The sequence below is a fragment of the Alkaliflexus imshenetskii DSM 15055 genome (assembly GCF_000517065.1).
In the GTDB taxonomy this organism is placed as follows: domain Bacteria; phylum Bacteroidota; class Bacteroidia; order Bacteroidales; family Marinilabiliaceae; genus Alkaliflexus; species Alkaliflexus imshenetskii.
The window spans coordinates 3,427,067-3,484,737 of the sequence record NZ_KI912105.1; the positions used below are offsets into that span (position 1 = coordinate 3,427,067).

General features: G+C 43.5%; 46 protein-coding genes (2 of these 46 running past the window's edge). 25 read left to right on the plus strand and 21 right to left on the minus strand.

Annotation, left to right across the window (positions count from 1 at the left end; genetic code table 11):
* From xyl3A to ALKIM_RS0114340, 9 genes are all read left to right on the plus strand, one after another.
* Positions 1-2,518, plus strand: the 3' portion of a protein-coding gene (gene xyl3A / locus ALKIM_RS0114300; protein WP_026475240.1) for a xylan 1,4-beta-xylosidase. The gene continues 77 nt to the left of window position 1, outside the view; the window shows 2,518 of its 2,595 coding nt (coding positions 78-2,595); its start codon lies off the left edge, out of view; it ends in the stop codon at positions 2,516-2,518.
* A 2-nt stretch (positions 2,519-2,520) separates the two neighbouring features.
* Positions 2,521-3,897, plus strand: a complete 1,377-nt coding sequence (locus tag ALKIM_RS0114305) for a glycoside hydrolase family 43 protein (RefSeq protein WP_026475241.1) — start codon at positions 2,521-2,523, stop codon at positions 3,895-3,897.
* Positions 3,898-4,140: 243 nt separating this feature from the next.
* Positions 4,141-5,718: a glycoside hydrolase family 43 protein gene (locus tag ALKIM_RS0114310; RefSeq protein ID WP_026475242.1), complete on the plus strand. Its 1,578-nt coding sequence runs from the start codon at positions 4,141-4,143 to the stop codon at positions 5,716-5,718.
* A 91-nt stretch (positions 5,719-5,809) separates the two neighbouring features.
* A complete protein-coding gene (locus ALKIM_RS0114315) occupies positions 5,810-7,414 on the plus strand; it encodes an alpha-N-arabinofuranosidase (protein ID WP_026475243.1) in 1,605 nt (534 codons plus the stop codon).
* 100 nt (positions 7,415-7,514) lie between these two features.
* Positions 7,515-9,461, plus strand: coding sequence for a glycoside hydrolase family 97 protein (locus tag ALKIM_RS0114320; RefSeq protein WP_026475244.1), 1,947 nt, complete (start codon positions 7,515-7,517; stop codon positions 9,459-9,461).
* A gap of 38 nt (positions 9,462-9,499) precedes the next feature.
* Positions 9,500-11,611, plus strand: a complete 2,112-nt coding sequence (locus ALKIM_RS0114325; protein ID WP_026475245.1) for a glycoside hydrolase family protein — start codon at positions 9,500-9,502, stop codon at positions 11,609-11,611.
* A 577-nt stretch (positions 11,612-12,188) separates the two neighbouring features.
* Positions 12,189-13,514 (plus strand): 3-keto-disaccharide hydrolase, encoded by a 1,326-nt coding sequence (locus tag ALKIM_RS0114330; protein ID WP_026475246.1) that lies wholly within the window; start codon positions 12,189-12,191, stop codon positions 13,512-13,514.
* 81 nt (positions 13,515-13,595) lie between these two features.
* The gene (locus tag ALKIM_RS0114335) at positions 13,596-15,014 is read left to right on the plus strand and encodes a Gfo/Idh/MocA family oxidoreductase (RefSeq protein ID WP_026475247.1); all 1,419 of its coding nucleotides are present in this window, start codon (positions 13,596-13,598) and stop codon (positions 15,012-15,014) included.
* A 126-nt stretch (positions 15,015-15,140) separates the two neighbouring features.
* On the plus strand, positions 15,141-17,522 hold the full coding sequence (locus ALKIM_RS0114340) for a glycoside hydrolase family 127 protein (protein WP_026475248.1): 2,382 nt from the start codon (positions 15,141-15,143) through the stop codon (positions 17,520-17,522).
* 85 nt (positions 17,523-17,607) lie between these two features.
* Here ALKIM_RS0114340 and ALKIM_RS0114345 read toward each other — a convergent pair whose 3' ends face one another.
* Entirely contained in the window at positions 17,608-19,401 is a 1,794-nt protein-coding gene (locus ALKIM_RS0114345; protein ID WP_026475249.1) for a T9SS type A sorting domain-containing protein, read from the minus strand.
* Between the two features lie 583 nt (positions 19,402-19,984).
* Here ALKIM_RS0114345 and ALKIM_RS0114350 point away from each other — a divergent pair.
* The 3 genes from ALKIM_RS0114350 to ALKIM_RS0114360 all read left to right on the plus strand — a co-directional run bounded on the left by ALKIM_RS0114350 (position 19,985) and on the right by ALKIM_RS0114360 (position 22,019).
* Entirely contained in the window at positions 19,985-20,362 is a 378-nt protein-coding gene (locus tag ALKIM_RS0114350) for a hypothetical protein (RefSeq protein WP_026475250.1), read from the plus strand.
* Positions 20,363-20,463: 101 nt separating this feature from the next.
* Positions 20,464-20,976 carry a hypothetical protein gene (locus ALKIM_RS0114355; protein WP_026475251.1) on the plus strand — a complete coding sequence of 171 codons (513 nt, stop codon included), beginning with the start codon at positions 20,464-20,466 and terminating at the stop codon, positions 20,974-20,976.
* An 86-nt stretch (positions 20,977-21,062) separates the two neighbouring features.
* The gene (locus ALKIM_RS0114360) at positions 21,063-22,019 is read left to right on the plus strand and encodes a calcium/sodium antiporter (RefSeq protein ID WP_026475252.1); all 957 of its coding nucleotides are present in this window, start codon (positions 21,063-21,065) and stop codon (positions 22,017-22,019) included.
* On the opposite strand, the gene ALKIM_RS0114365 is transcribed toward ALKIM_RS0114360, so the two are convergent.
* The 3 genes from ALKIM_RS0114365 to ALKIM_RS0114375 all read right to left on the minus strand — a co-directional run bounded on the left by ALKIM_RS0114365 (position 22,016) and on the right by ALKIM_RS0114375 (position 24,251).
* The gene (locus tag ALKIM_RS0114365; protein WP_026475253.1) at positions 22,016-22,486 is read right to left on the minus strand and encodes a MarR family winged helix-turn-helix transcriptional regulator; all 471 of its coding nucleotides are present in this window, start codon (positions 22,484-22,486) and stop codon (positions 22,016-22,018) included. The genes ALKIM_RS0114360 and ALKIM_RS0114365 overlap by 4 nt on opposite strands.
* Before the next feature lie 473 nt (positions 22,487-22,959).
* On the minus strand, positions 22,960-23,451 hold the full coding sequence (locus ALKIM_RS0114370; protein ID WP_044117988.1) for a glutathione peroxidase: 492 nt from the start codon (positions 23,449-23,451) through the stop codon (positions 22,960-22,962).
* Positions 23,452-23,765: 314 nt separating this feature from the next.
* Positions 23,766-24,251: an aminoacyl-tRNA deacylase gene (locus ALKIM_RS0114375; RefSeq protein WP_026475255.1), complete on the minus strand. Its 486-nt coding sequence runs from the start codon at positions 24,249-24,251 to the stop codon at positions 23,766-23,768.
* A gap of 641 nt (positions 24,252-24,892) precedes the next feature.
* Here ALKIM_RS0114375 and ALKIM_RS0114380 point away from each other — a divergent pair.
* On the plus strand, positions 24,893-26,053 hold the full coding sequence (locus ALKIM_RS0114380; RefSeq protein WP_157363924.1) for a hypothetical protein: 1,161 nt from the start codon (positions 24,893-24,895) through the stop codon (positions 26,051-26,053).
* Here ALKIM_RS0114380 and ALKIM_RS18710 read toward each other — a convergent pair.
* From ALKIM_RS18710 to serB, 4 genes are all read right to left on the minus strand, one after another.
* Positions 26,050-26,895: a patatin-like phospholipase family protein gene (locus ALKIM_RS18710; RefSeq protein WP_084555897.1), complete on the minus strand. Its 846-nt coding sequence runs from the start codon at positions 26,893-26,895 to the stop codon at positions 26,050-26,052. The two genes, ALKIM_RS0114380 and ALKIM_RS18710, sit on opposite strands and share 4 nt — an antisense overlap.
* A gap of 185 nt (positions 26,896-27,080) precedes the next feature.
* Positions 27,081-27,275: a hypothetical protein gene (locus ALKIM_RS0114390; RefSeq protein ID WP_026475257.1), complete on the minus strand. Its 195-nt coding sequence runs from the start codon at positions 27,273-27,275 to the stop codon at positions 27,081-27,083.
* Positions 27,276-27,477: 202 nt separating this feature from the next.
* On the minus strand, positions 27,478-28,929 hold the full coding sequence (locus tag ALKIM_RS0114395) for an aminoacyl-histidine dipeptidase (protein ID WP_026475258.1): 1,452 nt from the start codon (positions 28,927-28,929) through the stop codon (positions 27,478-27,480).
* A gap of 140 nt (positions 28,930-29,069) precedes the next feature.
* Entirely contained in the window at positions 29,070-30,293 is a 1,224-nt protein-coding gene (serB, locus tag ALKIM_RS0114400) for a phosphoserine phosphatase SerB (RefSeq protein WP_026475259.1), read from the minus strand.
* Between the two features lie 662 nt (positions 30,294-30,955).
* Here serB and ALKIM_RS19410 point away from each other — a divergent pair.
* The 5 genes from ALKIM_RS19410 (at position 30,956) to ALKIM_RS0114430 (ending at position 35,280) form a co-directional block, all read left to right on the plus strand.
* The gene (locus ALKIM_RS19410; protein WP_084555899.1) at positions 30,956-31,927 is read left to right on the plus strand and encodes a methionyl-tRNA formyltransferase; all 972 of its coding nucleotides are present in this window, start codon (positions 30,956-30,958) and stop codon (positions 31,925-31,927) included.
* A gap of 12 nt (positions 31,928-31,939) precedes the next feature.
* On the plus strand, positions 31,940-33,058 hold the full coding sequence (locus ALKIM_RS19415) for an RHS repeat domain-containing protein (RefSeq protein ID WP_052345579.1): 1,119 nt from the start codon (positions 31,940-31,942) through the stop codon (positions 33,056-33,058).
* Positions 33,055-33,612 (plus strand): toxin-antitoxin system YwqK family antitoxin, encoded by a 558-nt coding sequence (locus ALKIM_RS19420; protein WP_026475261.1) that lies wholly within the window; start codon positions 33,055-33,057, stop codon positions 33,610-33,612. Before ALKIM_RS19415 ends, ALKIM_RS19420 begins: the two co-directional genes overlap by 4 nt.
* A gap of 350 nt (positions 33,613-33,962) precedes the next feature.
* Entirely contained in the window at positions 33,963-34,532 is a 570-nt protein-coding gene (locus ALKIM_RS0114425) for an REP-associated tyrosine transposase (protein WP_026475262.1), read from the plus strand.
* Positions 34,533-34,704: 172 nt separating this feature from the next.
* The gene (locus ALKIM_RS0114430) at positions 34,705-35,280 is read left to right on the plus strand and encodes a hypothetical protein (protein ID WP_026475263.1); all 576 of its coding nucleotides are present in this window, start codon (positions 34,705-34,707) and stop codon (positions 35,278-35,280) included.
* A 122-nt stretch (positions 35,281-35,402) separates the two neighbouring features.
* Here ALKIM_RS0114430 and ALKIM_RS0114435 read toward each other — a convergent pair whose 3' ends face one another.
* From ALKIM_RS0114435 to ALKIM_RS0114455, 5 genes are all read right to left on the minus strand, one after another.
* Positions 35,403-36,593, minus strand: a complete 1,191-nt coding sequence (locus tag ALKIM_RS0114435; RefSeq protein WP_084555900.1) for an exo-beta-N-acetylmuramidase NamZ family protein — start codon at positions 36,591-36,593, stop codon at positions 35,403-35,405.
* Positions 36,594-36,600: 7 nt separating this feature from the next.
* Positions 36,601-37,869: an MFS transporter gene (locus ALKIM_RS0114440; RefSeq protein ID WP_026475265.1), complete on the minus strand. Its 1,269-nt coding sequence runs from the start codon at positions 37,867-37,869 to the stop codon at positions 36,601-36,603.
* 95 nt (positions 37,870-37,964) lie between these two features.
* Positions 37,965-39,308: a SpoIID/LytB domain-containing protein gene (locus tag ALKIM_RS0114445; RefSeq protein WP_044117990.1), complete on the minus strand. Its 1,344-nt coding sequence runs from the start codon at positions 39,306-39,308 to the stop codon at positions 37,965-37,967.
* Positions 39,305-40,249, minus strand: a complete 945-nt coding sequence (locus ALKIM_RS0114450) for a DUF4922 domain-containing protein (RefSeq protein ID WP_026475267.1) — start codon at positions 40,247-40,249, stop codon at positions 39,305-39,307. Before ALKIM_RS0114450 ends, ALKIM_RS0114445 begins: the two co-directional genes overlap by 4 nt.
* Positions 40,246-41,721 carry a glycosyltransferase family 2 protein gene (locus ALKIM_RS0114455; RefSeq protein ID WP_026475268.1) on the minus strand — a complete coding sequence of 492 codons (1,476 nt, stop codon included), beginning with the start codon at positions 41,719-41,721 and terminating at the stop codon, positions 40,246-40,248. Before ALKIM_RS0114455 ends, ALKIM_RS0114450 begins: the two co-directional genes overlap by 4 nt.
* A gap of 173 nt (positions 41,722-41,894) precedes the next feature.
* Between ALKIM_RS0114455 and ALKIM_RS0114460 the strand changes: the two genes are divergently transcribed.
* Positions 41,895-42,746 (plus strand): hypothetical protein, encoded by an 852-nt coding sequence (locus tag ALKIM_RS0114460; protein ID WP_026475269.1) that lies wholly within the window; start codon positions 41,895-41,897, stop codon positions 42,744-42,746.
* Positions 42,747-42,799: 53 nt separating this feature from the next.
* Here the strand turns inward: ALKIM_RS0114460 and trxB are convergent, their stop codons facing one another.
* The 3 genes from trxB to ALKIM_RS18730 all read right to left on the minus strand — a co-directional run bounded on the left by trxB (position 42,800) and on the right by ALKIM_RS18730 (position 45,679).
* Positions 42,800-43,804, minus strand: a complete 1,005-nt coding sequence (trxB, locus tag ALKIM_RS0114465) for a thioredoxin-disulfide reductase (protein ID WP_084555901.1) — start codon at positions 43,802-43,804, stop codon at positions 42,800-42,802.
* A 176-nt stretch (positions 43,805-43,980) separates the two neighbouring features.
* Entirely contained in the window at positions 43,981-44,910 is a 930-nt protein-coding gene (locus ALKIM_RS0114470) for a DUF4249 family protein (RefSeq protein WP_162148825.1), read from the minus strand.
* A gap of 76 nt (positions 44,911-44,986) precedes the next feature.
* The gene (locus ALKIM_RS18730; RefSeq protein ID WP_044117991.1) at positions 44,987-45,679 is read right to left on the minus strand and encodes a Crp/Fnr family transcriptional regulator; all 693 of its coding nucleotides are present in this window, start codon (positions 45,677-45,679) and stop codon (positions 44,987-44,989) included.
* Positions 45,680-45,886: 207 nt separating this feature from the next.
* Here ALKIM_RS18730 and ALKIM_RS0114480 point away from each other — a divergent pair, with 207 nt between their 5' ends.
* The 4 genes from ALKIM_RS0114480 to ALKIM_RS0114495 all read left to right on the plus strand — a co-directional run bounded on the left by ALKIM_RS0114480 (position 45,887) and on the right by ALKIM_RS0114495 (position 48,364).
* The gene (locus tag ALKIM_RS0114480; RefSeq protein WP_173400724.1) at positions 45,887-46,243 is read left to right on the plus strand and encodes a YbbN family protein; all 357 of its coding nucleotides are present in this window, start codon (positions 45,887-45,889) and stop codon (positions 46,241-46,243) included.
* 2 nt (positions 46,244-46,245) lie between these two features.
* Entirely contained in the window at positions 46,246-47,214 is a 969-nt protein-coding gene (locus tag ALKIM_RS0114485; RefSeq protein WP_044117992.1) for an NAD(P)/FAD-dependent oxidoreductase, read from the plus strand.
* A gap of 168 nt (positions 47,215-47,382) precedes the next feature.
* Positions 47,383-47,799 (plus strand): thioredoxin, encoded by a 417-nt coding sequence (gene trxA, locus ALKIM_RS0114490; RefSeq protein WP_084555902.1) that lies wholly within the window; start codon positions 47,383-47,385, stop codon positions 47,797-47,799.
* A gap of 193 nt (positions 47,800-47,992) precedes the next feature.
* Entirely contained in the window at positions 47,993-48,364 is a 372-nt protein-coding gene (locus ALKIM_RS0114495) for a hypothetical protein (RefSeq protein WP_026475275.1), read from the plus strand.
* A 51-nt stretch (positions 48,365-48,415) separates the two neighbouring features.
* Here the strand turns inward: ALKIM_RS0114495 and ALKIM_RS0114500 are convergent, their stop codons facing one another.
* A complete protein-coding gene (locus tag ALKIM_RS0114500; RefSeq protein ID WP_026475276.1) occupies positions 48,416-49,519 on the minus strand; it encodes a glycoside hydrolase family 10 protein in 1,104 nt (367 codons plus the stop codon).
* Positions 49,520-49,665: 146 nt separating this feature from the next.
* On the opposite strand from ALKIM_RS0114500, the gene ALKIM_RS0114505 reads away from it, so the two are divergent.
* Both ALKIM_RS0114505 and ALKIM_RS0114510 read left to right on the plus strand, forming a co-directional pair.
* Entirely contained in the window at positions 49,666-51,207 is a 1,542-nt protein-coding gene (locus ALKIM_RS0114505) for a hypothetical protein (protein WP_026475277.1), read from the plus strand.
* 197 nt (positions 51,208-51,404) lie between these two features.
* A complete protein-coding gene (locus tag ALKIM_RS0114510; protein WP_026475278.1) occupies positions 51,405-52,046 on the plus strand; it encodes a YiiX/YebB-like N1pC/P60 family cysteine hydrolase in 642 nt (213 codons plus the stop codon).
* Between the two features lie 165 nt (positions 52,047-52,211).
* Here the strand turns inward: ALKIM_RS0114510 and ALKIM_RS0114515 are convergent, their stop codons facing one another.
* From ALKIM_RS0114515 to ALKIM_RS0114530, 4 genes are all read right to left on the minus strand, one after another.
* Complete coding sequence (locus ALKIM_RS0114515) at positions 52,212-52,988, minus strand: 3-keto-disaccharide hydrolase (protein WP_026475279.1); 777 nt, start codon at positions 52,986-52,988, stop codon at positions 52,212-52,214.
* Between the two features lie 27 nt (positions 52,989-53,015).
* Complete coding sequence (locus ALKIM_RS0114520) at positions 53,016-54,497, minus strand: Gfo/Idh/MocA family oxidoreductase (protein ID WP_026475280.1); 1,482 nt, start codon at positions 54,495-54,497, stop codon at positions 53,016-53,018.
* A 357-nt stretch (positions 54,498-54,854) separates the two neighbouring features.
* Positions 54,855-56,714, minus strand: coding sequence for a membrane protein insertase YidC (yidC, locus tag ALKIM_RS0114525; protein WP_026475281.1), 1,860 nt, complete (start codon positions 56,712-56,714; stop codon positions 54,855-54,857).
* 38 nt (positions 56,715-56,752) lie between these two features.
* Positions 56,753-57,671 carry the 3' portion of a CTP synthase gene (locus ALKIM_RS0114530; protein ID WP_026475282.1) on the minus strand. 701 nt of this gene lie beyond the right edge of the window, so 919 of the gene's 1,620 nt are visible here — the last part of the coding sequence; its start codon lies beyond the right edge, outside the window; its stop codon occupies positions 56,753-56,755.

Below are 57,671 nucleotides of genomic sequence, written 5' to 3' on the forward strand. Positions count from 1 at the left end.
TCCGAACCTTAGTTCCGAGGAGCGTGCAAAGGATTTAATATCCCGATTGACCATTGAAGAGAAGTCGGCACTGCTTTGCGACCAGTCAGATGCAATACCAAGATTGGGTATAAAGAGATTTAACTGGTGGAGCGAGGCGTTACACGGTTACGCTAGTAACGACAGTGTTACAGTTTTTCCACAACCAATAGGTATGGCCGCATCATTTAACGATGAATTGGTGTTTAAGATTTTTGATGCTACCTCGGATGAGGCGCGTGCAAAATATCACCAGGCCATGCGCAGGGGGCAGGAGAACCGCAGGTTCTTGAGTCTATCGGTATGGACGCCCAATGTGAATATCTTTCGTGATCCGCGCTGGGGACGAGGTCAGGAAACCTATGGCGAAGACCCTTACCTGATGACACGTATGGGCGTGCAGGTGGTTAAAGGTCTGCAAGGACCCGAGGATGCCCGTTACCGCAAACTGTTGGCCTGTGCAAAGCATTATGCAGTGCATTCGGGTCCGGAGTGGAGTCGTCACGAGTTAAACGTGACAAATGTGAGTCCGCGCGAGTTTTATGAGACATACATGCCTGCTTTTAAAGCTCTGGTGCAAGATGCCGACGTACGTCAGGTGATGTGTGCCTACCAGCGTCTCGAGGATGAGCCTTGTTGTAGTAACACCCGACTTCTTCAACGTATTTTACGCGACGAGTGGGGATTTAAACATCTTGTGGTGGCCGACTGTGGCGCCATAACCGACTTCTATACTACGCATAACGTCTCTTCGAGCCGCGAACATGCCGCAGCCCGTGGACTATTAGCCGGTACCGATCTGGAATGTATCTGGGATAACTACCATTATAAGGATCTGCCCAAAGCTTTGGAAATGGATCTGATAAAAGAAGAAGACATTGACATTAGTTTGATGCGTGTATTGATTGGCCGTTTCGATTTGGGTGATTTTGACGACGATGCCATTGTGCCCTGGGCGCAAATTCCTGAATCGGTGCTCAACAACGATAAACACAAGGCTCTAACCTACAAAATGGCGCAGCAGTCCATGACGCTGTTGCACAACCGCAACAATACCTTACCATTGAAAAAATCGATGAAAAAGGTTGCTGTTATTGGGCCAAATGCCGACGATGCCGAAATGCTTTGGGGTAACTACAACGGTACGCCAATTGAAACGATTACCATCCTCGATGGAATTATCTCGAAAATAGGAAAAGACCGGGTTTACTACGAAAAAGGAGTTGATTTGGTTGACGACAAGGTGACCATAAGCTACTTTTCGCAGACATCATTTAATGGCAGAGCAGGATTCAGAGCTACATACTGGAATCATCCAAATTTCGAAGGAACCCCTGTAGCTGTTCAGCAGATTGCAAATCCAATCAGACTTACAGCTGCCGGTCAGCATGAGTTTGCGCCGGGTGTTTGGCTCGAAAATTTTTCTGCAATATACGAGGCCGAATTTACGCCAACTGTTTCGGAAGAGATTGTGTTTAAAAGTGGTGCTACCGGACTGTTTGAGTTGCTGGTTAACGACGAGCCTTTAACGAGCTATACCAACTGGCGTACAATCTCATCAAAATTACCTTTAAAGGTTGAGGCGGGTAAAACCTATAACATTAAAATACGTTATGCCCACCGCGAAAACTGGCAGGCCAATATAGAGTTTGACTTTGGTCGTGAGGAGGATGTGGACTATGCGGCGCTTATCAATCGCCTAAAAGGTATCGATACTGTGATTTTTGTGGGTGGTTTATCCGGAAATCTGGAAGGTGAGGAGATGCCTGTTTCTTTTCCGGGTTTTAAAGGTGGCGACAGAACAAACATTGAACTTCCTGCCGTGCAGCGCAATGCACTAAAAGCACTTAAAGAAGCCGGAAAGAAAGTAATATTCGTTAACTGCTCCGGTTCGGCAATAGCGCTTGAGCCTGAACTGGCAACCAGCGATGCCATTTTACAGGCTTGGTATGCCGGTGAGATGGGTGGATTGGCAGTGGCCGATGTGCTTTTTGGTGATTATAATCCTGCCGGAAAATTACCTGTTTCATTCTATCGTAACTCCGATAAACTGGGCGATTTTGAAGATTACTCCATGAAAGGTCGTACCTATCGTTATACAACAGATGTATTGTTTCCATTTGGATTCGGGTTAAGTTATACCAGATTTGAGATGGGTAATGCCTCTGCCAGTAAAACGGTTCTTAGTGCCAATGAATCAACTAAACTTACCATTCCTGTAAGAAACCGTGGTAAGCGTGACGGAACTGAAATCGTTCAGGTTTACATCCGTAAGGTTGGAGATGTGGATGGCCCTTTAAAAACTTTGAGAGGCTTTCAGCGCGTTGAAGTGGCTGCCGGTAAAACCCAGAATGCGGTAATAGAGCTAGACTCTTCATCATTCGAGTTTTACGATTGGAACAAACGCCAAATGGCTGTTACGCCCGGAGAATATGAGGTGCTTTATGGCAATAGTTCAAATGATAAGGATTTGAAAGTTCTAAACATTAAGATTCAATAGTTATGTTATTTAAAAAAATCATAATCCTCTCTTTGTTAATGTGTGTGTTGAGTTTGAATGCGCAAAACCCCATCGTTCAAACCTATTTTACGGCCGACCCTGCTCCAATGGTGCACAATGGTACGGTTTATATGTACACCACACACGATGAGGATGAAACGATAGATAACTTTTTTACAATGCACAACTGGCGGTGCTACTCGTCAACCGACATGGTAAACTGGACCGATCATGGTGTGGTGGCTTCACTCAAAGATTTTAAGTGGAGCGATAAAACCAATGGTGCCTGGGCGCCTCAGGCTATCGAAAGAAACGGAAAGTTCTACCTCTATTGCCCCATTCATGGCGATGGCGTGGCTGTGCTGGTTGCCGATTCTCCCACAGGACCGTTTGTTGACCCGCTCGGAAAAAGGTTGATTGATGGCACTGCCAATATTTGGCACGACATCGATCCTACCGTTTTTATTGATGACGACGGACAAGCGTATCTGTTTTGGGGAAATCCGGGATTGTATTACGTGAAGCTGAACGAGGACATGATATCTTATGACCGAACCGTTGGCAGCAATGGCATATTCGCTGTTGAGATGACCACCGAGGGTTTTGGCGAGCACATTGGACGCGATGGTAACATGCGAACCAAATATACCGAAGGGCCATGGGTGTATAAACGAAATGATCTTTATTATCTGGTTTATGCCGCTTCCGGTATTCCGGAATATATTGCCTACTCAACTGCACCATCCATCAAAGGCCCATGGACTTATAGAGGTTACATCATGGAAAGAGCGCCTCACCTGGCTTTTACAAACCACCCGGGAATCATCGACTTTAAAGGAAACTCCTATTTCTTTTATCACACCCATGAGCTTTCGGGCGGCGAAGGATTTAAACGTTCAGTAAGTGTGGAGCAGTTTGAATACAACGCAGATGGTTCCATTCCGCTTATTATTCCTTCCAAAGAGGGCGTGAAAAAGAGTGTGTCCAACCTTAACCCGTTTGCAAGGGTTGAAGCGGAAACCATTGCCTGGTCGGAGGGGTTAAAAACGGCTTCTGACAATGAAGGAGGAATTTTTGTGACTAAAATCCATAATGGCGATTTTATAAAAGTGCGCTCAGTTGATTTTTCCAACGGTGCCAAATCATTCAAGGCTACTATTGCCTCAGCCGCCAAAGGTGGAAAGATTGAATTAAGACTTGGTGCTCCTGATGGTCAACTCATAGGGACATGCAAAGTTAAAGACACCAAAGGGTGGACTGACTGGCGAACCATTGAAAGCAAAACAAAAGCAGTAGGTGGAGTTCATGACCTGTACCTGGTATTTAAAGGTGGCGAAGGTGAACTATTTAATTTTGATTGGTGGATGTTTTCAAGGTAGGGAGAGTATTTTATTAAGGATAAATATGGGAGTTTAAAGGATACGAGCCATGAGAAACCTTTTCTCACACAGGGGAATGAATAACTGGCGAGTTTCATCCCGATAAATCGGGACAAGTTGTGCCCATTAATAAAAAAACAAATTATAAACAGATGAAACGAGCCATGAGTAACTATAACTCGCAAAGGGGCATGATTATTAAGGTGAGTTCCATCTGACCATTGAAAAACAAATTATAAACAGATGAAAAGAACTATTTATTGGGTTTTGGCTGTGATGTTATTCACGGCATGCAAATCAATGCCTGTTACGGAATCGAACAGCCATAAAGCTGTTAATCCAATTATATGGGCAGATGTGCCTGATATGTCGATTGTTCGTGTGGACGACACATATTACATGGCAAGTACAACCATGCACATGAGTCCCGGTTTGCCTATCATGAAATCAAAGGATTTGGTAAACTGGGAGCTTGTAAGTTATGCATACAATGTATTGGTGGATAATGATAAAATGGGCCTGAATAATGGCGAACGAGCCTATGGAAATGGATCATGGGCTCCTAGCTTACGCCACCATAATGGGGTGTTTTATGCGTCAACTTTTTCTGCCACATCAGGGAAAACGCACATCTTTAAAACCACCGATATCGAAAATGGCACATGGGAGGAGATCTCATTCAGACCTTCCATTCACGACCACTCACTCTTTTTCGACGACGACGGAAAGGTGTACCTGATAGCAGGTGTTGGCCGAATTACAATGGTTGAGTTAGAAGAGGATCTCTCCGGTGTAAAAGCGGGAACAGAAAAGCTGTTGATTGAAAATGCCAGCGCACCAGCCGGCGACAACATTATGCTTCCTGCTGAAGGCTCACAAATGTTTAAAGTACACGGTAAATACTATCTCTTTAATATCACCTGGGTTAGAGGTGGAATGCGAAAGGTCATCATTCACAGAGCGGATCAAATCACCGGCCCTTATGAGGGTAAACTGGCCTTGCGCGACAGAGGCATTGCCCAGGGTGGGATTATTGACACGCCTGAAGGCAATTGGTTTGCATATATGTTTCGCGATTTTGGTTCCGTGGGGCGAATCCCTTACCTGATGCCCATGAAATGGCAAGACGGTTGGCCGGTTCTCGGCGTGGACGGAGTTGTGCCCGATACGCTTGATATTGCCGTTAAAAATATAAATGCTGCTGGCATTGTGGCTTCCGATGATTTTGAAAGAGAACAGGGTGACAATTCATTGCCATTGGCATGGCAGTGGAATCACAATCCGGTGAATGAATACTGGTCGTTACAAGAGCGCAGTGGCTATTTGCGCCTAAAAACCTCACGCGTCGATGCAGATGTGCTTCAGGCAAGAAACACACTCACACAGCGAACATTTGGTCCTGAAAGTGCCGCATCCACCGTTGTGGAGGTAAGCAATATGAAGGATGGCGATTTTGCTGGCATGATTGCCTTACAACGTCGCTATGGACTGGTTGGCGTATCGCGTGATGGCAATTCATCGTCCATCATTATGGTTACCAACGAATCTGAAGAGCCTCGCGAAGTGGTAAGAATTGAGCTGAATCAGGATAAGGTATATCTGAAAATCGCCTGTGATTTCAACAACAGAGCCGATAAAGCCTATTTCTATTACAGCCTGGATGGTGAGGTTTGGACCGAAATTGGCGAATCGTTACAGATGGCTTACACATTACCACATTTTATGGGTTATCGCTTTGGGTTGTTTAATTATGCTACCAAATCAGCCGGCGGATATGTTGATTTCGGGTACTTCGATATTTCAGACAACACAGTAGAATAGCCGGGTTTGTTGTTGACAATCAAAGCTTAGTTCAGCGCAGATTTTTTTGTATTGAACAACAAATAATTATATAACTAAAAATACAAATTCAATGAAGTATTCATTTTCAGGGAAAAAGAGGCTTACTTTAGCAAGTCTCTTTGTATTGGTTTTTACGATGAGTATGGGTTCTGCCTTTGCTCAAAGCCGTAATGCGGTGAAAATTGCCGTTAACCCCGCTGAAACCGGGCCTGTGATTAACCGTCATATTTTTGGGCATTTTGCCGAGCACCTTGGTTTCGGCATTTACGGTGGAATCTGGGTTGGTCCGGAATCCGATATTCCAAACACCAGGGGCATACGCAATGATGTGGTTCAGGCGCTTAAAGAGATTAAAGTGCCCAATGTGCGATGGCCGGGTGGTTGCTTTGCCGACCAGTATCACTGGCGCGATGGTATTGGCAAACCGGAGGAACGTCGGTCAAGAATCAATGTGAGCTGGGGTGGGGCTCCTGAACCAAATACATTTGGAACACATGAGTTTTTTGATTTCATTCAGCAAATTGGTTCTGAGGCATTTATATCTGCCAATATTGGGTCAGGTACGGTGCAGGAATCGGCCGACTGGCTGGAGTATCTTACAGCTACCGGCTCATCACTTGCCCAAGAAAGAGCGCGTAATGGTCATCCTGAGCCTTATGACGTGCTTTTCTGGGGTATTGGTAACGAAGTATGGGGTTGTGGTGGTCCTTTTACACCTGCTGAGTACGTGACTGAACTTAAAAAATTCGCAACTTTCACAAACAACTACAATCCGCATACACCAACACAGTTTGTTGCTGTAGGTCCCGACTCGTTTGATGAGTATAGCTTTGGTTACACCGAAGCCATTATGGAGGCATGGGCCAACAGAACCTGGACATGGAACATTCAGGGACTCTCGTTGCACATGTACACCCGTGGCGGATGGCCGGCGGTGATTCCTGCAACAGGGTTTGGCGAAAGACAATATGCAGAAGTGATACAGGAAACCCTCCAGATGGATCAATTCATAATTGATAACAAAGCCATTATGGATAAGTACGATCCCAATGTGGAAGTTTCTATTTTGGTGGATGAATGGGGCACCTGGTATGCACCTACCGAAGGTACAAACCCGGGCTTCCTGATACAGCAAAACTCACAGCGCGATGCTGTTTTGGCTGCATTGAATTTTAACATCTTTGCCCGCCATGCCGATCGCGTGCATGGTGCCAACATTGCACAGATGATCAATGTGTTGCAAGCCATGATTTTTACCGAAGGTGAGAAAATGGTGCTTACGCCAACTTACCACGCTTTCCGTATGTATGTGCCATTTCAGGATGCCACCCGATTGGATATCAAGTTTGACCAGGGCACATATACTGTTGGTGACATCACGCTTCCACGTGTGGATGCCATTGCTGCAAAAGGTAAAGACGGAAAAATCTATGTGGCAATTACCAACATCGACGCTAAAAACACTGCTTCTTTCGATCTTACTTTGGATGGATATTCCATCTCAAATGTGAAAGGGGAAACGCTTTTTGCAAACGCCATCGATGCTGTTAACACCTTCGATAAACCCAACAACGTGTCGCCCAAAGCAATTAGTCCACGTGTTGCCCGCAACAACATTTCTGTTACTGTACAGCCACAGTCTGTTACTGTGCTTACTATCGATGCCCGTAAATAATTTAATTCAGAAGCCGTCATTTTCTTGACGGCTTCTTTAGCATCTGCCTGTTGAGGCTTTTGCCCTACAGGTTTACGAATAGGTTTAAATGTATATTATTATGAAAATTTTCTCAACTACGCTTATTGGATTATGCTTCTTCCTGATTGGTGCCACACTAAATGCACAACAGGTAGCCAAGGTTTCTAGTCCCGATGGCCATCTTCAACTGTCTGTTTCGGTTGAAAACGGAATGCCAACGTATGCAGTCACCTACAAGGGCGCTTCAATTCTGGAAAACTCGCCTTTAGGATTAACCACCAATGAAGGGGATTTCAGCTCAAAAATGAAGTTTGTGGAATCCACAAAAGGTGAAGTGAAAAAGCAATATGTGCAGGATCGCATTAAGCATTCGTTCATCACTTACAATGCCAATACGCTGACATGCACCTTTACCAATGCCGATGACAGACAAATTTCAGTGCTGTTTCAGGTTAGTAACAACGACATCGCTTTTAGGTATGAACTACCTATGTGGGGAGAAACCCGCGCCTGCGTTGTGAGCAAAGAGGCAACTGGTTTCAGGTTTCCATCTTTTACAAAGAGCTATCTTTCGCACATGATGAAGCCCATGGAGGCCTTTGCTCGCACATCACCCAGCTATGAGGCCGGTTACGAAGCCGATTATGCCATCAACCGTAACAACTCTTCCGAAGGTTATGTTTTTCCTGGCCTTTTTCAAGTGGGTGACAATGGATGGGTTTTGGTTTCTGAAACTGGTGTGACCAGTCTCTATTGTGCCTCGCACTTAAGTAAATATACCGATGGCGTGTTTACCGTTGACTATCCAAATCCTGGGCAAAACAATGGTTTTGGAAGCTCTGGTGCACAACTTGGTTTACCGGGCGTAACGCCATGGCGCACCATTACAGTGGGCGAAACACTCAAACCCATTGTTGAAACAACCATTGCCTGGGATGTAGTTGATCCGCTTTATGAGCCGTCAAAAAATTACCAGTTTGGACGCAGCACATGGAGCTGGATTATCTGGCAGGATGCTAGTATGAATTACGAAGATCAGGTGAAGTATATCGATTTGGCTGCTGCTCTAAATTTTGAGTTCATTCTTATAGATGCCTGGTGGGATGCCAATATTGGCTACGAAAGAATGGAAGAGTTGGTGCGTTACGCCCGTTCAAAAGGCGTGGGCGTGTTTCTGTGGTACAACTCAAATGGCTCATTTAACGATGCATTCCAGACTCCCATCAACAAGATGAATACATCCATCGCCCGTAAAAAAGAGATGAAATGGTTGCTGGATGTGGGTGTGAAGGGTATCAAAGTGGATTTTCTGGGCGGTGACAAGCAGGAAACCATGCGCCTTTACGAAGATGTATTGTCTGATGCCAATGATTATGGATTGATGGTGAATTTCCACGGTGCCACTCTTCCAAGAGGGTGGGAGAGGATGTATCCCAACTTTGTTGGCAGCGAAGCTGTTTTGGCATCCGAAATGCTTGTCTTTAGCCAACACGTGCGTGATAATGAGGCTTTTTATGCCACACTTCACCCATTCATTCGCAACACTGTTGCCAGCATGGAATTTGGTGGTGTGGTACTTAATAAATATCTGAACAGGGGCAATAGAGAAGGTCAAAAACGGTTAACAACTGATGCTTTTCAGCTTGCTACCGGTATTCTCTTTCAAAATCCGGTGCAATTTTTTGCACTCACGCCTAACAACCTCACCGATGCGCCGTCCTTTGCCATCGATTTTATGCGCAATATACCCACTACCTGGAACGAAACCCGCTATGTGGCCGGTTTGCCGGGTAAGTATAGCGTGATAGCCCGTAGAAATGGTGATGTGTGGTATGTGGCAGGGGTTAGTGCCGAAAAAACAGCGCAAAAAGTAACACTTGATTTACCCATGTTGGCCGGTCAAACAGTGACACTCTACAACGACAAAAAAGATGGCTCTTCATTTATGGAATCAACCAGAGTGCCGGCCAATGGACGAATAGTTGTAACTATTCAGCCAGGTGGCGGTTTTGTGATTGTAAAGTAATTATTGAAAATTAATCAGTTACTTCTAATTTACTACCAATGAATAAAGTTAAACCCGCGCTAAACAAGGCATGCATGTTTGCACTGTTAATCCTGTTTGCGACACGGTTTGTTTCAGCAGAAGCAGGGGAATCTGCCAAGCAGCAGAAAATCACTCCCATATCCGCCAGGTTTGTTCATCAAGGAGCTGGTAACCCTTACCTTCCTTTATGGGAGCACTTGCCGGATGGCGAACCGCGCGTTTTTGAAGATCCCGACAATCCCGGAAAATATCGTGCCTATATTATTGGGTCGCACGATGTCAGATTCACAAGTTATTGTGGCCCCGATATTAGAATGTGGTCAGCTCCGGTCGAGGATCTTTCCAGTTGGCGCGATGAAGGGCCAATTTTTACCTATCATGTAAACGACCAGTGGGACGTGATGTACGCTCCTGATCTTGTGGAGGTGAGGAGAAAAGATGGTACCAAAGAGTATTATCTTTATCCGCACAGTCGTGGTCGGTACAGAGAGGCCATGGTAGCCAAAGGCAGTCGCCCCGATGGCCCTTTTACAATTATCAACCTTACAGAAGATGGTACGCGCACGCTTCCCGGCAGCATCGTTGGATTCGACCCGGCAGTGTATGTAGAATATGTGACCGATCCAAACGATCCCGATTTTGAAATCGGTTTCAGAGCTTATGCCTATTGGGGTTTTCAACGTTCATTTGCGGCACAGCTGGATCAGAACACAATGTACTCATTACGGCCCGGCACCGAAGTTATAGATTACTTCATCCCTTCGAGTTCGAGGTATGGCGTGCTCAGAGATCCTGAGGGAACAGTATATCCGCATATTCATCCTGATCAAGATCTGGGCAGCTTTAACTATTTTGAGGCTTCCTCCATTCGTAAGATTGGGAACAAGTATGTAACGGTTTTCAGTGGCTACTCAGGTCCTGATTACGGGATGGGCAGCTCAAACTCTACATTGCGTTATGGCTATGGCGACTCCCCATTTGGCCCATGGAAAAGTGGCGGTGTTTTGGTCGATTCGCGCGGCCCGGTGCCCAATCAGGATGGTTCAGGGTTAATTGCCACTGGCGGAGGACACAACACGCATGGTAGCATCGAGCAGATAAACGATCAGTGGTATGTGTTCTATCACAGGCCGCCACGTAATTTTGGATATGCTCGTCAGCCAATGGTTGCGCCCATTGTTATCGAGTACGATGACATTCCGGTGGCTGAAGGCGGAAAAGTTAAAATCAGAGCTTATGACCCGTTTGCGAAAGATAAGGTGTGGACAGCAAAAGACAACCGGGGATATGAATATACCGGAGCTGAAGTGACTTCCGAAGGTTTTCACATTTATGGACTCGATCCTTATCAGTACTATTCTGCCGGATACGCAAGCTATCTTTCGGATATCAGCCTGCAGCAAGATTCCTGGGATATCTGGGATAACCACATGCCCATCACCAATGTGAAAAATGGAAACATTGTAGGGTATAAATACTTTGGTTTTGGAGGACTTAGCGAAAATAAAAAAGGACTGAAGGCATTTGAAGGCACTAAAAAGAGAAATAAGACAGCTTTTAATCTGTTTCTTACACCAAAAACTCAGAAGACCTTCAAGGTAAATGTGTGGATGGATGGGCCTTGGGATAATGACGTGTGGAATGGTACTAAAATCGGTGAAATTGTGGTTCCTGCAAATTCAAAACAGGAAACAATGCAATTCTCAATCAATGTGTCAAAGTTTGTGGACCACCTGGATAAGAAACACGCGATTTATCTTGTGGCTGAAAGTACTGATCAAGATGCGCTTTTTGATTTGATTGGGCTGGGTTTCAGTTCCAGAAATAAGAAGATTGTGCGTCCAATTGCACCAACTGTAAGCATTGCTGTCAACGGACATGCGGTTGAGGTTCCTTCAACCCCCGTCAGATCTACAAATGCCAACGGTATTGTAGGGTATGATATCTACGAGACTGTGGTTAAAATTCCGGCAGGTTCAAGTCAAACGCCAGTGGTGACTGCTACAGCGGACAATGAGTCGGTGAAAGTGGTTGTAACACAAGCTGAATCCGCATCGGGAACAGCTACGGTAAAATGCGACTTTAACGGAATCGTCAAAACATACAATGTTGTATTTGCAACTGAATAGTTTTTGAACAGCCTGATTGCAATAAGTTGAAAGACTTCTGGATTAGAAGTACAAACAAAAAGAGGGTTTTCATGATTTATGAAAGGCCCTCTTTTTTTTGTATAGCCCAGTATGTTTTACTTTATAGATGTACGGATAAACTAATAAAAAATGATTGCTGCTTTTATCTCGATGTTTTTAGAGTAAACTCTATCCGCAACATAAAAAGGTCGTTTTTTTGCGATTTTACCCGATAATCCTGTTAATAAGTCGCTTGATTAACAGGATAAGTTGCAGAATTATCCATAATTGGAAATATAATAGCTGAAATAGGAAATGGCAGTCAGGCGAAGTGCCTATTTTTATGATTTCAAGGCTGAACTGTTTAAAAAGGATTTATCCGGCCTGTAGTTGGGACTGAAATTATGATTAATATCTTTCTGTAGATTTGAATCTTTGCCTGAGTTGATGGTGTTTTTTATTCTCTGGTTTTTAGTTTAAAAAAGTTCCAAAGCCATTTCAGTTACCTATTGGTTGTAGTGGTTTATTATTTCTGAGTTGTGTTTTAGATAATACATTAATTAACATGATACATACAATGAGAAACGTGCAATTATTACTGATTTTATTGATTTTCAACGTGTCTGTTTCTGCACAGCATAAACGGGAGTGGAGCTCTCTTTTTAATGGCAGAAATCTAAGCGGCTGGAATCATCTTAACGGGGAGTTGCTCCCTCAAGTTCAGCGGGGAGAATTGATTTTTCCTGCATCAACCAAATCCTCTACCGGTAAACTTTTAACCAATAATGAATTCTCAAATTTTATCCTGGAACTTGAGTTAATGGTTGTTGAGAATGCGAATGGTGTTATTAGTTTTCAGACACAACCAGATGCAAATCAGGGATATAAGCTAATTATTAACAACGCAGCGAACAATTGGAATGGTAGCGTCTATTGCGAAGCCGGACGAGGCTGGCTCTACACCGGCGAGTTGAATCCGATGGCTGCAACTGCCTATAAACCCGGCCAATGGAACCATCTTCGTATTGAGCGTATTGGCAATAACATACGCACCTGGATAAACAATGTTCCTGTTGCTCATGTAATTGATGATAATCATGTTGCCGGATTCATCGCTTTACAAGTTGATAATGATGATGCGACTGAGCAAAATTCTGGTGAGGTAAGATTTAAAAACATAAGAATAAAAACAGCCAATCTTAAACCGACCGAAACACCCGATATATATGTCGTCAACCTGATTCCGAATACGCTCAGCAAATCGGAGGTTGAGCAAGGTTGGAAGCTCCTTTTTGATGGTAAAACTTCTGATGGATGGGTGAACGTTTATAACAATAGCAGTTTCCCCGAAGAGGGTTGGGTTATTCAGCACGGAATGATAGCTGCTGTACCAGATCGTCCCGATGCCAGGGTGCGTGGGGCATGCATTGTTACCACTGAAAAGTTCAGAGCATTCGAACTTCAGTTTGAGTTTAATTATGCCGAAGGTGCCAATAGTGGCGTTAAGTATGGACTTGGCAATGGCGGGGTAACAATTGGTCTGGAATATCAGATTCTTGATGACAAGAGACACCCGGATGCAAATGGCGGAACGCTTGGCAACCGTCGCCTGAGTTCATTGTATGATCTGATTCCGGCCGAGAGGCTTGGTGAACTTACCAATGGACCCAATGAGTGGAACTACGGAAAAGTCATCTTGTTTCCCGATAATCGCGTTGAGCATTGGCTAAATGGAGTGAAAGTGCTTGAGTATGTGCGTGGTTCAAGCATCTACAATGTATTGGTCGCACATAGCAAGTACAATGAGTTTAAAGGATTTGGACCAATGGAAGCGTCTCCCATTCTGCTTCAATATCATCAGGATGAGGTGAAATTCAGAAGTATTAAAATCAGAGAGTTATAGGTTCTGCATGGCTCTTATCCAAAAGCGAATAGCCATGAATTAATAATGAGTTTTTTTAAGAAGCATTAAATACAAATCAATATGAGTAGTAATCGTAGAGAGTTTATTCGAAATATATCGATGGGTGCTGCAGGTTTAACCATCGGCGGTATGCTGGTTGGCTTTAAACCTTCTTTGGCCGGTAAACCCGGTGCAAACGACAGAGTAAATCTGGCGTGTGTAGGAATTGGTAATCAAGGTGCTACTGATATTATGGCTCTGTATAATACCGGATTATGTAACATCGTAGCACTTTGTGATACAGACATGGGTGCACGTCATACGGAGCGCATGATGAATCAGTTTCCCGATGCTGCACGATACAATGATTTCCGAAAGATGTTTGATAAAATGGCCAATCAAATTGATGCCGTATTGATTGCCACTCCGGATCATTCCCATTTTCCTGTTACAATGCTGGCCATGTCGTTAGGAAAAGCTGTTTTTGTTGAAAAACCGTTGGCACGTACCTTTCAGGAGGTTGAACTTATGATGCAGGCTGCAAAACGATACAATGTGGTAACTCAAATGGGTAATCAGGGGCATTCTGAGGCCAATTATTTTCAGTTCAAGGCCTGGACTGAAGCTGGCATCATTAAAGATGTAACTGCAATTACCGCTCATATGAATTCGCCCCGTCGCTGGCATGGATGGGATACCTCCATGACCAACTTTCCAAAAGGAGACCCAATACCTTCAACGCTTGACTGGGATGGATGGGTTGCTGCTGCCGAAATGCGTGACTTTCACCGTGATTTTGTCAACGGCCAGTGGCGATGTTGGTACGACTTTGGATTGGGTGCTTTAGGTGATTGGGGTGCACATATTATTGACACAGCACATCGATTTCTTGATTTGGGGCTGCCTTACGAGATTGACCCAATAAAAATTGAAGGTCATAACAGGCTTTTCTTTCCACAGGCTTCAACCATTGCATTCCGGTTTCCTCAACGAGGCAAGATGCCGGCGTGTGATATAACCTGGTACGATGGGGTTGATAACATTCCCTCTCTACCCGAAGGTTTTGGAAACGCTGAGCTTGATCCCAATATTCCACCACCAAGCAATGGGGCAATCCAACCCATTAAACTCAATCCGGGCAAGGAAATATACAGTAAGGACTTGATTTTTGCCGGCGGAACCCATGGCAGTACTTTATCCATTGTTTCTGAGGAGATGGCTAAAGAAATGGAATCTAAACTACCCGAAGTACCCCAAAGTCCATCTAATCATTATGCCAATTTCCTTAAAGCTGTTAAAGGGGAAGAGGTTGCACGCTCTCCGTTTGAAGTGTCCGGACCATTGAGTCAGGTGTTTTCGCTTGGCGTTTTGGCTCAGCAACTAAACGTTAAATTGACTTTTGACCGTGATAAAAAACAGATTGTCAATAATGAACTTGCGAATAAGTTGTTGGTCGGCGCGCCTCCACGAAAGGGCTGGGAAGAGTTTTATAAGTTGTAGATGATTTATTGATTTGCTTCCTGCATCGCATTGGGGGAAGTTAATCTATAGCAGGCGAATACCCTGTTGTATGACTTGGTTATTTTATAAATTTATGGAATTGATTCTAACACTCATGATTATACTATGAAAAAATTAAATCTTATTCTGCTGGTTCTCACAGGGCTTTCCTGGTTTGGATGCTCAGAGCCCGGAGTATCTCCAGACCAAAACCCTCAGCTTTTTAGCTTGACTAATGTGCGTCTGCTTCCCAGTCCCTTTAAACACGCCAGTGAGCTAAATGCTGCCTACGTTATGGCGCATGACCCCGACAGGTTGTTGGCTCCATTTTTAATCGATGCCGGACTTGAACCCAAAGCCCCGCGATATGGCAACTGGGAAAATTCCGGACTCGATGGCCATACTGCGGGTCACTACCTCACTTCTCTGGCTTTGATGGTGGCTTCTCAGGATAACGAAGAGGCTCGCCAAAGGCTCGAATACATGATAAATGAACTCGCGCGCTGCCAGGAAGCCAATGGGAATGGTTACGTGGGTGGCATACCTGGCGGCCTGGCCATGTGGCAGGAGATTGCAGCAGGTAACATCCAGGCTGGATTGTTTTCGCTTAATGGAAAATGGGTGCCCTTATACAATATTCATAAGCTCTTTGCCGGACTGCACGATGCATGGGTGCTTACCAACAACCAACAGGCCTTTGATCTACTTGTGGGGTTAAGCGATTTTTTTGTGGATATGTGCAGCAACCTCACCAACGAGCAGATGCAGAACATGTTGGTGTCTGAGCATGGTGGAATGAACGAAGTGCTTGCCGATGTGTATCATCTTACTGGCAATGAAAAATACCTCGATCTTGCCAAACGTATGTCGCATGAGACCATTCTGAATCCTTTGCTGAGCAACGAAGATCGTCTTACCGGATTGCATGCAAATACACAAATTCCCAAAGTTGTAGGTTTTATGCGCATTGCTGAACTTACAGGAAATGAGGCATGGAAAAACGCTTCCGATTTCTTCTGGCGCACGGTGGTTGAGAATCGAAGCATTGCCATTGGCGGCAATTCTACCTATGAGCATTTTCATCCGGCCGATAATTTTACCTCGATGATTGAAACGCGCGAAGGGCCTGAGACCTGTAACACCTACAACATGATGAAGCTGTCAAAATTGCTCTATCAGAACGGTGGCAGCTTAAAGTATGTGGATTATTATGAGCGGGCACTTTACAACCATATTCTTGGTTCGCAACATCCCGGTCATGGCGGTTTGGTTTACTTTACTCCTGTGCGTCCGCAGCACTATCGGGTTTACTCCAATCCGGGTCATACTTTCTGGTGCTGTGTGGGTTCAGGCATCGAAAACCATGCAAAATATGGGGAGTTGATTTATGCGCACGACAATAGTAATCTCTACATTAACCTGTTTATTCCATCAGTTTTAACCTGGGAGCAAAAGGGATTAACTGTTACCCAAACTACACACTATCCCGAATCGGAAGAGACTTCGGTAACGCTGGAATTGGTTGAGCCATCTGAGTTTACTGTTTTCATTCGTCATCCAAAATGGAACGATAAAGAACCCATACAGATTAAGGTGAATGGAAAAACAGTGAGAGGCAAAAGTTTGCCCGGAGAGTATTTTGCCATCACCCGAAAATGGCGAAATGGTGATCAAATTGATGTAAAATTTGATATGTACACCTATGGCGAACATTTTCCTGACAATTCACCCTATATGGCATTGCTTCATGGTCCGGTGGTGTTGGCTGCTGCTACCGGCACCGAAAATCTGGACGGCATCATCGCCAACGACAGCCGCATGGGGCACGTGGCTCACGGTGCTCTCATTTCAAGAGAAGAAGCGCCTGTGATGATTGTTGACAATGCCAATTGGACCAGCCAGATTGTGCCGGTCAGCAATGAGCCTTTAACGTTTGAGTTTCATAGATTGCTCCATCCCGAAAGTGCCAACGCATTGAAACTTATTCCTTTTTATCGTTTGCATGATGCCCGGTACATCATCTACTGGGAGGTTTCTTCTTCAGACGAGCTAGCCGAAAAGCAGGCTGAGTTGAGACTCAAAGAGCAGGAGGCTATGGCCATAGAGGCCATCACCATCGATCAGATTGATACAGGGCAACAGCAACCGGAGTCGGATCACAACATCAACTTTCACAACTCCGAGGCGGGCGTTTTCAGAGATCGCCATTGGCGACATGCCGCTGGTTGGTTCTCTTATGAGCTGAACGATCCTAAAAGCGAAGCCGCTACTTTAAGGGTTACCTATTCGGGTAGTGACAGAGGTCGTAATTTTGATGTTTTGCTCAACAAGCAGTTGTTGGCCACGGTTAATCTTGACGGTTCTCATGGCGATAGATTCGTGGATGTGGACTATGCCATTCCTGCCGAAATAGTTCAAAAAAATGCCAACGGAAAAATGGAGATTGTTTTTAAAGCACATGAAAACTCAATCGCAGGAGGCGTCTTTTTTATTCGGTTAATGCGATAGGCTTTACAATTTGTATGTCGTAATAATAGTGAAGGGTGACTGCAGCAATGCAATCACCCTTCTGATTTTATCACCCTGATACGAGCTATTTCTTAATCAACTTAACAGTTTCACTGTGGCCTGATTTGTTGGTTATCTGTATCACGTACATGCCTTTGGGTAAATTATTACCCGGTACAAACAGGCTGCCCGATTCGGTCTCTTTTTGCCATACAATCTGGCCCTGGGTGTTAATGAGCACAAGTTTACACGCTTCGGCTAAAACAACATTAAAGCCATTGCCAAAAACAGTTGGATAAACAAGGTTTCTGACTTGCTGAATATCCGGTACCGATGTGCTGCCTCCAAATGCATAAACAATCTTCTCGCTAAATACATACGCTCCATCAGGGGCATCTCTGTATGATTTTGTTACCTGGAGCAGTTTATCGCCGTCATAGATGTTTTCATAACTGGATTCATGATAGTATTGCCTAATACCATCGATATAGCCGGATTCTCTAAAAATTACCGGCTTGTTATACTGATCCCACTCGTTGTAAGTGATGTATTCACTATCCTCATCATCAGAAAAGTTTCGTGTCACAAGCTGGGTAGAGTTTGATGTTTTGGTCTCGATCGACTCATATTCAAGCACCCAGTCGTATGTGCAGGGTTCTGCCATTTTCTCCCATACATAACTCATTCTTGTGGTTTGATTTGTGCCGGTAATATGGATGTCTTTTTCGCCATTGAAAAAAACATCGCAATCTTCGTCATACCCTGCTTCATATTCAAAGTATATAGAGGTAACTTTTACGTCGCCATTTATTGTTTCTGAGGTTCGTTTGTCTGTCTCAACCCAGTCGTTATTCAGCCAAATCCATGAGGTGTAGTTACCCAGTAAATCGGTTTCAATCTTCTCTTCATTTTCATAGTTGTCATCGTCGTTAATGTCGCCATCCGGATCAATAACCACTTGCTTGATGGCAAAAAGCAGAATTTCGCCCTCCTCTGTAAAAGTAACATTGCTCCAATCTTTCCATACCAACTGAATGTATCTCCCCTCAAGCACAAAACCTGCTCCTTCATCAATATATACAAGAGCACTTTGTGGTTCATCACCAGCGCCATAAATAAACTCTATCCGTTCACATTCAGGTTCATCATAACTGCAATATTTCATCTCAATCAACTTCCCGTTCTCATAGGTAAAAATGTCTTCGTATTCAAGTTCCCAATCATCGTTTGTCCATGAGTAACCTTTGTTAGTAAGCAGTTTACCATCGTTGTTGGTGGTAAGCACATTCTTATAACCGCTGGTTTTTATATAGGTTTCAGTGCCGGGGTTGTAAGCCCATTGCTCCCAAAGATTGGTCTTTGTGTTTCCATCTATTGTTTCAGTTTCTATGTATTTCCAGCCATGAGAAATCTTAAGCTCGCCATTGGATAGTTCCCAAACTTCATAATTAGAGTAGTCATCGAATGAAGTGATTACTTTCATGGTGGTCTCCCACGGGGATTGGTCATTGTTTCGTGTTTGGTGTAGTTGAGTCTTCAAACTTTCACTCTCGTTGTAATCGGTAACAATGCGATTAAAGCCGCCAACAAATAGCTTTTCAATTTCGCGCCCTTGAGTGTCATAAGTAGTTTCATATTGCAACACCCAATCTGAAGCACTCCATTGGTAATATAACGATGATGTCGGATGTACTAAAGAATTACCGTTTTTGAGATGGGTTTGATGAAACGCCTCTCTCTTCAACTGAATACTTGCAGGAACTGGTCGTTCGCGTACTTTTAGCAATGCGCTATTTTTTTCGTGCGGGTTTTGTTGTGCCAAGGTGGCAGATGAGAGCATAAGGCAAATTGCCAGCAAGAAATGGTAAATTTGTTTCATAATTTATTGAAATTAAGGATTTATGATTGATAATTTACGATTTGGTTTGTATTGGAAATTGATAGTTTTGCAAAGGGGGTAATGTTACCATACTTCAATTTAGTGCAAGAAGTAAGGGGTACGCAAGTCCTTTTATCAAATTGGGAGATGATTTCCTGTTTGGTTATTGATTGATTGCGTTGGTGAGTCTCCACGCGGGTTGATTGCAGTGGGTTTTATAAACTGAACATTCTTATCCTAATTAGGCAGAAATTGGCTTAGAGAGCCATTATGTAAAGCGATTCGTAATCAGTAAATTAAAAAAACCTGATGAAATTGTTATCATTTTTATTGCTTTTTACTTGCACAGTATGCTTGTAATACATATTTTTGTATTGGGTTAGGGTTAAGGTTAAAAGGGTCGCATCAAAACGATGATGTGACCCTTTTTCATTTTTATACTTTTCTCTGCTAATACTTTCCTGTTTAATTGTTGTTTGTTATATATCTTTATAGATTTGTCTGGTAATTAATGCATTTTTGGTCTGCAAATTGTAGCTTATTATATATGTTCTAAATACAATTTACCTTTTAGATTTTATCAGTGATTAAATGTGCTTTCCATATTGCCCACATCAGTTTTGTTCTGTTTTACCTGCTTTTGTCGGTATTACATGGTGGTATGCGGAAGCCTTCCTGTTCCGTTGATAATGTTTCGGCAGCAGGTACGGAGCAGGTTTATCTTTTTTCTGATGGTTTTGATGGGTGTCTGAATGCCCTTCAGCCACAGAATTTTACAGTCGAGGTTATTGATAACAACCAGGTAACCATACGGCTTCCTTTTTTTAGTTCTCAAACTGCTGCAACAGTTGCCGATTTTCTCATTTCCTCAGGGCAGGCCGGCTATCTGTATCAATCCACCATTTTTGTAATTCAGCCGCAAATATTTGATTTGCTCTTTCCATTCCATTATTATTCCTGATAATCTTTCCATGAGGCATTGAGTACCTCTTTTATCCAGTTTGTATTTTTTTTATTTGGCGAAGGTCATTTGCTTCGCATTCATTTATTAATTGTTTTACCATGGATACAGGAATGATTATCATGGGGGTAATTCTTACATTGCTCTTCATAACACCATTTATATTTTTCAGAGATAGAGATAAAAAAGCCCGTGAAAAAAAATTGCTAACTTCGTTAAACGAGTTGGCAGCCCAAAACAATGCCACATTGTCAGTGTGCGACGTGTGGAACGATTCAGCCATTGGCATTGATAAGGAGACCAGTACTCTTGCGTTTGTAATTCAATCTGAAAAACGCACTGTCAACAAAGTTGTGCAACTGGTTGATATGCAATCATGCCGGTTGGTGTCAAAAAGTCATTTGCGAGCGTTCAAACATGAAGATATAAGGGTTACCGACTCGGTTTCAATCGTGTTCGAACATGTGAATCGCAGCAAACCAGATGAGGTGCTGGAGTTTTACAACGATGATTTTGATAGCTTAACCTTGGGTGAAGAACTCAAGGTTGCCGAGAAATGGACTGAAATCATTAAGACTCAATTGGCTGGACTACATCACCAAAAACGGGCCTGATTTGTTTGATGTCTCTTGTTTTAAGATGGTTTCTGTGGGCTTCTGTCTCACAGAAACCTTTTCATAAAGAATTAAATTCTATCTATATGTTTTTGTCCTTAGTATGGCTTATTGCAGGTTTTTATCTGCTGATTAAGGGTGGCGACTGGCTTATTTCTGGTTCATCGGCATTGGCTCGCAGGCATGGAATTTCTGAGCTGGCCATTGGACTCACCGTGGTGGCATTTGGAACATCTGCCCCCGAAATGGTGGTGACCATTCTGGCTGCCATTGATGGTCATCCTGAAATAGCGTTGGGTAACGTAATTGGCAGTAACAATTTTAACCTTTTCGTGATTTTAGGAATAAGCGGCATTATCACGCCACTGGCAGTAAACTCGGGCATCATACGCAAAGAGATTCCGATGTCTCTTTTGGCAGCGCTTTTATTGCTGCTGTTGGCAAATAATTTTGGCATTTCAGGTAGAATCCCCATGATTGACAGGTTCGACGCGCTATTTTTGTTAGCTTGTTTTGGTGGCTTCTTGCTCTATGTGAAGAAGAGTATGAAGCAGAATCGCGATAGCACATCATCGGAGGAGGTGATGATGGGGCAGGGCAAAGCCATTCTCTTTGTGTTGCTGGGGTTGGCTGGACTTATTGGTGGCGGCAAACTGGTGGTTTCAGCTTCGGTAGATTTGGCCCGGATGTTTCATGTAAGCGAGAAGGTGATAGGTTTAACCATTGTGGCTGCCGGCACCTCGTTGCCTGAGTTGGTCACTTCACTGGTGGCCATACGCCGCAAAAGCACCGATATTGCCATCGGCAACGTGATAGGTTCAAACATCTTCAACATCTTTTTTATACTGGGTACTGGTGCCGTGATAACGCCAATAATCTTTAATACGGTTTTCAATGTTGACCTGATGTTGCTTGTGGCAGGTACGTTGTTACTGCTTCTGGCTATGTTTACGGGTAAAAAGCATCGACTCGACCGATGGGAGGCTTTTATCCTACTTGGCGTTTACCTGGTATATATGGTTTATGTGGCATTAAGGAATTAGTAATCAGTCTTTAATGTTTCGTTGTTATCAGTTTTAAGGTAATGAATCAGTTTGTCCAATTTCTGTTTCAATTCTATTAACTCTTGCAGTGGCAATGCTTCCTGCTTTAAACCATCAATCAGTTGTTGCGGTATGCGTGATGCCTTATGGCGCAACTCATGTCCTTTATCAGTCAGGGAGACAATTACTTTACGTTCATCGTCTGGCGAACGGTGACGTGTCAAAATGCCCATTGTTTCAAGGCGTTTCAGCAATGGAGTAATGGTATTAGTGTTGAGAATGAGTCTGTTTGTTATTTCGCTTACAGCTATTTTGTCATTTTCCCACAAAACCATCAGCACAAGGTATTGTGGATAGGTGATGCCGAGTTCATCCAGATGTGGTTGATACTGCCTGATGATTAATCTGGAAGCAGCATAAACAGGGAAACAAAGCTGGTTGTCCAGTTTTAACTGTTCGTAAGTCATGTGATGTAATTTTGAAAGTAAAGTTACATTTTTTAGAGTCAAACTGTTTTTAACGCATTGTTTTTGATGGATTGTTCACGCATTACTGCGCACTACCACTAAACTTTTTTTGCATTAAAATTCATTGGTGTCCGGTTAAAACTTAATACTAAACAATGAAGTCTTTATTCATGAAGCTTCAAAGAGTTTTAAGCTTTAATGGGGTTTTCTTTCCGCCTCAAGGAATTTCCGTTAAGAAAATCAATTTTATTGTCGTCAGAAATTCGGACTGTTTGAGCGTAGCGAGTTTCCGAATTTCAGACAATAGGATTGATTTTTAGGAAATTACTTTCAGCGGCGGCATTTTTTGTTTACTTTTTTTTGCTGTAGAAAAAAAGTAAAAGCCCGTGCGGCTAGAGCACTTAAAAGAAGGTTTGTTTTTTTACCGGACAATAATGATTAAAATTTCAACAACCGCTTGTTGCCACAACTGCTTACTTCAATATTTTCTGCAGATATTTATCTATTTTTTCCGGCTTACTGATGGGAGCAAAACGTTTTAAAGGCTTACCATCGGCATCAATCAAAAACTTGGTGAAGTTCCATTTTATGCTTCCACCAAAAAGTCCGGGCAGCTCCTTTTTTAAATATTTAAATAGAGGATGAGCCGCTTCGCCGTTCACATCCACTTTTGCGAACATAGGGAAACTGACGCCATAGTTTATGAGACAGTTCTCAGTTAACGAACTGTCGTTGCCCGGTTCCTGATTTGCAAACTGGTTACACGGGAACCCCAATATCACGAATCCTTTCTCTTTGTATTTCTGATAGAGTGCCTCAAGTCCTTCATACTGAGGTGTGAGACCGCATTTGCTTGCAGTATTTACAACCAGAATGGTTTTGCCCTCGAAATCCTTCATGGTAAGTTCTTTACCTTGCAGTGTCAGTACATTAAAGCTGTAGATGTTTGTTTCGCTGTTTTTCATCTTTTCTTGTGTTTTTTGGTTGATATATGTTCTTTATGAGTAATCAGGTTTTCAGTTTTGTTTCTTGAATTTCATAATGCTCCAATTGTCTAATCACATTAATTTTATAAATCGCAAAAGATTAAATCGCTTGCGATACAAATATAGATATTCTCTCTGTTTCTCCAACTCTTTTTTCCTGTTTTTTTATATGGTTTATTTTGTGTTTGTGGTAAGATGTTGTGGGATAATGGTCTATGAAATAGTAATGGCTGTTTCATCCGCCCGAAAGGGCATGATGAAACAGCCTTGAGAATTTTAGTTGATTGATTAAACTATGCCATCCATTTTTTACGCTGCGCGTATGAGTATTTAAAAATCTGTGGGTGAACAAGACGCTCGTAGTCTCTGAACGACATTTGTGTTAATTCCGAATGGTTTCCGGCATTAAATGCTATGTTTTCCTGGTCGGTCAAGCTTTCGGCTACATAAACCGGTATGTTCCAAAGGTTTCCAAACGGAGGCATGGCACCTACTTCGCAGTTTGGAAAGATATCTTTAAACTCGTTTTCTCTGGCCAAATGCACATCTGTTGCGCCAAGTGCCTCTTTAAGTGCCGAAAAGTTGATTCTGGTTGAGGCGGGCAAAACGGCCATGGACATCTTCCCATCAACAACAACCATAACGGTTTTTGCGATTTTTTTACCCGAGATATGCGTGAGTGCAGCAATGGATTGCATGGTGTAGGCTTTGGAGTGGGTAATATTGGTGTACCGCACGCCATTTTTTTCCAGATACTCTTTAAGTGCTTGCAGTGGCATTGTGTCAACTTTTAAGGATTACAATTCGAGGTACGGATACCGGAAATGCCGGTCAGAATGGTCAAACAGTTAGCGTAACTGTTTGCTCAGAGGATGGTATCGTTTTATCCCATTTTTCAATACAGATTGCAGAAGTTGCAAACAGTCCAGAAACTTGATAAGGGAACATGTATTCGACGGTTTTACAACAAATGGCATCTGTTTTGTCTCTCAACGGATGCATTTCACTGCAACTGTCAGATGATCCAATTCTTGATTTAAACCACGGCTGGGTTTAAATTCTGTCTGCTTTTACAGCTTAAATATACTAAATACTGTATGCTATGGTCAAGTTTGTCGGCCATATATTGGCGCAGGAAGCGTGGAGATATCAATATTAATAAGCCGAATCTTCTTGTCTGCATCAATCTATTTCTATAATTTCGTTATTGCAATTCTAATTCGCTTTGCTGAAGAATGTTGCTGGCTTACAGTATGTTCGTTCTTAAGGTTAAGGCCTTACTGCGGGTTGCATAGATAAGGGCTATTCTATTCTCTTATTTCCAAATATAAAGGATAGTGGTTTCCGTTTAGGGTTAATTTACTCGTTCTGATATTTTTTGATGGGGCAGTCTCTCTATTTTTTCAATCCAACTTGTGAAATGGCACTGGCAAATCGCCAGGTGTCATACATGCCTCCAAGGCATCTAAAGGCTTTTGAGGAGAATCTCGAAACTCTGCCGCTTTGGTTTTGCGATGCGCATGATTTTGTTTTGGTTCGCAATTCTGTGCCTGACTCTTTTATTGCCCACCTTGAAAGATTGGGACTACCTGTCCCTGGTTTTGTTACTTCACCATCCGGTTTGCACGAACAACGGCTTCAATCGATGCGTCCATGGGGGTGGAGTGCTGCGGCGCATCACCGGCTAAGGGATTTTCGTCCCTTTATGGATGTTGCATGGAATCAAAACCCAATGTGCCGCTGGAACGAAACCCATCGGGAGTTATTGAGCCGCCTTACTGGTGCAGATATCTGTGCAAATGTGTCAGACATTTTGAAGCGAGAACCGAATCAACATATTGAAATTGTCGATTGCCCGGTCAGACTTAACACGCTCAATGAGGTGGAATCGGTCACTTCTGTGTTGCAGCCCCCCGTTTTGCTAAAAACGCCGTGGAGTGCGTCGGGTCGTGGACTCTTTAAAATTCGTGATTTGAACGAGCAGGCTCACCTCAACCCATGGGTAATAAGCAAGTTGAAGCAGCAGGGTTTTCTTTTTGCCGAGCCATTTCTACATAAAGTTCAGGACCTTTCGTTTCATTTTTGGTGCGATGAGCATGGTGTTGATTTCAAGGGAGTCACATGGTTTAAGGCTGATATCTCCGGACAGTTTTCGGGATGCTACATCAATTCTCCCAAAATCAACATGCTCTCAAATTTGCCTTTGGATGATATTATGTCTCAGGCTGCAAGTGTTTTAGGTGAAGCGCTAAAAAGAACCCAATTGTCACAAAAGTATCACGGGCCGGTGGGTATTGATGCGCTTTTTTTTATGGATGACGAAGGTTTGTTAAAACTTCATCCGTGCATCGAAGCAAACCTCAGATTTACAATGGGATTACTCAACCTCTATTTGCGTCGTTTGGTGCATCCGCAAAGCAACGGATTTTGGTGTTTACAGAACATGTCTCAACCCGAATGGGAGCAGATTACTTCTCTTTATCCGCTCGAAGCGAGGGATGGTTTTCCGGGCAAAGGTGCATTGGCTCTTACGCCTACGCCTGATAAACAGGGTTATGTGGCCTGGCTAAACCTCTATTAATTTGTTTTGGCTGACTGGGCAGGTAATTCGTTGGACTCGATCATTTTCTTCGTGAATTGATACCCCGTGTCGATAATCTTATCTGCTTTGTCAAAATCCCAAAACGAGAATTCTGACATTTTGGGTGGATCGATGAGATAGTCGCACATGTCCATCGATGGTCTCACATTTTCTCCAATGCTCAGACTGAAAGTTCGTTCGGCAATGTCGCGAATGCTTTTAAATTCACTTTTCTTTCCTATGTAGTTTACATGTACGCCAATAAGTGTTTGGCATTTATCGCGAATGGCATCGGCAGGCAGATTGTCATAAAGTCCGCCATCTATGTAGGTTTTGTCACCAATAATTTGGGGGGCAAATATCACCGGAACGGCACAGGAGGCCATAACAAAGTCAAATAACGGGCCCTCTTGAATGATCTCTCTTTTGCCGTCGTTGATGTTTGATACTGCCAGATAAAATGGTTTTTTCAGTGCGCTGAAATCATCCTTTTTTATGTTGGCCTTCAATATTTTCTTTATTTCATCCATCATAAACAATCCGTTTTTACCCCACGCAGGGCGCACCATTTTTATGATGGGTTCCTTGTTCACCAGATTTTGAATCTCGTCAGGGGTGAGACCCGCTGCATACAACACACCCACAAGTGCACCCATGCTTGTGCCGGAAATGATTTCCGGATTCAGTCCATTTTCTTCCAATGCTTTAAGTACGCCGATATGGGCAAATCCGCGGGCGCTACCGCCACTTAAAGCTATGCCCAGACGATATTCTGTAGTGGTATCTGGCTTATCTGTTTCACTTTTTGAGTCTCTGATAAAAAGGCGATTCAGAATGTGCATATTTCAATGTTTATTTTGTTCCAAGGTACAGGATTTATTTTAAAATGTTGTCTCGTTGGCATATAGGTTTTGTGGGTGTTAGTCAAAATGAAGTCTGATTCATTGTTCTAACTATTCTAAATGAAAAGCGTGGCTGCCGAAAATCCGACAACCACGCTTTTAAGTGCAATACAGTTTTACCTGATTCAAGATTTCTTATAAATCATAAGTGCCGAATAGGTGTTTATACCGCCACTTGAATGGGCTGCATATTCTACATCAACGATATCGGCAGCTCTGATGCCCTGCTCAGCAATAAACTCGTTCATCTGCTCATCCAGCGACTTGTCAAAGTCATCCAACCCCGTGTATTGGAAGTGTTTTGTAAGTACTTTTTCCATTATATTGTTTGTTTAATATGGTAAATAATATCTATGACCTCATATACGCAGACAATAGGTAATGGATACATTTATTCTTCTCTTTTTATCAAATATTAGTGTGCATTGGTCACGTAAAAACTGGTGTTGGCTGTAAGTGTGTCCGTTGTGAAAGGGTTCTAATTGCCTCCATTGCTTTTTCTGCGACAGAAATTAATTGGTTTTATTCATTGTTACCGGCCTTGGCCAGTATATCCGTTAGATGGTCCCAGAACTTTTGTACCGAGCCAATGTGCAATCGTTCATCAGGGGAGTGCGCTCCTTTGATGGTGGGTCCAATGGAGATCATATCCAGTCCCGGGTATTTTTTTAGAAACAGGCCACATTCCAGACCGGCATGGATGGCTTTTACGCTGGGTTGGGTGTTGAATAGTTTCACATACGAATCGGTGGCCAGTTTCAGAATTTTGGATGATGTATCAGGTGCCCAACCCGGATAGCCATCGGAGTGTTCCACCGTGGCACCACCCAGCAGCAGTACGCTTTCTACCATCGAGGCAATATCGGTTTTGGCCGATTCCACCGAACTGCGCTGGCTGGTGGTGATAACTATTTTTTCACCATTGATTTTTATCGATGCCAGATTGGTAGATGTTTCAACCAGTCCGGCAATCTCCTTGTTCATGGCAATGACGCCATGCGGCAAAGCATATAGCGTGTTGATAAGCTGGTTGTGCAAGGTTTGTGTGAATACTTTTTCGGGCAGGGATGTTGATTCCAGCTGAATTTTTAAATCCGGCTCGGTAGCACCGAGTTCATCCTGAAGATCGGCAATAAGGCAGTTAACCAACACTCTTACGTCCTCTTTTTTGGAGTATGGCACTACGCCCGTGGCTGTTGCTTCGCGGGCTATGGCATTGCGTAGGTTGCCCCCGTGGATGTGTGAGAGACGAAAGCCAAATTCTCTGGTTGCCATCCAGAGGTAACGGTTTAGTATTTTATTGGCATTGCCCAGTCCACGGTGGATGTCGTCGCCGGAGTGACCGCCTTTAAGTCCGGAAACACTTACGGTGAATGCAAACGAGTTGGACGGGGTCGCTTCAAACTCTGCGTTGAGGTATCCAATGGTGTCAATCCCGCCGGCACAGCCAATGAATATTTCGCCTTCGTCTTCCGAGTCCAGATTGATGAGAAGCTTGCCGGTCAGAAAGCCCTCTTCCAATCCAAAAGCGCCGGTTAGTCCGGTCTCTTCGTCAACCGTGAATAGACATTCCAATGGGCCGTGCGCCACGTTGTCAGCTGCCAGTATGGCCAGCTGTGCTGCTATCCCAATGCCGTCATCAGCTCCCAGTGTGGTTCCTTTGGCTTTAATCCATTCGCCATCAATATAAGGTAATATGGGGTCGGTCATAAAATCGTGCACCACATCGCTGTTCTTCTCACACACCATATCGATGTGTGATTGAAGAATAATAGTCGGCCACTTCTCATAACCCGCAGTGGCTGGCTTGGTGATTAGCAAATTGCCGGTTTTGTCCTGACGCACCGGCAGATTGTGTTCCTTTGCAAAATTGAGCAGATACCGGATGATTCTTTCCTCATGTTTTGAAGGGCGTGGCACCTGGCAAATCTCTTCAAAATATTTCCAAATCGGTGCGGGACTTAAATTTTTCATCTTTTAGTTTGATTTTTGTAATTTGAAGATGGAGGCATACTTACGTGATTAAATCATTTTGAACCATGAGAACTTTCTGATTAATCGCATCTATCCATCTTAAATCTATTCATCTAAAATCTCACCATCTAATGGGATAGTTATAAGTTAATCTCCCTGTCTCTAAAGCCAAGTAAATAGAGGATAGCATCCAAACCAATGGTTGAAATGGAGTGGCGGGCAGATGCTTTTACTTTAGGTTTGGCATGGAATGCAATTCCCAGTCCGGCAATGCGCAACATGGGCAAATCGTTGGAGCCATCGCCTACGGCAATCACCTGGTCCAGTTGTATGTCTTCCTTAAAAGCAATAAGTTTAAGCAGTTCGGCCTTTTTGTTGCCATCGATGATTTCACCGGTATGGCGTCCGGTGAGCTTACCGTTGCTAATCTCCAGCTCGTTGGCAAACACGTAATCAATACCAAGTTTGGTTTTAAGGAAGTTGCCAAAGTAGGTGAAGCCACCCGAAAGTATGGCCGTGCGGTATCCGTATTTTTTCAAGGTGGCAAAGAGGCGCTCGGCGCCTTCGGTGAGGGGCAGGTTTTCTGCCACTTCTTTTAAAACGGACTCATCAAGACCTTTAAGCAGAGCCACGCGCTTTACAAAACTCTCGTTGAAATCCAGTTCGCCACGCATGGCCGCTTCGGTGATGGCACTTACTTCATCGTACACACCGGCTTTGCGCGCCAGTTCGTCAATCACTTCGGCCTGAATAAGGGTTGAGTCCATATCGAAGCAAACCAAGCGGCGACTGCGGCGATAAATATTGTCCTCCTGAAACGCAATGTCAACCCCTGTGGAGCCTGCTATGTCGATAAAGCAAGTCTTCATCTTCTCGATGTCTTTGGGTGTGCCTCTAACTGAAAACTCCACCACCGACTTGGAGTTACCATTTTTGTCGTTAAGCGGAATACGGCCACTCAATCGGGATATCACATCGATGTTGAGACCTTGATCCGAAATCTCTTTGGTGACGGCGGCCAGTTGCTGTGCTGTCAGTTTTTTCGATATCAATGTAACGATGAAACGCTCTTTGCCCTGATTGGCTACCCACTCATCGTATTTGTTTTCGGGAATTGGGGTGAACTTCACATTTAGCCCCACCTCGTAAGCTTTAAAAAGCAGGTCTTTAAGAATGGGTGACGACTCCGCCTTGGCAGGCACTTCGAAAAGAATGCCCAGCCCCAGGTCTTCGTGAATCACTGCCTGACCAATATCCAGTATGTTGACGTTGTAATGTGCCAGCACATCGGTGAGGGTAGAGGTAAGGCCGGGTTTGTCCTCCCCCGATATATTTAGCAGTATGATTTCTCTCTGTTTGTTCATTGAAAATTGTTGTTAGGTCTTTATAAGTTGGTGCAAAGATAGTAATTCGGAGTTATTTGTTTTCTAAATTGATGAATGGAAAGTTGGTTAGGAGACACCCTAAATTTGAGAGTTGTAATTCTACCATTGACGTAAGTTTATAACTCGTGCAAGTGCCATTTGGCAACCCATTGTATCCACCTCTTTGGCTACTTGCGTGAAACTGTCAATCGTCTGTCTGTTTAATAGTTTTGCAGGAGGTTTTTTCTGTTTCTTCGTGAGTAAGTATATCAATTCAACTAAAACCCTCATGAACTGTAAGTGATTCGCAAAACTGATAATGCCTTAAAGCGGATTAAGAGGTAGGGAATAGGTCGTTTTTTGCCAGATAAAATATCTCATCAATTTAAACGTAATTCTGCTGTAAATTAGTTTGACATATAAATTTTTACGTTGTAAATTGAATTGCTTTTACTAAAATGACATCAGTTACAAAAGAGAAAGAGTAGACTGAGAAATTAAAATTGCTACACGTTATTAATCCCTAAGATTTTAAAAGCCTCATTCATGTAGGATGGTTTGCTGTGTAAGGTGTTCTATTCCTTTATAATTTATTGCCAATATCAAAACCCTAATTGGCATAGATGATATAAATCTAAAACTTCAACTCTAAACTCAAAATTATGAAATTTGTTGTAATGACAGGTTCTCTCGTTTTTGTAGAGAAGATTTTGCAAGCTGGATTGGTTCCTGAAATAGTAGTAAGCTATAACCCAAATTACTACAAAGTGTCATTTACCAGAAATAAATTTATCACCAAAACGCTGGGCTATTTTAAGGGTCTGTTTGTGAGGTTGTTTAAACTGCCCGGTTACGAAATTTTTTGGTTGTGTAAAAAAAATGGAATAAAGGTGTGGCCTGAAGCTCTGGTAAATCATCAGAGTTTTGCTGACTTGCTCGTTAAGTTGGATGTGGATTATGCTTTTGTGTATAGCTTCAGAATATTAAAAGAGAGGATATTTTCTATTCCCAGGTTTGGCACTATCAACTTACATCCATCCTTGTTACCACTTCATAAAGGAGCCACGCCGCTTAATTGGATTATTTACCAGGGGGATAATGAAACTGGCTTTACAATACACTACATCACAAAAGAGATTGATGGTGGCGATGTTATTGAACAATTTCGCGTTCCTCTATCCGGATTAATGACTTCTGAGACTTTAACCCAATATGTAACACAAATTGGTTCCGATTTATTCGTTCGTTTTATAATCAAGCTAATCCACCAAGGCCCACCTTACAAAGTTATTAATACTAAAAATCAAGAAGGCTCATACGAAAAGCCTTTTGATAACCAGGTTTGCGAGATTAGTTCTGTATATACTTTGGAAAAAATCAACAGAGTAATCCGGAGTTCGGGAGGGAGAGCTTTTTTTGTGTATAATGGCAAAAAATATAAAGTTCTATATGAAGTTGAGCTTGAAAATAATCCTGGTTTGGATACTTCTCCTTCAATGGTTGAAGGAAATATTTACATCAAAAATATTGAAGGAAAAGATATTTTGTTAGTGGTAAGTAAGAATGTTGTTGTCAAAAGGGAAGTTTTAGCAAAACGATTAAGGCGCTCGGTAAGAAGACTTGTTAATCAATAGAACCGAAGATTAATGCATTCACTCATTGAGGCCTATCATTGGTTTGCACCTTCGCCAATGTATCACACAAATAATTATATTTACACAGCCAATGGTAACCGAACGCGCTACAGTGGTGGATTTATTTACGAAGGCAACACCCTAAAGCAAATACAGCACCAAGAGGGTTATGTTGACATGAGTGGAGGTGCGGTATATCACTACTACCTTAAAGACCATCTGGGCAACAACCGCATGGTAGTGAACCAAACAGGCGCAGTAGTGCAACAAACCGACTACTACCCATTTGGCATGGCATTTAACAAAGCAGGCAGTGCCGACAATAAATTCCTTTACAACGGTAAAGAACTACAAGAAGACTTGATTGGAAATGGTTTGCTGGATTGGTATGATTATGGAGCCAGAATGTATGACCCGGAATTAGGGCGTTTTCATTCTCGCGATCCTCTAGCTGAATACCGATATAATATGACACCGTACCATTATGTGATGAATAACCCGATGAAATTCATTGACCCAAATGGGTTACAGGAAGAGGAGCCGGAAGTTATAGTTCACGTAAGTTTACCGGAGGTAACAGTAACTGCGCCGGCGCCATCTAATAATGTTTCATGGCTTTGGAGCTTCTTTACTTATAGTCAACGAGGAGGATATCATCTTTCAGATCCTAACGGGAATCCAAATTATAGCAATCCATTTACAGCGCTACACACAGAGTATGTGCCCAATGCTTTGAGATTGATTAGTCTAATTGGAGGGTTTGGTAGTGCAAAAGGAGTTAATAGGGGTTCTCGATTTAATGATGGAATATCGAAATCTGTTGGTAAAGCATCTGAAATTGGCATAACTTCAGACCTTGATATTAAGAAAAGTACAACTGGTGAGAAAACAGTAGAGACCGATGGAAGTGGTCAAACAAAGAATATTGAGATAGCGAAGGAGAGGGAAGAGAAAGTTGTAAAAAAAGAAGAATCAGGTGTAATTGTTACAATCGCAGACGATACTGCATCTTATTACAATAATGCTTGGGCAAAAGAAGGATATTTCAAGTCTAGGTTGCATTATCCTGGAGACACAGTTGACATTACTGATACAAATAATAGACCAATAAAAATTTATCCATCACGATGAAGAAGAGTAGAATTATAGGGATTGGAATCCTCTCAATGTTTATTTTGTTTTTGGCATGTCGCAGTTCTGTTAAAGACTATGATGAAAATGGGTGTCTAAAAACAATAAAAACAAGTTTGGGAGATAATATTTGGGAAATGGAGTATTACTACCCTAATGGGTTGTTAAAAGCAAAAGGCAAATATAAAGATAGTACAAAAATTGGTGTCTGGAAAGAATGGTATTCTGATGGTCAAGAAAAGTGGCATGGAGCATATCAGGATGGATTTAGAGTTGTAGAGGTGCATCAACAAGAACCAGTTATAATTCTTTCTGGTAAGAATAATGCGTTGTCTGCAGGACAAGCAACAGGTGTAAAAATACTTGTTGAAGGATTGCACCCAGAAGATGCCGCTTATAGTATCAATAATGGAGTTATGGAAAAACGTGTTGAGGATACAGCATCAGATATACATATAATACCAGAAAGAAAAGGAGAATTAAAGATAAAGGTGTATGCATTAAACTTTAGAGTTGACTATTTTATTGGAGAAATTACTTTATCTGTTGAATAACTCTGCTCGGCGTAGTCTTGTGTGTTAGAATATGCGTTGGGTGACTACTCCGTTCGCGCCGATTTACAATCGGGGCGTCTTGGTCGGTATAATTGGAGCGGATTTAAGGTGAAAAAGGTACGAGTTGCAAACTCGCACCAACGGCGCCAACGGCGTACAAAGAATTGAAAATCGACGTAGCTCCGTTCGCGCCGATTTGCAATCGGGGCGTCTTGGGAATCGGAAAGGATGGCGCGTATTTAAAGTGAAAGCGGCAGAGCCGAGCGGTAACTCAGGCTTTGCTTTAAATCATCGAATTACAAATAGTTTTTATAGAAATTCTTATCTTGTATAACCCAAACCTTAATTCTATGTCCGATAAATACAAGATTTACGACAATAGCAAAGCCTATTTTTTAACCTTAACAGTAGTTGGCTGGATTGATGTTTTTACTCGTAAAAGCCACAAACAAACACTTTTTAATTCGTTACGGTATTGCCAGAAAGAAAAAGGGCTAGAGCTTTATGCTTATTGTTTAATGCCAAGTCATCTACATATTATCGCAAAGGCGGCATCAAAGCAGGATACATTATCAGAAATTTTGCGGGATTTTAAAAAATTCACCTCTAAAGCTATTGTTCAGGCAATAATTAATGAACCGGAAAGTCGGCGTGAATGGATGCTATCTTACTTTAAAAAAACCGCCGAGAACCTTAAAAACGTAAAAGATTATAAATTCTGGCAAGATGGTAATCATGCAGAGATAATAGAATCCAATAAGTTTTTTGACCAAAAGCTAAACTACACTCATAATAACCCCGTAGCAGAGCAAATCGTTGAAAGACCAGAAGATTATTTATGGAGTTCGGCACGCAATTATGCAGGGTTGAGTAGCTATTTGGATATTGTAAAAGAATCGGTAAAGTTGGAGTGCATTTAAGGTGAAAGTGGCACGAGTTACAAACTCGCGCCAACGGCGTTTCAAGAGACAGAAGATCTATATTATCAGAAATATTCAAGCAGCAAATTCATAAGTAGAATTAGCATTACGCTTGTTGGCTTATGAAATAAACGTGTATTGTTTTTGCAAAGAAATATAGAAGTAAATCCATATGAAAAGAAATCAAAAGGATAAGACATCGTTAAAGGCATATTTAGAAGATAATATTACCCTTTTAACAGTGTTTGGTCTATTCAATTCATTGATGATATTTTCAATCTCATTAATAGACCACATTGCTTTATCAATGATATTGTCATTTTTATTTATGTCGATGTCGGTGATAGTATTAATTGAGATATTGAAATATCTTGATTTTAAGAAGCCATCAATTACATTATTAGCTTTTAATTTGGCTTTAACCTTAACCACATTATTTATTATAGCATATTGGATATATGGGTTTAAAGGAATTTGGCTGCATATGCCATTTATTACATTACCAATTATTACAATCGTTTCTTTGGCATTAGCATCAGTAATTGTATTTAAGTTTGGAACGAAAATTATTGATTATCTTGTAACTATAGAGATAAGAATCATTCGGGTTTTAGTAGGATTAGGACTATTAGGTATTTGGTATGGTATTTCTCTTATAATCGGGTTTTCACTTTTATGGTTATTTAAAATTTCTCATATAGTTTTAAATTTCGTTTCTTTATGGATTGAAACGAACCATATCCGTTAGTGCGAATCTGTGATTCGTGCTAAATTACCAGCTCCGCTTGGCGTAGTCTTGTGTGTTAGAATATGCGTTGGGGATAAATTCTTCTTTGGCGTTGAACGCAAGGTTTTTCAGCAATTGCGTGTTTAATAAATTAGATAAGGTTGCCGTTTGAGGTTATAGGCTTCAAGCTCTTCCTGCCACGATTGTCGTATTTCGGCTTCTGTGTGTCCGTCCTCAATTTGTTTTAACAGCTTGTCGTTGCCAGCCAGCAGGTTGAACCAACGGCGCCTTGATGTGAACGATTTGTCTCTTCCGGATAGTTCGTAAAACCTGATGTAAAAGTCCAATGTGAATCGCTGCTCTTCTGCATACAGATGGCGCAAGTCTTCGCCGTAGCAGAGTTTTCCTTGCTGTAGCGGCTCCTTTGCCATGCCCGGAATGCTCTCCGGCGTAAAGGTGAAAGTGCCAAATTTTGGATCGGGATAGCCAATGACCTGGAAGGGAAAGTAGGTGCCACGGCCGATGCTCACATTGGTAGCTTCAAAAAAACAGAGCGAAGGATAAAGGCGAATGGACAGGTCGTTGGGCAGGTTTGGCGATGGGGGAATGGGCAGTGAATAGGCCATCTGTTTGTTGTAGTGCGCCACCGGAACAACGGTTAGTTGGCATTGTACCGCTTGGTTAAGCCATCCTTCTCCGTTAATCATCAGTGCCAGCTCGCCCACAGTCATGCCGTGCACAATGGGAATCGGATGCATCCCCACAAAAGATGTAAAGCCGGGTTGCAGCACCGGTCCGTCGATATAGTCGCCATTTGGGTTGGGGCGATCTAACACAATCATGGGGATATTAAGTTCGGCACATGCTTCCATCATATAGTGCATGGATGAGATGTAGGTGTAAAATCTGACGCCCACGTCCTGAATGTCGAATATCACCACATCAAGCCCTTCCATCTGTTTTGGTGAGGGCTTTTTGCTGTTTCCGTAGAGTGAAACAATGGGGCGCCCGGTGGAGGTGTCCACGCCATCTTTTATGTGCTCACCCGCGTCGGCATCACCTCTGAATCCATGTTCGGGTACAAAAATGCGATCCACGTTCACATTAAGCCGCAAAAGAGTATCCACAAGGTGCACACCATTCATTACTGCCGTATGGTTGGTGAGGATGCCCACTTTTTTGCCTTCTACAAGGTGTAGCCACTGGTCAAAGCGCTCTGCCCCCGGCGTGATGGGCGATGGGACTTCTTTCGCAGCAGGATGCTGGGCGCAACCAATCAAAAGCATCGTCAGTGCTGCAATCACTTTTAATGAATGTGTTAACAGAGTCTTCATGGTATTTCTATTGAGTGTTTTTTATGCCGAAAGTGGGATTGACGCGCAGAAATCTGATAACCAAAAAACCGGGAATTGTACAAATCATCACCCAGATAAAGAACGAAGCGTATCCAATCTGTTCCTGAATCCATCCCGAAACCATTCCGGGAAGCATCATGCCCAGCGCCATCAGTCCGGTACAGATGGCATAATGTGATGTTTTGTTTGGCCCTTCGGAAAAGTAAATCATATACAGCACATAGGCGGTAAAACCAAATCCGTAACCAAATTGCTCAAGCGCCACCGATGCTGAAATAAGCCACATGCTCTCGGGCATGGCATGTGAAAGGTACACATAGGCCAGATTGGGGAGGTTGATGGCCAGCGTCATTGGAAGAAGCCAGAATTTCAACCCTTTTATTGAAATCACAATACCGCCCAGAATGCCACCCAGCGTGAGGGCTATCACCCCAATGGTGCCATAGATGAGGCCTACGGTGCTTGTTTCAAGAGCCAATCCGCCTGCCTCAACAGCATCAAGCATAAAGGGCGATGCCAGTTTTACGAGCTGTGCTTCGCCCAGTCTGAAGAGAAGCAGGAATGCCAGCGCTACGCCAATATTCTTTTTCTGAAAGAAGGAGATGAACGTCAGACCGGTCTGTCTCGCCAGTTCTGCTATTGTGTCTGTGTTACCGGGTTTGTCGTCTGCCGGACGCGGTAATATGTAGCGGTGAAACAGCGAAAAGAGCACGAATGCGGCTGAAATTACCAGAAACGTAAGTCGCCAGGCGCCTTTAATGCCCGATGTGGTTTCCAGATATCCGGCCAGAATAATGAGAATGCCTTGGCCAAAAATCATCGCGATTCGGTAAAATGTACTACGGATGCCTACAAAGAGTGCCTGTTCATGCGCTTTAAGCCCCATCATATAGAACCCATCGGCAGCAATGTCGTGGGTGGCAGAGCTAAAAGCCAGAAGCCAGAAAAATGCCAGTGTAAACTGAAAAAACGAATCGGTGGGGATGGTGAATGCCACACCGGCCAACCCAGCGCCGGTCATCAGTTGCATCGTAACAATCCACCAACGCTTGGTCTTAAGCAAATCCACCAATGGACTCCAAAGCGGCTTAATCACCCAGGGCAGATAGAGCCAACTGGTGTAGAGGGCAATGTCGGTATTGGATACATCCAGTCGTTTATACATGATAACCGAAACCGTCATTACCATCACATAGGGCAACCCTTGTGCAAAGTAGAGTGAAGGTATCCATGCCCAGGGGGAGTGTTTTTTCATTAATGACATTTTAATGCTTATGAAGGTCTACAGTTGCCTGCTTTTGACCACAATGATTTTGTTTTCTTGATTGATATTCAGAATGGTTATTCGTTTCAACCATACACCCGTTTGGTAATAGCTTCTTTAAAATAGTGGCTTAATATTTTCCGGTAATCATATCCTTTAGCGCTCATCACAGCGGCACCAATCTGGCAAAGCCCCACACCGTGTCCCCATCCTGCACCGGTGAGGATGAACTTATCTGGAATACCGTTCTGTTCGTCCTGCTTATCAACTACAAAATCGGAGCTGTATAGATGTGAGGGCGAAAGTGCTTTGCGGATTTCAAGTTCTTTACCTATTACAAACGACGATTGACTGCCGGTTATTTTTAGCTTGGTGATTCTGCCCGACACACCCCTTTCCAGCGGCTCCAGATTGAGCACATCGCCTACATCGATATCTGTTTTGGTTTTCAGAAGGTTTTTTATCTCGAGTTGCGATAATTCGCGTGTCCACCTGAAAAAGTCCGGCGTCTCCTGGTCATAGTCATTTAAAATCTGCGAGAGAATTTGCTTGTCGCTGGTGTTGCAAAAGCAGTCCGGAGCGGTTCTAATCCATTCCTTGGCATTGATTTCCTGTGTCATGTCCATATTGTAGCCTTCCGGAATATTCTCACTGTCAACTACCATGGCCAGGTATGGGTGGTTTATCGGTTCCCAGGTGTTTTCAAAAAGTTCGGAGATACCACCGCAGCATTTTGAAAATCTGGCGTCGCAAATTTTATTGTTGAAAAGCAAGACCTCGCCGAATGTGGCCTCAATGGCTTGCTTCACGGCTTTTGTTGATGCTTTGGTAATACCCTGATAGCGCTGGCAGTGGTCGTCGGCACACACATCAAAATGGGCGTGGTCTTCGCGGTCGTACCAACGGATGCGTTCGCCCGGTTTTTCGATGGTGGTGGTGTAATGCCCCGTTTTTTTTACTTCTTCACCTTTTTCAATTTGTGCCAGCAGCCAACTGCGTGAAATTACGGCATGGGCTTTCAGTAGCTCCATCGATGAGGTGGCACTCATCTCCGAAGAAATTACGCTCAGCAGATAATCCTCCAGCGGCAGGATGTTGATGGCTCTCACCCTATCGTTTTCTGCAATAAAGCGCAGCGTACCCCTGAATTTCTGGTCTTCCTTCCTTTCCCAGTGGAAATTGATGCCAATCAACACACCCATCAAATCAAAATCTGCACTGTTGTATTCCTTCGGGACCAGGTCAACCGGCTGTTTGGCTGTCACGATTGTATCGCCAACGTGCAGCATCACCTCTTCGCCTTTCAGAATAGCCACGCCTTCTCCCTCGAGTGCCATTTCGTGGTTTTTAAGGTAAAATGGCCCATTGAGGCGAAAACGGATGGTGGTGGCCGATAAGATGCCTACTTGTATCTCTGGTTGTATGGTCATACGGATATGTTTTGGATTAATGATGCCCACGCTTCAGCATCGGGTACAATTTGTCTGAACAGGTCACTTATTAATGCCTCATCCATCTTATAAAAATCCTGCTCACGCGGGGTTATTAACACACCTCCCAGGTCAACGGCTGCCGGACTGAATAAAATCTGTTCGTCGCCCTCCATAAAATACTGTGCCGGACGATGCGCTTTTCTGGGAAAGATGACTAACACATAGTCACCCTCTTTTTTCCAGGCCAGCAGGTTAATCATTGGTTCCGGCAGCGATGGTTGCATGCTGGCCAAAATGTGATAGATTTTTTCGAACTCGATGGCTATGGGCTCAACTTCCTTACTGCTTAATACGATGGCCTTTCGCAATCCGTCATCCATGGAATGCATGGTAAAGCTGCCATTTTGTGTGATGGGATTTAGCGGGAGGTTCTCAAAATCGCTTTCCACGGGCATAAAGCCTTTATTACCGGCCTGAAAGTGAAAATGGTCGGGTGCCGATGCGCCACATGCCGGGCCGTTATAGAAAACCACATATTCATCCAGGGTTTCGGCCAGTTGCAGCATATCCTGTATTCTACCATCAATTCGCTGGTCTGTGTGACTGATTCCGGTAATGGTCAGGTGCTTTTTAAAGATGGGGAAGGGGTTGATTAAAATCCGGTAATTTTTTTCAAATGGGACGCTCTGCTGCTCCGTGGGACGGTTTTCATCACACAAAAAACATTTGCGGGCGGCAATGGATTGTGCATCCGTTTTGGCCGATGACGAGACCATGCGTTCCGGGTTGAACTGAATGCGCAGGGCTGTGCCATTGGCAAACCGGCACTCACGGGTAATGACTTTCGCCAATCCGTCGAAGTTTTTCTTTGCCAGCGGCCAATTTTGGCACTGTTCAGCCAAAAGCTCTTCCACCTGAATCCGGATGGGTTTATTCATCTTGTCTGATTGTTTTTGGCGATTCTGGCTTTGAGTTCGATGGTTCGGATGCGGTCTTTATACAGGTTATGGCCGTTCAGGTTACCGATGTCGAGCGAAGCATCGGAATTTTCGTCCCATCTGCGGCAAAGGTAAAGCGGCTCATAAAGTCGTCCAATCTGGTAATCGCGCGAAATTCTAAGACCAAGCGCATAGTCCTCGCCGTAGCTTGTGTTGGGCACTTTTATTTTTCTGAGGATGGGCGTATAGAAAGCACGAGGCGCACCCAGACCATTTATTCTCAGGGCGTTGTTGCGTCCATTGTCCGGTGTCCATTCCCTATGGTCGATGATGCCGGGAGGTATCTCTTCCAGTTTAAAATTGACCATCTGATAGGAGCCTACCACCATGGCACATTTCTGTTCGTAAAAGGATTTTACAATTGTATCAACCACCAAGTCGTTGATGTAGAGGTCGTCACTATCGAGCTGGATGGCAAACTTTCCGCATAGCGGGTGAAAAACGCCAGCATTCCAGCAGCCGCCAATTCCCAGGTCGTGTCGGTCGGGTATCACATGTATGAGGCGTTCATCTTTTTTTGCGTAGCTGCTCAGGAGTTCCGTGGTGCCATCGGTTGAGTGGTTGTCAACCACAATGAGGTTAAAGTGAAAATCTGTTTTCTGGTTCAACACCGATTTGATGGCGTCTTCGATGGTTTTGATGCGGTTTCGAACCGGAATAATGACAGAGGCCTCGTTGTGAAACGATTCGCTGTCAAAGTCCACATCTTTAAACAGCGGAGCCAGCCATCCACCAATAACTTTCAGGTGTTCCGTGCAGGCATCTTCCATCTCAATTTGCACCGCTCTGTTTTTCGGGTCTACGTAATCAAACATCTTTTCGCCCGATAAACGTACGTCGGTCTCCATTTCGGTATATAGAAATTCGGGAAGTCTCACCAATGCGTGATGCTGCGAAATTCTTAACCTTAAATCGTATAGTGCCGCAAACTGATAGGTGTTTGTCATTGCCTCCGCAGCAGACTGCATGGCTTTGGTATTGATGAGCAAAAGCGAACCAAAATCAAAATCGTCTCTCAAACTGCCTTCCTGATAATCAATGACCGGATGCGGCATGGTTACACCGTTTTTTATCCTGTAATGGTCGGCATAGAGAATTCCTGCGGAGGTGTCATCGGCCACTTGAAGCATGCGGTGCAGGGCAAATGAACCTGTTTGCAATGGCAGGTTTTTGGTATAGATGAGTGCGTAGGGTGTTTTGCACCGTTCGGCCATCGCTTTTATGGCACCGGTGGTTTGCATCGATGGTTGCTGAATCCATCCAGCGATCTCGTTCAACGTCAAATCTTCTGGCGCCTCCGGCCCTACAATAAAAATGTCTGCCACACAATCTGTGGTCTGGAGATCCTTAACGGTTTGACGGATGTTGTTTGAGTTGCCTGCTTCAATAAAACAGGTTATTTGCTTTTCCATTTGTTGCGGATATGTAATTCTCGAAAAAAAGGTAAATTAGTGCCGTCAGGTTATGTTTGGTTGATGTCATCCATAACCATCAGGGCTTTCCAAAAATATAACATTTTTCACAGAAGCGTATCGTTAAGGCAGTGAACTGTTCTGAAAACGATAATGCATCAATACGCAAACTTATGATACTCATTGCCGACAGCGGCTCAACCAATACGGATTGGGCATTGATAACCCCATCCGGAGAGGTGGAAAGGCAGACAACTCCGGGGATTAATCCTTTTTTTCAGACGGGGGATGAGATTTTTGCTTCCATCAGCAAAGAGGTAACTTTACAGGTAAAGGGAGTTCACCAGGTATTTTTTTATGGTGCAGGCTGCGCCAACGATGAGAAGCGGGAGTTGGTGCGCAACGCAATTGTCCGTGCCTGGCAGGTTAGTCGGGTTTTTGTGGATAGCGACCTGATGGCAGCAGCACGTTCTCTGTGTCAGCGCCAGCGTGGGATTGCGGCCATACTGGGTACGGGCTCAAACTCATGTTTTTATGATGGAATCACCATTGTAAACCATGTGTCTCCCTTGGGTTATGTGTTGGGCGACGAGGGTAGTGCCGCGGTTTTGGGGCGAAAATTGGTGGCCGATGTGCTAAAAAAACAGCTTCCTGAGTCGGTCTGTCGCAGGTTCTGGGATTTTTACCGCAGCACACCGGCAGACATACTCGACCGGGTGTACAAGCAACCTTTTCCCAACCGTTTTTTAGCCGGGTTTGCCCATTTTATTCATCAAAATATTTATGATGAGTCTCTTCGCCGATTGGTGCGTGGCAGTTTTGTGGAGTTTTTTGAGCGCAACATCAGCCAATATGAATCGGCCATTGAGCAACCGGTGAATTTCACGGGCAGTACGGCCTGGTATTTTAGCGAACTGTTGCACGAGGCTGCTGAAATTTCCGGCTTTAGAGTGGGTACCATCTGTCAAAATCCAATGGACGGGCTGGTTGCTTTTCACATTGGTGCTACACCAGGCATCAAATAGAAAAAGGGCCATCTTTTCAGACAGCCCTTTATCGGTAAATTATATTTTAGTTGTTATTCGGCATGTTCGGCCAACCAGCGTTCCGCATCAATGGCAGCCATACATCCTGAGCCGGCAGCTGTAACGGCCTGACGGTAAATCGGGTCTTGAACGTCGCCACAGGCAAACACGCCGGGCACGTTGGTTTTGGCACTGCCGGGCACTGTTTTGATGTAACCCACATTATCCAACTCCAGATAGTTGCTGAATATGTCTGAATTTGGCTTGTGACCAATTGCCAGGAAGAAACCATCAATTTTGATTTTCACCTCTTCCTCTTCGGGGGTACCTTTTTTCTTCACCAGCACAGCGCCTTCAACCACGCCATCGCCAAAAAGTCCTTGGGTTTGGTGCTCCCAAAGAATCTCAACGTTTTTGGTTTTGAATACCCGCTCCTGCATCACTTTTGAGGCGCGCAGTTCGTTACGACGAACGATTAGGTACACTTTGTTACAAAGTGCTGAAAGGTAAAGGGCTTCTTCGGCGGCTGTGTCGCCACCGCCAACTACTGCCACATCTTTTCCGCGATAGAAAAAGCCGTCGCAGGTGGCGCAGGCCGATACGCCGCCGCCGGCATATTTGGCTTCATCTTCCAGACCCAGGTACTTGGCTGTTGCTCCTGTGGCAATAATTACGGCTTCGGCTTCAATGATTTTTTTATCGTCGATGGTGATTTTAAACGGACGCTGCGAAAGGTCGGCTTTGGTGGCCAGTCCCCAACGCACCGAGGTGCCAAAACGCTCAGCTTGCTTTTTGAGATCTTCCATCATTTCGGGACCGGTAATTCCGGTGGGATATCCGGGGAAGTTTTCTACTTCGGTGGTGGTGGTAAGCTGACCGCCCGGCTGTAAACCTTCATACATTACCGGTGAGAGGTTGGCACGTGCGGCATAAATGGCAGCTGTATATCCTGCCGGTCCTGAACCTATAATCAGAACCTTAACTTTTTCAATATCAGTAATCTCTTTTTCTTGATTAGAACCTTTGTCAAGGTTATCCATTTTTCCAAAAAGCGCCATAATATATAAATATTTAGATGTTTTGATTTAACGATGCAAAAATGCAATTTTAATTTTAATAAACAAAACCTCCGGCTTTAGCTCCTCAGCACAGCCGCAAATGATTTGGAATTGCCTGCCACAAATATACGCTCTATGCACACAGGGCTATTGCTCTTCCCTATAACTTAAATTGATTACTCATAACCATTTCCAATAAATACCAGTTTGCTACTGGCAACGGAAATGCCGCCCACCAGACCAAGTCCTCCATCTACATTGGAGTGTATTTTTATGGGATCTACAATTGGAAGGTCATAATTGTATTCAGCCACTACCCGACTGCGCAGATAGTCAAAATAGTCCTGCGAATGGCTAAGCAACATAAAGTTGAGTTCCCGCTTTTCTATTGCACCAACAGGTTTGGTATAGGCTTCGGGCAGTCTGACTTTCAACTCATAGGTGGTGCCATTTATCAGGTGGTCTGCAAAGGAGCCATGAAAATCGATGCCTCCCATAAGGCTGCCTTCCTGGTCACGGATATAAAATACGGGGTCGTCTTTAAAGTATTTTACCTGTTGCACGGTATTGCCATTTCCATTGCTCAGGGTTTCTGTTATTATTAGCTGATAGAAATTCTTGGTGTGGATGGGATCGGTAAAGATGATGGTGCAAAGTAAAAAGGGTCGTATGGCACCATCAACATCAGCCGATTGAATGATTTCATATTTTAAATCTTCTATTTCGATGGCTTGCGGAATTGTAGTGATGCCTTCAACGCGATTGCCTCTGCCGTCGCGTGCGCGTAGTTCAAATAGATCTCCTTCCTGAATCTGAATATCGGGACGTTTTGCCCATAAATCTCTAAATGGATAGGCAAATGAATCCACTCTCACGCCATTTTGATACACTACTATAAAACCATCATAAACGCGCTCAAAATCATCAACCGATGAGTGACTCACACTGCGACTCAGATGCACCGAAAAGACTGAATCTGGTGTCAGAAATGAAAACATCACCAATCGGCCGCCACCATCCTTAAGCTTCAGGCTCAGGTCGCTTTCGCAACTGGTGGTAGCCAATATCAGAACCATTGTGAGAATATAAAACAGACGTTTTGCCATTGTGCTTTTTGTGCAGTTTCGCATGTGAATTTGCGGATAAACCATTTTATCACTTGATGTTATTATCTCTGTAAAATTATCCTTTTTCGGCAATTTCTTCAAGCAATGGCCGGTTTAGTATATGGATATGTTTCTCTTCCAGTTTCAGAATGCCGTCTCTTTCAAGAGACTTGAGGAGTTTAACCGCACTTTCTGTTGATATACCTGCAAAATCACCTAGCTCTTTGCGGGTGAGATGTGAAAACAGGTCATAAGCGCTAAACTCATCGCTGCTGAGGTATAACAAGGCTCCCGCCAATCTGCCATTCATCTGTTTATACATCAGGTTGCGGATGCTGCCAAAAAGCATCTGGTTTTGACCGCAATACTTACGAATAATGTTAAAAGCAAATTGTCCGTTAGTCTGTATGAGTTTTTCAATGGTTTGTTTTTCAACTAAAAAAGCCTGTGTATCAGTAAGTGCAATGGTGGTATAGTTAAAGGTGTTTTTCCCGAAAACGGTCGATAATCCAACAAATTCGCCCTCTTTAACCAGTCGCAGATTGAAGTTTTTATCTCCTTCCTCCAGGTGTTGTTTGGCTATTCCCTTTACAATGAAAAGGATGTAGGATGCAAATGTGCCTTGTTTGGTGAGGTTTTCGCCTTTTCGAAACAGTACTTGCGTTTTACTCTCTCTCACCAAATCGAGTTCGGCACCTGCCAGCAGGTGAAAGCATGGAGCGTTTACATCGCATATAAAGTCGTTGTCTTGTTCCTGAATGGTTCTCATCGATGGTTTTGCGTTGAATATCTTGTTGATAGATAGCTATATGCGTGTGATTTAGATTTGCATCAATAAAAAAGTTGATGCAAATCAACTCAAACACTGTTTTCGTCGAGAGGTAAATTTAACGAAAAAATTGGTGGGTGCAGTAGCTTTGTATTGTCAATCCCAAACGGGGAATGCAGATAAGTTAAACAGTTAATATTTTATATCATGTTGTACACAAATTTAAAACACATCGACACTGCCGAGCAGCACGCAAAAATTATCAATGAGAACGAGAATGTTATGGTATGTTGCGGTAGAATGGGTCCCATGTGCATTCCTGTTTATGGAATTATGGAAGAGTTGGAGGGCGAGTATGCACACGTGAAATTCTTCGATATGGCATTTGACAGCCCCGAAGCCCATGTAATACGAAACCTGCCTGAAGTACGCGGTTTTATGGGAATTCCGTTCACCATTTACTACAAAAACGGTAAAGTGGTTAAAGCTACATCGAGCATTCAATCGCGCGATCAGGTGACTTCTATCTTGAATGAGAAATTTGGCGAACCTGTAAACGCATAATCATGGCACAAAGCAATCATTACGATGCAATAGTGATTGGGGGCGGACCCGCAGGGCTCACGGCAGGTATTTACCTCTCGAGAGCCCGGGTGAAAACCCTCGTCCTGAGCGAAGGCACCGTGGGAGGCCAAATGGTGCTTACCCACGAAATTGCCAACTATCCCGGAGTGGAATCAATCAACGGATACATGCTGGGAAACATCATGAAGAACCAGGCTCAGCGGTTTGGTTGTGACATCAAATCCAATATCGGCATCGAACGCATGGAGCTGAATGGCGAACAGAAGCAGGTGCTGCTCTCAAACGGTGCTATTTATAGTGCCGATGCATTGGTTTTAACACCGGGTGGCAGAAGTCGTACTTTGGGAGTTCCCGGTGAGGAGGATTACAAAGGCAAGGGCATCTCTTACTGCGCTACCTGTGATGGTGATTTCTTTACTGGTAAGGAGATTGTGGTGGTGGGTGGCGGCAATTCAGCACTCGAAGAGGCTGTGTCGCTCACCAAATATGCCACAAAAGTAACAATTGTGCATCAGTTTGACCATTTTCAGGCCTTCGAACATGCAGTGGAAGAGGCGCGCGCCAATCCCAGGATAAATTTTGTCATGGAATCAAAGGTGACTGCGTTCTATGGTGGTGAAAACCTCGAAGCTGTGGATATTACAGATTTGAAATCAGGAAAGGTGGAGCGGTTCAAAACCGATGGAGTGTTTGTATTTATTGGTTACGTGCCCAACACCGAATTTCTGAAAGGAAAACTGAACTTGAACAAGTGGGGTGAAATTGTGGTCAGCTCTGATATGGAAACAAGCCTTCCGGGCGTTTTTGCTGCCGGCGATGCCATAGCCAAACGCTATCGTCAGGTAACTACTGCTGTGGGCGATGGCACGGTGGCTGCGCTGGCGGCTTCCAATTATATCCATCAGATGAAAATGAAAAAGAAAGCACCACTCGAAAATGTGCTTGCTTAAGTAATGTTTTTCATCGGATAGCACATATTGTATCATTCAGTAAGATTTAAGGAGTCTGATAGATAGACACCTCTGGGATTATGATTTGATATCACCCAATTTAACGCCTCTCATCATTCAACTTCTATCCATCTCATCATCTAAAATCTAACCATCTTTTTATCACTTATGAGTCCTTTCTATTATGGCCTTTTGGCCTTTATCTTGATTTTTGTGGGGTATGCTTATCTAAACTACCGCCGTGTAAAGTATTTGGCATCACTCGCTGATAGCAAAAAAATAGCTAACTTAACGGATGATGATTTTAAGAAGATGACTTCATCTGGTGTTGTGCTCATTGATTTTTGGGCATCGTGGTGTATGCCTTGTAAGATGATGGCGCCGGTGCTTAGTCAGGTGGCCGATTCTCTGGATGGGGAAGCTTTGGTAGCAAAGGTTAATGTGGAAAATCACCAGCACCTGGCGGAGCACCATAAAATCAAAAGCATCCCAACATTGATTTTGATGAAAGATGGGAGGGAGGTGGAGCGTTTTGTGGGGGTGAAAAGCAAAGATTTTCTGTTGGACAGAATAAAAAAAATGTAGCATGGCACACAATACGCCAGCTTATGAAGGGTGATATTTGTGTGATGGAAGAATAGCGTGCTTAAGAGGTTGACAGAGTATATTTTTTATGATTCTCTCTCTTTTTTCTGACCTGTTGTTGCAGAGGTAGTTAATTTTGCCTATTTTAAAATCGGGTTTGATTTCAATACCTAAACTATTAATCCTGATGATTATGAAGAAAGGCGAAGTTTTACTGATAGATCTGGATTTTGAGTACAAACTCTGGAAAAACAGGCTGAATAGCTACATAAAAGAGATTCAGATTATTAAGTCGAGGAGCAGGGAAGTCTCGGAATGTCGGCCTGGAAAGGAGCTAAACTCCGTGGAACTGATGGTGCTTGATGAGCACGAAACGGAGTTGAATCAATTGTTGAACCGTATCAAGGTACAGGAACAGGAGATGCAGTATTACAATAAGGATTTCCCCATTACGCATGACCATCAATATGTTACCGACCACCACAAAATACGCGAAAAAATTGATAGGCTCTGCTCCATACATACCGAGCGTGTGGATGACCTTATTGATGCACTAGGCATCTAAAAAAAACAAGGCCGGATGGAAGCATTTTTGCAATCTTCCGGCCTTAATTTATCAATTGGCATAAATGGTTTCGCGCAGCGCAGTCCAATGGGCATCCGTCATTCTGCCCGGTGTAAACAGGCATATACCGGCAGCGCCATTGTCCATGGATGCTTTAATTGCTACCCTTAACTCATCCGGTGTGAGGCCATGGTTTTCAGGGTCTGCTTGTTTGTGTCTGTTTTCAGGGTCGGGGCAGATAAAAAGACCACTGTAAAGCGGAAACTTACCTCCCAACGATTCAACACCCTCTCTGGTTACATCTCCAACCCAGGCTGCATCTTCCAGATAAAAATCGTTATAGTTCATTGGGAATACAGCATCCAAATTCCATAAATCCCATTCCTGACGCACAATTTGTGAAGCAACCGAGTGTGGTCCCGGAAATACGGCAGCGGTAATTTCTTTACCTGATTCAAGCACGGATTGCGCCAAACGGTTTACCAGGTTGGTAATCAGGTTGCGCCTAAACTGCTTCCACTCTTCCACTTGCGATGGGTCTTCCACTTCATTTATGTTGATGCCCGATTGCTCGGCAAAATCATCGGTGCATTTACTGCAATAACAGTAGTCGAACTCCGGATATTCACGATCCATTGTTAATCCGTATTTTTCCCACAAACCTCTGGCCAGTATCACATCCGGAAAACGAATATAATCCAGATGAACCCCATCAATTGATGGCACTTTGGCTACATTCAGGTAGATGTTTTCAAGATAGTGGAAAACGCCTTCGTGGCTGGGGCACAAAAAGGTGTAGTATCCCACATAGGCTGGCTTTTCCAATGCCGATTCGCCATTGGAATTCACAACGTAGTATTCTGCCTTAAGCTGGTCATTCTTACCCTGAAGCAAAGTGGGAATCCAGGCATGAAATTTCAATCCCTGTGCTTTGGCAATTTCGCCAACACGTTGGTAAACTTCGGGGTTGTGGCCACCATTGTATAACAGTGCGTCCACGCCTTTCTGCTTTAAATTAGCAAATTGGGCACCAATCTCCTGGTCTGTAGCATCTCCTGGGCCTCCCATCCAGGCATACACCATGATTTTTTCTGATGGAGAGTGCGTACATGCACTCAAAAAAAGTGACAATAAGAGCGATAGCAATAGTCTCATAAATGGTGGTTTTTTAAATTATTACATTACGAAATTAAAAAAAAAACTATTTTTGCCACGGCTCAATCATATTATGATTGGCTAATCCTATGAAATCCCTCATTTATCTTTCAACCTGATTATTCATTAAATTTTTAAATTTTACGATGGAGTATTTTTCTGACCAGATGGCCAATGCTCATATTCTAAATCAGTTTTGGCTGACGTTTTTGCTGGTGATTTCCATGGTGCTGGTGTCACGTACCATTGTGGCCGGAACGCGCTATTCACCAATCTTGATTATTGTGGTTTTTGGATTGCTGATGGGATACGTTCTGGTGAGTACCGGAATGGGAACTCCCGGCCTGAGTGAGTTTCCTATTGTTGACTTTACCAGCAAGGTGACCATTACCGCATTAAGTGCCTCTTTCTTCGTTGGCGGACAGGAGATTCGCAAACTCATCTCCAAACAGAAGATTGACCTTACGGATATTGTTGAGCCATCAACCGACGAGATGTTTCTGGGTACTAAATTCACCCAGTTCATGTTTCTTATTCGTGCCTTTTTTATCCTTATCGGTATTGAGTCTATGAAGCGAGTAATTGTTGGATACAACAACAACGAGCCGCTTGATAGCTTTTACCCACTATTAGGATACCTTGGTTTGGTTGGTTCAATTATCTTGATTGATTATCGTGCAAAAATTACCAACAAACCGGTTTATATCCGGAAAGGTGTGATTGAAACGGCTCTTATTCTTGGCGTGCTGGTGCTCTCATGGCATGTGGCTAAATTGATTCGTCCGGTAATTGCATTACCCGAGATTTTCTTTGCCATGATATTGTCCGTGACTTTGGGTATGATTTTCTCCAAATGGAAGTTTGGACCCACCATTCGTTCATTGCTCTTTGCCGGAATCCCGGTGGTGCTGGCAGCCAACTTTATGGTAGGCGGCTCGCGCATTGCCGAGGCTTTTTCGCTTACCGGAATGAATGCAGTGCTCTCTTTTGGCTTTTTTGGACAGCTCCTTTGGATGTTTGGAGGATTAACATTATTGATACTTCTCGGACGCGCAAATCACATGCGTAACCTGGCGCCAGGTATGGCCGGTTCATTGTCGCACTCAGGACTAACAGGTGCTTGTACGGCTGGTGACCTGGGTTATGAGGCGCAGGTGAGAGCACCAATTATGATTAACATCCCATTTGTAGGTCATATTTTTGTGTTTTCGATTCTGGCTGCAAGTGCATCAACCGGAAAGTTGCTGATTCCATACACCATTGCAATTATTGGGTTTGGACTTCTTTTCACCTTCCTTGCCTTGCGAACTTTGCGTACTGCCAATGGAACCGAAGAGAAGGAGATTCGCGGTTTGATGCTCTTCTCGCTGGGATGGCAGTTGGTAGCCGTGTTTGGCGGTCTCTTTATTCTCAATATTATTGGTGACATGAGCCTCGACAATGCTGTGATGGCCAACTCTTCCGCAATTTCTCACTTTGGACTTTTTGCTGCCATTCAGGGTGGCATGTTTGGTGAGCAGGCGGCAGGACTAATCGCTTTTGTGTTTGCGATGCCATTCCTGGTGCACCCTCTGGTGTTTGGCATATTTGGTAAAACAGCCGAAAACAATGGTATAATGCCGCGTAATATTGTCTTCATTCTTGCAGCAATTGGTCTTATGGGCGTTTTATATGCCATTTTCTTTTAGTCGCAAGGTTTAATTTTTAACCGACACCCCGGAAGATATACGCTTTCGGGGTGTTTTGTTTCTACGGATATGAGAGTGTTTTTAAAAGATTTTCATTTGATAAATGGTTATCTTTGGGGAACTTTTCACTTTGTTAGCATTCTGCGGGTCGTTGAAATAGGGAAGTGGCAGACAAACAGAAATCAATTCACAAACAGATGCATCGTTTAATCGTCAAACTGATTCTTATTTTCATGGCAGGGGTTATTTTCTCTTGTGGTTCGTCTAATTCGCATTTATCCTTAAAATCTGGCGACATTTTATTCACAGGGCCAGCACAATCAGAGGCAGGTAAATTGTCATCGGCTATTGATGAGGTGACTCAAACGCATCAGAACACAAACTACACCCACATGGGTATTGTGGAGGTGGCAGAACAGGAGGTGTTTGTTATTCACGCCGACCCTAAAAATCGTGTTTGTCGCCAACCTTTGAACCAGTTTCTGGTGAATCATCCTTTTGTAGATGTTTACCGGTTAAAGGGCACGTTTGAGCATCATATACCACAAGCCATCGAAAAGGGTAACTTCCTTTTAGGCCTGCCTTACGACGAAGCATACATTATTGGTGGTAACAGGCATTACTGTTCCGGACTTATTTATACATTGTTTGACAACGATTCCATATTTACTCTTGAGCCAATGACTTTTATTGATCCCTCAACCGGTGATTTTCACACCTTGTGGGTTGAGCATTACGATCGTTTAGGCATTGAAATCCCCGAAGGACTGCCTGGTTGCAACCCAAATGGGATGGCTGTTTCTGATGCAATATACTTTCTCGGTTCTTTAAAACAGTAGTAATTGAGGGTTTTGGTTTTGAGCAACTACTTTGATGTTGAGACGAAAAGCATCCGGTATAACCATTCACACAATTACTCATAGGGCTAAATGAAGAATAGGCCAGAGAGAACTTTTATCCATCTGGCCTATTCAGGTATTATTGTGGGGATTTTTACCCGGTTGTTATTCCAGTACCTTTATTTTGATGTTTCGGAACCATACATCATCGCCATGATCCTGAAGACCGATATATCCCATGCGGTTTTCACCACCTGCATTGATAAACTCTTCCCATCCGGCAAATTTGCTGTTGGCAATCATCTCTTCCCATGCTGGCGTCCACAAGTGGTATTCCAATACGTTTTGGTCATTCTGAAAATGAACCACAGTACCTTTGAAAACTATCACACTTCCGGTATTCCACTCACCATAAGGGTTTGAATTTTGTGGCTTGGCCGGAATAAGGTCGTAGAGTGAAGCCGACATGCGGTTGCCATCTTTTCCCAAACGTGCGTCAAGATGGTTTACGTTGTCCAAAATCTGGTATTCAGGAGATGAGCGCCAGATAGGCAAATCTTCAATTTCCTGCGCCAGATAGAATACGCCGCTGTTACCGGCCCGTGAAACTTTCCAGTCAAACTTCAATTCAAAATTCTGGAACTGACGGTCGAAAATGATGTCTCCACCATCCATTGAACCGGCCTCTCCTGCGCCTGAACCACTTATTTTGATGGCATCGTCATCAATGCTCCAGGCAGTTGGGATGTCAGTACGGCCATATCCGCGCCAGCCGTTAAATGTGGTGCCGTCGAACATCAGAATCCATCCATCTTCTATCTCTTGTTGGGTAAGAGCATTAAGTTTTGGGGCTTCTTCAGCTGCTTTTTTTGAAGCACCTGAACCGCAGGAACTCATTACAAATGCGCCAGCTACTGCCAGCATGAAAACTACTTTCTTCATAAAAATATCTGTTTTGGGGATTTAATATTACTTAGGCATTTCCGGCAAGGTCCAGCCTTTTCTGTATTTGTGATTGATTAGTTCAGCTGCAAAATCCTTTGCTTTGACAGGCTCTGTCCAGGTTTTGGCAAAGGTGGGATGCCCATCTCTGATTTCAAAACCATCTTCGATAACTGTGCGGATGGTTTCATCATCGCCGATGTTGGTAAAACGCATGTTTACGCCATCCCAATGAAGCTCCTTGTTAAGGGCTTGCAGGCGAACTGCCAATACCCCCATCACCACCATTTCGTTGAACGGGCCGGCTTCGTTGAAGGCCGATGATGGCTGTACACGACTTTCTGGACTCTCCTTACAGGCTCTTACCCAATCCATTTCATGACTGAGGGCTATGCGACGCTCTGTTTTAGGTGCATTGGGTACTCTGCCTGATAGCAACCATGGCTGACGACCGTAACAACCCACATGCAGAATATCTTTGGTGCCATAGAACAATACACCACCACCCTGAACGTTCATGTCTTTACCGGCAGGCCAGTTGGCTGGTTTCAATGGTTGCAGACCACCATCATACCAATGAACTTCTACTTCGGGCATGCGCACTTTGCCTGCTCTTGGACGGGCAGGGAATACCATGCGAACTTTTTGTGCTACAGGGGCACTGTCGTTAAGCAGAAGGGTTGAACTTCCTTGTACTTTTGATGGATAGCCCAGATTGAGACCTTTAAATACCGGATGTAGAATGTGACAAGCCATGTCGCCCAATGCGCCAGTGCCATAATCCCACCATCCACGGAAATTCCAGGGTGTATAAATTTCATTGTAGGGACGCATTTTGGCTGGTCCAACGAACAGATCCCAATTCAGATAATCAGGAACCCACTGTCCTTGTTTTGGAGTATTAAGCCCCTGTGGCCAGATGGGACGATCAGTAAAGGCTTCAACTCGTGTTACTTCGCCTATTTCGCCATTCTGAATCCACTCTTTTACCAGTGATACGCCTTCCTCAGATGCGCCCTGGTTGCCCATTTGGGTCGCTACTTTGTATTTTTCAGCGAGTTTGGTAAGAAGTCTTGATTCGTAAACTGTATGTGTCAGTGGTTTCTCAACATACACGTGTTTACCCATTGTAATAGCAGTAGCTGCAATAATTGCATGCGTATGGTCGGCAGTGGCTACCATCACGGCATCAATCTGGTCGCCCATCTCTTCCAGCATCTTACGCCAGTCCCAATACTTTTTTGCTTTGGGGAAATAATCGAAGCAGTTTTTAGCATATCTCCAATCCACATCGCAAAGCGCCACAATCTCTTCGCTTTCCAAGTTTTTTAGAACGGCGAAACCGCGTCCGCCTACGCCAACTCCGGCAATTCTCAGTTTGTCTCCGGGGGCTCTTTTGGCCGGACGTGCCGGCTGGGTTGCCATGGCTACATTAGGCAGAATGCTTAGTCCTACTGCTGCAGCTCCACTCTTTTGAAGGAAGTCCCTTCTTCCGATTTTTGAACTCATAGGTGTAATAAATATTAGATTGAACTTGTGTGAACTCGTTGCAATTAATTACACGCTCAGACACTCAATCTGTTCCGGAAAGACGATTGAGTGGATCGATATGATTCAAGATGAGATTTTCAGACCAAACGCTAAATTAATATAATTTTTCATTTTGTGCACCTTTTTGTTTGTTTGTTTTTAACGGAGTATGACGATACAACGCAATGAGGTTCTCTAAACGTTTCTGGACGAGTACCATTCAGTTCACTTAATTAGCACCGTTATAGTTGATAAAAGTTTATGTTCGAAAATAAGAAGCACAAAAAAAGCTGCCCCGTTTCCGAAGCAGCTCTATAATTGATTTTCTGTGAATGGTTATTTTTTCCTTCCTTTCAATTGATGTTGCTGTTTGGACATACTTTCCAAACGCTGTGCAAACTTAGATTTTTTTACAGGTTTCTTTTGGTGAGCCTGTATTTTCTTGAGTAGCAGTTTCTCATCCACAAACTGACGAATCAGTACGGTTTGACCTATTGTGATCAGGGTAGAGATGAAATAGTAGTAACTCAATCCTGATGAGTAGCTGTTGAAGAAGAACAGGAACATCACAGGCATCATATACATCATCCCTTTCATACCTGGCATCTGGTTGGTCGATTGTGTCAGTTCGGTGTTCATTTTGGTGTACACAATGTTTGTAGCAGCCATCAATAAAGTGAAAAGACTCACGTGCGCGCCATAAAATGGAATGTTGAAGGGCAGATCCAATATGGAATCGTAGGTTGATAAGTCGGTGGCCCAAAGGAATGCTTCCTGACGCAGTTCAATTGACGTAGGAAAAAACCGGAACATGGCAATCAGAATGGGCATTTGCAGTAACATAGGCAAACAACCTCCCATGGGATTTACTCCTGCCTTGCGATATAGAGCCATCACTGCTTGCTGACGCTCCAGTGCTTTATCTTTTGGTATCCGCTCGTTTATTTCATCTATCTGTGGCTTCAATACCTTCATTTTGGCCGATGAAATATAAGATTTATATGTGAGCGGGAACAATACTATCTTGATGAGTATGGTAAGCAGAAGGATGATGATTCCATAATTGGTGATGTAGCGCTCCAAAAAGTTGAACACCGGAATTACGGCAAATTTGTTTATCCATCCTAAAATACCCCAGCCTAATCTAATCAATCCATTAAGTTCAAGCTCTTTCCCATATTTATTTAGGGTATAGAAGTGGTTTGGACCAAAGTAGAAGCGGAAATCAATCTGCTGGTTGGTGGTAAAGTCAACAGGAACAACGGCTTCAGTCTTATTGTATTTCAAATAAGGGCTCTCTTCGTTTTCTTCTATTTGGGTGGATACTTGTGCACTGGCAAAGGCTTCATCAGCAATAAATACAGATGAAAAAAACTGACTTTTAAAAGCAACCCAGTGAAGCTTTGTGCGCAAATCTTTTTCGTCGTTACGTCTTGGCTTTAACCAATCAACTTCATCCTGGAAAAATTTGAAGTAGAGACCTGAATGCTCTTGTTCAAATGAACGCCCTTTTTCAAAAGCGGGCATCTTCATTTCCCAATTGAAATCAATAGATCCTCTGGGCGTGGCCATGAGGTTTGTTAGGTTTTCAGTTTTTACACTGAAATTGGTCATGTATTCCCCCTCGGGCAGAGTGTATATAAAGGAGAGTTTTTCGCCGTGCTCAGTGCCGAGCGTAAAAACAACTCCGTTCGCAGTTTTTTGTGTAAGGTCGAAGTATAGATTGTTGGTGTTGAAAACCCTGGTGTTGTGTGTAAATGAAAAACCGAACTTATTGTCATCACCATCAAATAGTATGAGGGGTTTTCCGTCGTGGGTTTTGTAGTGCTTAAGTTCTACTGAGTATATGCGTGCACCTTTGTTGGTAAAGGTGATTGCGATATTCTCATTTTCGATGGTATGAAATGATTGTTCGCCCGAAACAAATGGTGCTATTTGTCCATACATCTGACGCATACGGTTCTCCACGAGGGTGTCCGGCGCTTCGTCATGTTGAAGAACAATGCTTGTTTTTTCTGCTTCGTTGCGGATTTCGGCTGTAAGCCTTTCCTGCTCTCTCAGCATCTCCACGCGCTGGAGTGAATCCCGCTGTTGACGAATGGCTTCAACTTGCTCTTGTGATGGTTTGTTGATAAACCAGAATCCAACCAGGATTAACATTATCAGGACAAGTCCCGTTATCGAATTTCTATCCATTTTATCTTGTTACTTATACTTTGTTTTGTTGTTCGATATTATTTGGCTCCGTTTTGATTCTCAGCTATTGCAACTTTAATGAATGCCATGAATAGCGGATGGGGTTTTAGAACAGTGCTGCTATATTCAGGATGAAACTGAACGCCTACAAACCATTTGTGTTTTGGTATTTCTACAATCTCAACCAGTCCGGTGTCCGGATTGATACCGGTTGCCATCATGCCTGCCTCTTCAAAAGCTTGAAGATAGTCATTGTTGAATTCATACCGGTGTCTGTGGCGTTCCCTTATCTGTTCGGTACCATAGGCTTCAAAGGCTTTACTACCTTTTTTGAGTTTACAATCGTAGGCTCCTAAACGCATGGTTCCGCCTTTATCGGTGATGTTTTTCTGATCTTCCATCAGGTCAATTACCGGATAGGCAGTGGTATGATCCATCTCTTTTGAATTGGCTTTTTCAAGGTTGAGCACATTGCGTGAATACTCTATCACGGAGCATTGCATGCCCAAACATATACCCAAAAATGGAATATTGTTTTCTCTGGCATATTTTACAGCTGCCAATTTGCCTTCAAACCCCCGGTGTCCAAATCCTGGTGCAACCAGAATGCCTTGCAAACCCTTTAGTGCTTCAGATATTTGGTCGGGCTGTATGGTTTCACTTTGAAATAATTTTATTTCAACCTTATGATCGTTGTACGTGGCTGCATGAATCAGTGCTTCAATAATCGATTTATAGGCATCGGCAAGTTCAACATATTTGCCCACCAATCCAATTTTTACTGTTTTTTTGGCGTTGTTGAGTTTCGACAGAAATGCTTTCCAATCCTTTAGCTCTGGTTTGGTATCAATTGGCAGACGTAGTTTTTCCAGAACGATTTCGTCCAGACCCTCTTCCTGCATCTTTACCGGCACTTCGTATATGGATTTCACATCGATGGACTGAATCACTGCTTTG

What these genes read in the sequence shown, in the direction of transcription:
- serB (WP_026475259.1), bottom strand. Translation starts at nt 30,293, where the DNA reads ATGAACAAACAGAGAGAAATCATACTGCTAAATATATCGGGGGAGGAC.
- ALKIM_RS0114360 (WP_026475252.1), top strand. Translation starts at nt 21,063, where the DNA reads ATGTTTTTGTCCTTAGTATGGCTTATTGCAGGTTTTTATCTGCTGATT.
- ALKIM_RS0114310 (WP_026475242.1), top strand. Translation starts at nt 4,141, where the DNA reads ATGAAAAGAACTATTTATTGGGTTTTGGCTGTGATGTTATTCACGGCA.
- ALKIM_RS0114315 (WP_026475243.1), top strand. Translation starts at nt 5,810, where the DNA reads ATGAAGTATTCATTTTCAGGGAAAAAGAGGCTTACTTTAGCAAGTCTC.
- ALKIM_RS19415 (WP_052345579.1), top strand. Translation starts at nt 31,940, where the DNA reads ATGCATTCACTCATTGAGGCCTATCATTGGTTTGCACCTTCGCCAATG.
- ALKIM_RS0114380 (WP_157363924.1), top strand. Translation starts at nt 24,893, where the DNA reads ATGGCACTGGCAAATCGCCAGGTGTCATACATGCCTCCAAGGCATCTA.
- trxA (WP_084555902.1), top strand. Translation starts at nt 47,383, where the DNA reads ATGAGTCCTTTCTATTATGGCCTTTTGGCCTTTATCTTGATTTTTGTG.
- ALKIM_RS0114470 (WP_162148825.1), bottom strand. Translation starts at nt 44,910, where the DNA reads ATGGCAAAACGTCTGTTTTATATTCTCACAATGGTTCTGATATTGGCT.
- ALKIM_RS0114520 (WP_026475280.1), bottom strand. Translation starts at nt 54,497, where the DNA reads ATGAGTTCAAAAATCGGAAGAAGGGACTTCCTTCAAAAGAGTGGAGCT.
- ALKIM_RS0114455 (WP_026475268.1), bottom strand. Translation starts at nt 41,721, where the DNA reads ATGGAAAAGCAAATAACCTGTTTTATTGAAGCAGGCAACTCAAACAAC.
- ALKIM_RS0114425 (WP_026475262.1), top strand. Translation starts at nt 33,963, where the DNA reads ATGTCCGATAAATACAAGATTTACGACAATAGCAAAGCCTATTTTTTA.
- ALKIM_RS0114430 (WP_026475263.1), top strand. Translation starts at nt 34,705, where the DNA reads ATGAAAAGAAATCAAAAGGATAAGACATCGTTAAAGGCATATTTAGAA.
- ALKIM_RS0114320 (WP_026475244.1), top strand. Translation starts at nt 7,515, where the DNA reads ATGAAAATTTTCTCAACTACGCTTATTGGATTATGCTTCTTCCTGATT.
- ALKIM_RS0114460 (WP_026475269.1), top strand. Translation starts at nt 41,895, where the DNA reads ATGATACTCATTGCCGACAGCGGCTCAACCAATACGGATTGGGCATTG.
- ALKIM_RS0114305 (WP_026475241.1), top strand. Translation starts at nt 2,521, where the DNA reads ATGTTATTTAAAAAAATCATAATCCTCTCTTTGTTAATGTGTGTGTTG.
- ALKIM_RS0114355 (WP_026475251.1), top strand. Translation starts at nt 20,464, where the DNA reads ATGGATACAGGAATGATTATCATGGGGGTAATTCTTACATTGCTCTTC.
- yidC (WP_026475281.1), bottom strand. Translation starts at nt 56,714, where the DNA reads ATGGATAGAAATTCGATAACGGGACTTGTCCTGATAATGTTAATCCTG.
- ALKIM_RS19420 (WP_026475261.1), top strand. Translation starts at nt 33,055, where the DNA reads ATGAAGAAGAGTAGAATTATAGGGATTGGAATCCTCTCAATGTTTATT.
- trxB (WP_084555901.1), bottom strand. Translation starts at nt 43,804, where the DNA reads ATGGCGCTTTTTGGAAAAATGGATAACCTTGACAAAGGTTCTAATCAA.
- ALKIM_RS0114330 (WP_026475246.1), top strand. Translation starts at nt 12,189, where the DNA reads ATGAGAAACGTGCAATTATTACTGATTTTATTGATTTTCAACGTGTCT.
- ALKIM_RS0114485 (WP_044117992.1), top strand. Translation starts at nt 46,246, where the DNA reads ATGGCACAAAGCAATCATTACGATGCAATAGTGATTGGGGGCGGACCC.
- ALKIM_RS0114395 (WP_026475258.1), bottom strand. Translation starts at nt 28,929, where the DNA reads ATGAAAAATTTAAGTCCCGCACCGATTTGGAAATATTTTGAAGAGATT.
- ALKIM_RS0114440 (WP_026475265.1), bottom strand. Translation starts at nt 37,869, where the DNA reads ATGAAAAAACACTCCCCCTGGGCATGGATACCTTCACTCTACTTTGCA.
- ALKIM_RS18730 (WP_044117991.1), bottom strand. Translation starts at nt 45,679, where the DNA reads ATGAGAACCATTCAGGAACAAGACAACGACTTTATATGCGATGTAAAC.
- ALKIM_RS0114340 (WP_026475248.1), top strand. Translation starts at nt 15,141, where the DNA reads ATGAAAAAATTAAATCTTATTCTGCTGGTTCTCACAGGGCTTTCCTGG.
- ALKIM_RS0114505 (WP_026475277.1), top strand. Translation starts at nt 49,666, where the DNA reads ATGGAGTATTTTTCTGACCAGATGGCCAATGCTCATATTCTAAATCAG.
- ALKIM_RS0114325 (WP_026475245.1), top strand. Translation starts at nt 9,500, where the DNA reads ATGAATAAAGTTAAACCCGCGCTAAACAAGGCATGCATGTTTGCACTG.
- ALKIM_RS18710 (WP_084555897.1), bottom strand. Translation starts at nt 26,895, where the DNA reads ATGCACATTCTGAATCGCCTTTTTATCAGAGACTCAAAAAGTGAAACA.
- ALKIM_RS0114495 (WP_026475275.1), top strand. Translation starts at nt 47,993, where the DNA reads ATGAAGAAAGGCGAAGTTTTACTGATAGATCTGGATTTTGAGTACAAA.
- ALKIM_RS0114375 (WP_026475255.1), bottom strand. Translation starts at nt 24,251, where the DNA reads ATGCCACTGCAAGCACTTAAAGAGTATCTGGAAAAAAATGGCGTGCGG.
- ALKIM_RS0114365 (WP_026475253.1), bottom strand. Translation starts at nt 22,486, where the DNA reads ATGACTTACGAACAGTTAAAACTGGACAACCAGCTTTGTTTCCCTGTT.
- ALKIM_RS0114480 (WP_173400724.1), top strand. Translation starts at nt 45,887, where the DNA reads ATGTTGTACACAAATTTAAAACACATCGACACTGCCGAGCAGCACGCA.
- ALKIM_RS0114500 (WP_026475276.1), bottom strand. Translation starts at nt 49,519, where the DNA reads ATGAGACTATTGCTATCGCTCTTATTGTCACTTTTTTTGAGTGCATGT.
- ALKIM_RS0114390 (WP_026475257.1), bottom strand. Translation starts at nt 27,275, where the DNA reads ATGGAAAAAGTACTTACAAAACACTTCCAATACACGGGGTTGGATGAC.
- ALKIM_RS0114450 (WP_026475267.1), bottom strand. Translation starts at nt 40,249, where the DNA reads ATGAATAAACCCATCCGGATTCAGGTGGAAGAGCTTTTGGCTGAACAG.
- ALKIM_RS0114345 (WP_026475249.1), bottom strand. Translation starts at nt 19,401, where the DNA reads ATGAAACAAATTTACCATTTCTTGCTGGCAATTTGCCTTATGCTCTCA.
- ALKIM_RS0114445 (WP_044117990.1), bottom strand. Translation starts at nt 39,308, where the DNA reads ATGACCATACAACCAGAGATACAAGTAGGCATCTTATCGGCCACCACC.
- ALKIM_RS0114335 (WP_026475247.1), top strand. Translation starts at nt 13,596, where the DNA reads ATGAGTAGTAATCGTAGAGAGTTTATTCGAAATATATCGATGGGTGCT.
- ALKIM_RS0114370 (WP_044117988.1), bottom strand. Translation starts at nt 23,451, where the DNA reads ATGAAAAACAGCGAAACAAACATCTACAGCTTTAATGTACTGACACTG.
- ALKIM_RS0114435 (WP_084555900.1), bottom strand. Translation starts at nt 36,593, where the DNA reads ATGAAGACTCTGTTAACACATTCATTAAAAGTGATTGCAGCACTGACG.
- ALKIM_RS19410 (WP_084555899.1), top strand. Translation starts at nt 30,956, where the DNA reads ATGAAATTTGTTGTAATGACAGGTTCTCTCGTTTTTGTAGAGAAGATT.
- ALKIM_RS0114510 (WP_026475278.1), top strand. Translation starts at nt 51,405, where the DNA reads ATGCATCGTTTAATCGTCAAACTGATTCTTATTTTCATGGCAGGGGTT.
- ALKIM_RS0114515 (WP_026475279.1), bottom strand. Translation starts at nt 52,988, where the DNA reads ATGAAGAAAGTAGTTTTCATGCTGGCAGTAGCTGGCGCATTTGTAATG.